We start from the raw sequence: 57,671 nt of genomic DNA on the forward strand, positions 1-57,671 counted from the left end.
TTTATTTATACCAAAACCGAATACGAGGCGCTGTTCCGCCAGTGCGGTTTTTCCACGCTGACCAGCGTACCCGGCGTGATGGTGCTGATGGAAAACAGCGCCACGCGACTGAAACGCTATGCCGAATCGCTGAAAAAATTTCGTCATCCAGGGAACAAGATTGGCTGCATTGTGATGAACGCCAATCCCTTTACGAATGGTCACCGTTATCTGATTCAACAGGCTGCAGCACAGTGCGACTGGTTGCATCTGTTTTTAGTTAAAGAAGATTCTTCACGCTTTCCCTATGAAGACCGGCTGGATCTGGTGTTAAAAGGCACCGCCGATATTCCACGCCTGACTGTGCATCGCGGCTCCGAATACATCATCTCCCGCGCTACGTTCCCTTGCTACTTCATTAAAGAACAGAGCGTCATTAACCATTGTTACACCGAAATTGATCTGAAGATTTTCCGTCAGTACCTCGCTCCCGCGCTGGGTGTAACTCACCGCTTTGTCGGTACTGAACCCTTTTGTCGCGTTACCGCCCAGTACAACCAGGATATGCGCTACTGGCTGGAAACGCCGACTATCTCCGCAGCGCCCATCGAACTGGTTGAAATTGAGCGGCTGCGTTACCAGGAGATGCCGATATCCGCTTCCCGGGTACGTCAACTGCTGGCGAAAAACGATCTCACGGCTATCGCGCCGCTGGTCCCTGCAGTCACGCTGCATTATTTGCAGAACCTGCTTGAGCACTCCCGCCAGGACGCGGCAGCTCGTCAAAAGACCCCCGCATGAGAAACAGGTGAAAAATGAAAATAAACCAGCCCGCCGTTGCAGGCACCCTTGAGTCTGGGGATGTGATGATACGCATCGCCCCACTCGATACGCAGGATATCGACCTGCAAATCAACAGCAGCGTTGAGAAACAGTTTGGCGATGCCATTCGCACCACCATTCTGGACGTTCTCGCCCGCTACAACGTGCGCGGCGTACAGCTGAATGTCGATGACAAAGGCGCACTGGACTGCATTTTACGTGCACGACTGGAAGCCCTGCTGGCACGCGCCAGCGGTATCCCGGCTCTGCCATGGGAGGATTGCCAATGATTTCCGCTTCGCTGCAACAACGTAAAACTCGCACCCGCCGCAGCATGTTGTTTGTGCCTGGTGCCAATGCCGCGATGGTCAGCAACTCCTTCATCTACCCGGCTGATGCCCTGATGTTTGACCTCGAAGACTCCGTAGCATTGCGTGAAAAAGACACCGCCCGCCGCATGGTTTACCACGCGCTGCAACATCCGCTGTATCGCGATATTGAAACCATTGTGCGTGTCAACGCGCTGGATTCCGAATGGGGTGTCAACGACCTGGAAGCCGTCGTTCGCGGTGGTGCGGACGTTGTGCGTCTGCCGAAAACCGATACCGCTCAGGATGTTCTGGATATCGAAAAAGAGATCCTGCGTATCGAAAAAGCCTGTGGTCGTGAACCCGGCAGTACCGGCTTGCTGGCGGCGATTGAATCTCCGCTGGGCATTACCCGCGCAGTGGAAATCGCTCACGCTTCCGAGCGTTTGATCGGTATCGCCCTCGGTGCAGAAGACTATGTGCGCAACCTGCGTACAGAACGCTCCCCGGAAGGAACTGAACTGCTGTTCGCACGCTGTTCCATTTTGCAGGCCGCGCGATCTGCGGGTATTCAGGCGTTCGATACCGTCTATTCCGACGCTAACAACGAAGCCGGATTCCTGCAAGAAGCCGCCCACATCAAACAGCTGGGCTTTGACGGCAAATCGCTGATCAACCCGCGTCAGATTGATCTGCTGCACAACCTCTACGCACCGACCCAGAAAGAAGTGGATCACGCCCGCCGCGTCGTAGAAGCCGCTGAGGCCGCCGCTCGCGAAGGCCTCGGCGTGGTTTCCCTGAACGGCAAGATGGTGGACGGTCCGGTTATCGATCGCGCCCGTCTGGTGCTCTCCCGCGCAGAACTTTCCGGCATCCGCGAAGAATAAGGCAATCAAAATGACGCAGAAAATTGAACAATCTCAACGACAAGAACGGGTAGCGGCCTGGAATCGTCGCGCTGAATGCGATCTTGCCGCTTTCCAGAACTCGCCAAAGCAAACCTACCAGGCTGAAAAAGCACGCGATCGCAAACTGTGCGCCAACCTGGAAGAAGCGATTCGTCGCTCGGGTTTACAGGACGGTATGACGGTTTCCTTCCATCACGCTTTCCGTGGCGGTGACCTGACCGTCAATATGGTGATGGACGTCATCGCGAAGATGGGCTTTAAAAACCTGACTCTGGCCTCCAGCTCCCTGAGTGATTGCCATGCGCCGCTGGTAGAACACATTCGCCAGGGCGTGGTTACCCGCATTTATACCTCTGGCCTGCGCGGTCCACTGGCGGAAGAAATCTCCCGTGGTCTGCTGGCGGAACCGGTGCAAATCCACTCTCACGGCGGACGTGTGCATCTGGTACAGAGCGGCGAACTGAATATAGACGTGGCTTTCCTCGGCGTCCCGTCCTGTGATGAATTCGGTAATGCCAACGGCTACACCGGTAAAGCCTGCTGCGGCTCCCTCGGCTATGCAATGGTTGATGCCGACAACGCGAAACAGGTTGTGATGCTCACTGAAGAACTGCTGCCTTATCCTCATAATCCGGCAAGCATTGAGCAAGATCAGGTTGATCTGATCGTCAAAGTTGATCGCGTTGGCGATGCCGCGAAAATCGGCGCTGGCGCGACCCGTATGACCACTAACCCGCGCGAACTGCTTATTGCCCGTAGCGCTGCGGATGTGATTGTCAACTCAGGCTACTTTAAAGAAGGTTTCTCCATGCAAACCGGCACCGGCGGTGCATCGCTGGCGGTAACCCGTTTCCTGGAAGACAAAATGCGTAGCCGCGATATTCGCGCCGACTTCGCCCTTGGCGGTATTACCGCAACGATGGTTGATCTGCACGAAAAAGGTCTGATCCGCAAACTGCTGGATGTACAGAGCTTTGACAGCCACGCTGCACAATCGCTGGCCCGTAACCCCAATCACATCGAAATCAGCGCCAACCAGTACGCTAACTGGGGTTCAAAAGGCGCATCGGTTGATCGTCTCGACGTGGTGGTACTGAGCGCGCTGGAAATTGACACCCAGTTCAACGTTAACGTGCTGACCGGCTCTGACGGCGTACTGCGTGGCGCTTCCGGTGGTCACTGCGATACCGCGATTGCCTCTGCACTTTCCATCATCGTCGCACCGCTGGTACGCGGTCGTATTCCGACTCTGGTGGATAACGTGCTGACCTGCATCACCCCGGGCTCCAGTGTCGATATTCTGGTCACAGACCACGGTATCGCAGTTAACCCGGCACGTCCGGAACTGGCAGAACGTCTGCAGGAAGCGGGGATCAAAGTGGTTTCTATTGAGTGGCTGCGTGAACGTGCGCGTCTGCTGACCGGTGAACCACAGCCGATTGAATTCACCGACCGCGTCGTTGCCGTTGTGCGTTACCGCGATGGCTCGGTGATCGATGTTGTGCATCAGGTGAAGGAATAAGCCATGCACCTGCTTCCTGAACTCGCCAGCCACCATGCGGTGTCAATTCCCGAGCTGCTCGTCAGCCGGGATGAAAGGCAAGCACGGCAACACGTCTGGCTCAAGCGCCATCCTGTTCCACTGGTCTCCTTTACCGTGGTTGCGCCTGGGCCGATTAAAGACAGCGAGGTCACACGCCGAATTTTTAATCATGGCGTGACAGCCTTGCGTGCCTTAGCCGCAAAACAGGGCTGGCAAATTCAGGAGCAGGCTGCACTGGTTTCCGCCAGCGGGCCGGAGGGCATGTTGAGCATTGCCGCCCCGGCTCGCGACCTCAAGCTCGCCACGATTGAGCTTGAACATAGTCATCCTCTCGGGCGGTTATGGGATATCGATGTCCTGACACCCGAAGGCGAAATTCTCTCCCGCCGCGACTATTCACTGCCGCCTCGCCGCTGCCTGTTGTGCGAGCAAAGCGCAGCTGTTTGCGCGCGTGGAAAAACCCATCAACTGACCGATTTACTCAACCGCATGGAGGCGCTGCTGAACGATGTCGATGCCTGCAACGTCAACTAAAAACACAAAGCTTGCGACGTCATTAATCGATGAGTACGCCCTGCTGGGCTGGCGCGCCATGCTGACTGAAGTCAATCTGTCACCGAAACCAGGCCTCGTGGATCGAATTAACTGCGGTGCGCACAAAGATATGGCGCTGGAAGATTTCCACCGCAGCGCGCTGGCGATTCAGGGCTGGTTACCCCGTTTCATTGAATTTGGTGCCTGTAGTGCTGAAATGGCACCAGAAGCGGTACTCCACGGATTACGCCCAATTGGTATGGCTTGCGAAGGTGATATGTTCCGCGCCACTGCGGGCGTAAACACGCATAAAGGCAGCATTTTTTCTTTAGGGCTACTGTGTGCGGCAATTGGCCGTTTGCTTCAACTCAACCAGTCGGTAACGCCAATAACCATTTGTGCGACGGCGGCAAGTTTCTGCCGTGGCCTGACCGATCGCGAACTGCGTACCAATAATTCACAACTGACGGCAGGTCAACGGTTGTACCAGCAGCTAGGCCTTACCGGCGCACGCGGTGAAGCCGAAGCGGGTTATCCACTGGTGATCAACCACGCCCTGCCGCATTACCTCACTCTGCTGGATCAGGGGTTAAATCCTGAACTGGCATTGCTCGATACCTTGCTCCTACTGATGGCGATCAACGGCGATACCAACGTTGCATCGCGCGGTGGCGAGGGGGGCCTGCGCTGGCTACAGCGCGAGGCGCAAACATTATTGCAAAAAGGGGGCATTCGAACCCCCGCCGATCTCGATTATCTCCGGCAGTTCGACAGGGAGTGTATCGAACGAAATCTCAGTCCAGGCGGCAGTGCCGACCTGCTGATCCTTACCTGGTTTTTAGCACAAATTTAATTATTTAAGCACTTGATAAATTTGGAAATATTAATTTTCGGAGAACCCGTATGTCTTTAGCAAAAGATAATATATGGAAACTATTGGCCCCAGTGGTGGTGATGGGCGTCATGTTTCTTATCCCTGTCCCCGACGGTATGCCACCGCAGGCATGGCATTACTTCGCTGTGTTTGTGGCAATGATTGTCGGCATGATCCTCGAGCCAATTCCGGCAACAGCGATCAGTTTTATTGCGGTTACTATTTGCGTTATTGGCAGTAATTACCTGCTCTTTGATGCCAAAGAATTAGCTGACCCAGCGTTTAATGCGCAAAAACAGGCGCTGAAATGGGGTCTGGCTGGTTTTTCCAGCACCACGGTATGGCTGGTATTTGGCGCATTTATTTTTGCATTAGGGTATGAAGTTTCCGGGTTAGGTCGGCGCATTGCCCTTTTCCTGGTGAAATTCATGGGCAAACGCACGCTGACGTTGGGTTATGCGATTGTCATTATCGACATTCTGCTGGCACCGTTTACACCGTCCAACACCGCGCGTACTGGCGGGACCGTTTTTCCGGTCATTAAAAACCTGCCGCCGTTATTTAAATCATTCCCCAACGATCCGTCTTCCCGTCGCATTGGCGGCTATTTGATGTGGATGATGGTCATTAGTACCAGTCTGAGTTCGTCCATGTTTGTCACCGGTGCGGCACCAAACGTGCTGGGTCTGGAGTTCGTCAGCAAAATTGCCGGTATCCAGATTAGCTGGTTGCAGTGGTTCCTCTGCTTCCTGCCGGTTGGGGTTATCTTGCTTATCATTGCGCCGTGGCTTTCCTACGTGCTGTACAAACCGGAAATCACACACAGTGAAGAAGTGGCAACCTGGGCGGGTGATGAACTAAAAACCATGGGTGCGCTGACACGCAGAGAGTGGACGCTGATTGGTCTTGTATTGCTCAGCTTAGGTTTGTGGGTATTTGGCAGTGAAGTCATTAATGCTACTGCGGTAGGTCTGCTGGCAGTTTCGCTAATGCTGGCCCTGCACGTTGTGCCGTGGAAAGACATTACCCGCTATAACAGCGCATGGAACACACTGGTCAACCTGGCAACTCTGGTTGTGATGGCTAATGGCCTGACTCGTTCTGGTTTTATTGACTGGTTCGCCGGTACCATGAGTACGCACCTGGAAGGATTCTCACCAAACGCAACGGTGATTGTACTGGTTCTGGTGTTCTACTTTGCACACTACCTGTTTGCTAGCCTGTCTGCGCACACCGCAACCATGCTGCCGGTTATTCTGGCCGTCGGTAAAGGTATTCCGGGCGTACCAATGGAACAACTGTGTATTCTGCTGGTGCTGTCTATCGGTATCATGGGCTGTCTGACGCCGTATGCAACCGGTCCTGGGGTGATTATTTACGGCTGTGGCTATGTGAAATCAAAAGATTACTGGCGACTTGGTGCAATCTTCGGGGTGATTTACATCTCTATGCTGCTGTTGGTTGGCTGGCCGATTCTCGCCATGTGGAACTAATACGTTCGCCAAACGCTGAATAAATCATCACGCCCGCCAGGTAAGCCCACCTGGCGGGCTTTTTTATGATTTAATAGATAGTATTCAGTATATGTATGAGTTCCACACCCATTATGAAAGCATTCTGGCGTAACGCCGCGTTGCTCGCGGTTTCTCTGCTTCCCTTCTCTTCTGCCAACGCCGTGGCGTTGCAGGCAAAACAGTATGGCGATTTTGATCGCTATGTCCTGGCCCTCTCATGGCAAACCGGATTTTGCCAGAGTCAACACGATCGAAATCGTAACGAACGAGATGAATGTCGCCTGCAAACCGAAACGACCAACAAAGCTGATTTTCTGACCGTACATGGTCTGTGGCCAGGATTGCCTAAATCGGTTGCTGCCCGTGGTGTTGATGAACGCCGCTGGATGCGCTTCGGTTGCGCTACTCGCCCAATCCCGAATCTGCCAGAAGCACGCGCCAGCCGGATGTGTTCATCGCCGGAAACCGGGTTATCACTGGAAACGGCAGCTAAACTAAGTGAAGTCATGCCAGGAGCTGGCGGACGTTCCTGCCTGGAACGCTACGAATATGCCAAACACGGTGCCTGCTTTGGTTTTGATCCAGACGCATACTTCGGCACGATGGTACGCCTGAATCAAGAAATTAAAGAGAGCGAAGCCGGAAAATTCCTTGCGGATAACTACGGTAAAACAGTGAGCCGCCGTGACTTTGACGCCGCCTTTGCCAAAAGCTGGGGAAAAGAGAACGTGAAAGCAGTTAAGCTAACGTGTCAGGGTAACCCTGCGTATTTGACTGAAATTCAGATCTCGATCAAAGCTGACGCCATCAACGCTCCGCTTTCTGCCAACTCATTCTTGCCACAACCACACCCAGGCAACTGTGGCAAAACCTTTGCGATTGATAAAGCAGGTTATTAATCCTCTGATTTACAAAACACGCTAATTCGTCTTCCATAAACCATGACGATTAAGATTTATACATAATGCACTGCATTGAGGAATTCCCTGAATGTGACGCAAATCACTTCAAAGAGTGAGCAACAGTCAGTATCATCATGTGAGTTAAACCCTCGCCGCCTGACGGTGAGGGTTTTCTTTTGGGTATGTTTATCTGCGACACTCGCAGTACCGACGACATGGAGTAAAAATGTCCAGACCAACTATCATCATTAACGACCTGGATGCCGAACGCATCGATATTCTGCTGGAGCAACCCGCCTATGCTGGTTTGCCAATCGCCGACGCGTTAAACGCAGAGTTGGATCGCGCCCAAATGTGTTCGCCAGAAGAGATGCCACACGACGTGGTGACAATGAACAGCCGGGTTAAATTCCGCAATCTTAGCGATGGCGAAGTGCGTGTGCGCACGCTGGTGTATCCGGCAAAAATGACCGACAGCAATACTCAGCTTTCCGTTATGGCTCCGGTAGGTGCCGCACTGCTGGGGCTGCGCGTTGGCGATTCCATTCACTGGGAACTTCCGGGCGGCGTTGCAACCCACCTTGAAGTGCTGGAACTCGAATACCAGCCAGAAGCTGCTGGCGACTACCTGCTTTAATCCCATCTGCACAAGCGATAACTCGCTTTGCCCAGAGGATGCACTCGCATCCTCTTTCCGCTCAAATATCAACCAGATTTATCATTTTGCTCTTAAGCGCAGCATTCTAATCTGAACTGGTTATTCATCTGCGGAACCTCATATGAGCGAAGCTCTCGGTATCACTGCATTTTATATATTCATAGCCGCAATTATTGTTGCTGCAGTGCTATACCTTGAACAACGCTGGTAGCGCCTGGTTTTATTTATTTTCCAGCTCAATAGCAAATTCAGATCAAATCAGCCTCGCAAATCATAGATTCATAACCAATAATGTGCTGTTATGTATACATGCAAAAACAAGGAGAGAATGCTTATGTACAAAACAATCATCATGCCAGTGGATGTTTTCGAAATGGAATTGAGCGACAAAGCGGTTCGCCACGCTGAATTCCTCGCCCAGGATGACGGAGTTATTCATCTACTTCACGTACTACCGGGGTCAGCCAGCCTGAGCCTGCACCGTTTTGCCGCTGATGTGCGTCGTTTTGAAGAGCATCTGCAACATGAAGCAGAAGAACGTCTGCAAACGATGGTCAGCCACTTCACCATCGATCCTTCCCGCATTAAACAACATGTCCGTTTTGGTAGCGTGCGGGATGAAGTCAATGAGTTGGCAGAAGAACTGGGGGCTGATGTTGTCGTTATCGGTTCGCGCAACCCATCGATTTCGACCCATCTGTTAGGTTCTAACGCCTCGAGCGTGATCCGCCACGCCAATCTGCCGGTGCTGGTTGTGCGTTAATTGCCAGAATAAATATCCCGCCCTGCCCGGAGCCATCCCGGCGGGGCTTTTTATTGCCATAAAAAAGCCGCCAGGTTTGACCCCGGCGGCTAAGCAATTGCAGGTGAATCTTACTTCTTCTTATGCTGTTTTGGTGCGAATCAGGTAGTCAAAAGCACTCAGAGAGGCTTTGGCACCTTCGCCAGTGGCGATGATGATCTGCTTGTACGGAACCGTTGTACAGTCACCCGCTGCGAACACGCCTTTCACGTTGGTTTCGCATTTCGCATCAATGATAATCTCGCCCATGCGGTTACGTTCGACTGCGCCTTCGAGCCAGTTGGTGTTCGGCAGCAGACCAATCTGCACGAAAATACCGGCCAGTTCGATGTTGTGAATATCGCCGCTGACACGATCTCGATATTCCAGACCTACGACTTTGCTACCGTCGCCTTTCACTTCCGTGGTTTGCGCATTCAGAATAATGTCGACGTTTTTCAGGCTGCGCAGTTTGTCCTGCAGAACCTGGTCGGCTTTCATTTCTGGCGCAAATTCCAGCAGCGTTACGTGCTCAACGATACCCGCCAGGTCAATTGCCGCTTCCACGCCGGAGTTACCGCCGCCGATAACCGCTACGCGTTTACCTTTAAACAGCGGGCCGTCGCAGTGCGGGCAGTAGGTCACGCCTTTGGTGCGATACTGATCTTCGCCCGGAACGTTCATGTTGCGCCATTTTGCACCGGTCGCCACGATAATGCTGCGTGCTTTCAGTACCGCGCCAGAAGCTGTTTCAATCTGATGCAGGCCACCTTCAACCGCTGCCGGGATCAGTTTGCTGGCGCTCTGGCTGTCGATCACATCAACGTCGTATTCATCAACGTGAACTTTTAGCGCACCTGCCAGTTTCTGGCCTTCGGTCTTCGGTACAGAAATGTAGTTTTCGATATCAACGGTATCGAGGATCTGACCACCAAAACGTTCGCCCATCAAACCAGTACGGATACCTTTACGTGCGGAGTAAATTGCTGCCGCTGCACCCGCCGGGCCGGAACCGACGATTAATACGTCATAAGCATCACGCTTGTTCAGCTCTTCTGCCGCACGTTTTTCCGCGCCAGTATCAATTTTGGCGACGATTTCAGTCAACGTCATGCGACCCTGACCAAACTCTTTCCCGTTTACGAACACTGCCGGAACGCCCATCACGTTGCGATCGGTGATTTCGTTCTGGAAGGTGCCGCCGTCAATTGCAGTGTGCTTGATGCGCGGGTTCAGTACGCTCATCAGATTCAGCGCCTGCACCACATCCGGGCAGTTGTGGCAAGAGAGCGAGTAATAGGTTTCGAATTCAAAATCACCGTCAATATGGCGAATCTGCTCCAGCAGAGACTGCGCTTCTTTCGACGGATGACCACCAGTCCACAACAACGCCAGTACCAGCGAGGTAAACTCGTGGCCCAGCGGGGAACCTGCAAAACGTGGCCCCTGGTTAGAACCTGGGTTAGTGATCAGGAAAGACGGCTTACGCACCGGCAAGCTGTTATCTTCTTTAAAGGTGACTTTGTCTGACAGTTCTGCGATTTCAGCCAACAGTTCCTTGATTTCTGCCGATTTAGCGCTGTCATCCAGCGTGGCAATTAACTCAACAGGCTTGGTCAATTTCTCAAGGTAAGCCTTGAGTTGAGTTTTCATATTTGTGTCGAGCATGTTTATCTCCTGGGCTTTAAACATCATCATGCAAGCGGCCTCTGCGGCTACCTGGATGCAGCTTGCATCATGGTGCGGGGAAGAAAATCGGGTGCCGCAGCACCCGAAGAATTAGGTGAATTTCCGAAGTATTTCGCGCCGGAGTTGGTAGCGCGAAAGACGAAGGAAATTTAGATTTTACCAACCAGGTCCAGAGACGGAGCCAGAGTTGCTTCACCTTCTTTCCATTTAGCCGGGCAAACTTCACCTGGGTGAGAAGCTACGTACTGTGCTGCTTTGATTTTACGCAGCAGGTCAGACGCGTCACGGCCAATGCCTTCAGCGGTAACTTCGATTGCCTGGATGATACCCTGCGGGTCAACAACGAAGGTCGCACGGTCAGCCAGACCTTCATCTTCACGCATGTTGTCGAAGTTACGGGTCAGGGCGCCAGTCGGGTCGCCGATCATCGCATATTTGATTTTAGCGATGGTTTCAGAGCTGCTGTGCCATGCTTTGTGGGTGAAGTGAGTATCGGTAGATACTGCGTATACGTCTACGCCCAGTTTCTGCAGTTCTTCGTAGTGGTCAGCAACGTCACCCAGTTCGGTCGGGCATACGAAAGTAAAGTCAGCCGGGTAGAAGAAGAAGACGCTCCAGCGGCCTTCGGTATCTTTTTCGGTGATTTCGATGAATTCGCCGTTTTTGAATGCCTGGTTTTTAAAAGGTTTAATTTTGGTGTTAATCAAGGACATCTATACTTCCTCCGTGTTTTCGATGAGATGTAAGGTAACCAATTTTTGCCGATTCGGCTAATGCGTTTCCATTATCAAATCGATAAGTTTTACCTTACAACCTTCGTAAGACAACTTTGTGAACTTTGCACCGCCAGCGGCGATAAAAAGTAAAATGGCCCCCTTTCCAGGTGACCGTGTAATCTGAACTACCCTTTGGTATCTTCAGCGCCTGCCTGCAGGCTGAGGTGTTGCCCTTACAAATGCAACAACGACATGGATTACAACACCCTCATAAACAAAGGGCAATCACCTGATCTAAGCTCTTACCTATGACAGTGATAGGTTATGCCTTTTACCCGACTTTTGCACTGACTGAAAAGGACAAATTAATGTTAAAAAAGATACTTTTACTGGCTCTGCTTCCTGCAATCGCCTTCGCAGAGGAACTTCCTGATCCAGTAAAAGCGATTGAAAAACAGGGCATTACAATCATCAAAACGTTCGATGCTCCCGGAGGAATGAAAGGTTATCTCGGCAAGTATCAGGATATGGGCGTCACCATCTACCTGACTCCAGATGGTAAGCACGCTATCTCCGGTTACATGTACAACGAGAAAGGTGAAAACCTGAGTAACACACTTATCGAAAAAGAAATTTACGCACCAGCCGGGCGCGAAATGTGGCAACGGATGGAACAATCCCACTGGCTCCTCGACGGTAAAAAAGACGCGCCGGTCATTGTCTACGTCTTCGCCGATCCGTTCTGCCCATATTGTAAACAGTTCTGGCAGCAGGCTCGCCCGTGGGTTGATTCTGGCAAAGTGCAATTAAGAACATTGTTGGTTGGCGTTATCAAGCCAGAAAGCCCGGCGACAGCAGCGGCAATTCTTGCCGCCAAAGATCCCGCAAAAACCTGGCAAGAATATGAAGCCTCTGGTGGCAAGCTTAAGCTAAACGTGCCTGCAAACGTAAGTACAGAGCAAATGAAAGTGTTAAGCGACAACGAAAAACTCATGGACGATCTGGGGGCAAATGTCACACCAGCTATCTACTACATGAGTAAGGAAAATACGCTGCAACAGGCCGTGGGGTTGCCCGATCAGAAAACGCTTAATATCATTATGGGGAATAAATAAAAGATAATTCATGGATGGTTGAAATATATCCCTGTTTTTCAACCATCCTAAAAAAGCATGAATTGCTAGCTCTGCCCTAAGTGGCTGTGCTATTTTAGAAAAACTTAATTCTGAGTTAAGCAAAAAAACATAATCAATAAAAATATATACGCAAAAAAAACATTGATTAAGTGAATATATCATGGAAGAAAAATATAACCGGAGTAGTGTATGGCCAATCTCTACGACTTGAAAAAGTTCGACTTAAATCTTCTTGTCATATTTGAGTGTATTTATCAGCATTTAAGCATTAGCAAGGCTGCTGAATCACTATATATCACCCCGTCAGCCGTGAGCCAGTCGTTACAACGCTTACGTGCGCAATTTAATGACCCTTTATTCATTCGCTCAGGAAAAGGTATCACGCCGACGACGACAGGGTTAAATCTGCATCACCATCTTGAGAAAAATCTCAGAGGCCTTGAACAAACAATTAATATAGTCAATAAGTCCGAACTAAAGAAAAACTTTATTATCTACGGTCCTCAGCTCATTTCTTGCTCTAATAATAGTATGCTGATCCGCTGCCTACGGCAAGATGCCTCTGTCGAGATTGAGTGCCATGATATCCTCATGTCAGCAGAGAATGCTGAAGAACTGTTGGTTCACCGCAAAGCCGATCTGGTGATCACCCAAATGCCAGTGATCAGCCGTTCCGTCATTTGCATGCCATTGCATACGATTCGTAATACTCTAATTTGTAGTAATAAGCATCCGCGAATTACTGACAATAGCACTTATGAACAAATTATGGCAGAAGAGTTCACCCAATTAATATCTAAATCAGCAGGGGTTGATGATATTCAAATGGAAATAGACGAGAAGTTTATGAATCGTAAAATTTCATTTCGTGGTTCCTCTTTGCTGACAATCATTAATAGCATTGCAGTTACAGATTTATTGGGAATAGTTCCCTATGAACTTTATAACTCCCACCGTGACTTTCTTAATTTAAAAGAGATAAAACTGGAAGATCCGTTACCTTCAATAAAGCTTTACATTTCCTATAATAAATCTTCTTTAAACAATCTGGTGTTCTCACGATTTATTGACCGTCTAAATGAGTATTTTTGATATATAACTTCAGACAGCTACTATAACTTTCACCTATTTATTCACAGCGCGAATGAAAAATAAAACACTCTGCTTTTCAGTGTTTACTTTATAATTAACAGTCTTATCTCACTGATCACCCTGTAACGTTCAGAGAGCGTCTTCAGATGTCTATTTATAAAATTCCTCTTCCGCTCAATATTCTGGAAGCTGCACGAGAGCGTATTACCTGGACACTTAACACCCTACCCCGCGTTTGTGTCTCATTTTCTGGCGGCAAAGACTCTGGTTTAATGCTGCATCTGACAGCCGAACTTGCTCGACAAATGGGCAAAAAAATCTGTGTTTTGTTTATCGACTGGGAGGCGCAATTCTCTTGCACCATCAACTATGTTCAGTCCCTGCGCGAGTTGTACACCGATGTGATCGAAGAGTTTTACTGGGTTGCGCTCCCGCTTACGACGCAAAATTCCCTATCACAATACCAACCCGAATGGCAGTGCTGGGAACCTGATGTCGAATGGGTACGTCAGCCCCCGCAAGATGCGATAACCGATCCTGACTTTTTCTCCTTTTACCAGCCTGGCATGACCTTCGAACAATTTGTGCGTGAGTTTGCCGAATGGTTTTCGCAAAAACGTCCGGCGGCGATGATGATCGGCATCCGTGCGGATGAGTCCTACAACCGTTTTGTCGCCATCGCCAGTTTAAATAAACAACGTTTTGCCGATGATAAGCCCTGGACTACTGCCGCACCAGGCGGTCATAGCTGGTACATTTACCCCATCTACGACTGGAAAGTCGCTGATATCTGGACCTGGTATGCTAGCCATCAACGCCTCTGTAACCCACTGTATAATATAATGTATCAGGCAGGCGTTCCTCTACGTCATATGCGAATTTGCGAACCTTTTGGTCCGGAACAACGGCAAGGATTATGGCTCTATCACGTTATCGAACCGGATCGCTGGGCTGCTATGTGCGCACGAGTCAGCGGGGTAAAAAGTGGCGGCATTTACGCCGGACATGACAACCATTTTTATGGTCATCGGAAAATCCTCAAGCCCGAACATTTAGACTGGCAGGAGTATGCATTATTGCTACTCAACAGCATGCCGGAGAAAACAGCTGAGCATTATCGCAATAAAATCGCCATTTATTTGCACTGGTATCAGAAAAAAGGCATCGAGGTTCCACAAACCCAGCAAGGGGACATTGGCGCGAAAGATATCCCCTCCTGGCGGCGAATATGCAAAGTTTTACTCAATAACGATTACTGGTGTCGGGCATTATCATTTAGCCCGACCAAAGCGAAGAACTATCAGCGTTATAACGAACGAATAAAAGGAAAACGTCAGGAATGGGGGATACTATGCAACAACGATTAACGCAGGATTTAACCCAATTTCTCGCCAGCTTGCCGGAAGACGATCGCATCAAAGCGATTAATGAAATCCGCATGGCGATCCATCAGGTTAGCCCCTTTCGAGAAGAGCCAGTGGATTGCGTTCTGTGGGTTAAAAACAGCCAACTTATGCCTAATGATTACAACCCAAACAACGTGGCACCACCCGAAAAAAAACTGCTGAAAAAATCCATTGAAATAGATGGTTTTACCCAACCCATTGTGGTCACGCATACGGATAAAAATGCCCTGGAAATCGTGGATGGTTTTCACCGCCATGAAATTGGTAAAGGCTCATCATCGTTAAAATTACGCTTAAAAGGTTATTTGCCGGTGACCTGTCTGGAAGGTACGCGTAATCAACGCATCGCCGCGACTATTCGTCATAACCGCGCTCGTGGTCGCCACCAAATCACTGCCATGTCCGAAATTGTTCGTGAACTCAGCCAGTTGGGATGGGACGATCATAAAATCGGCAAAGAGCTGGGAATGGACAGCGACGAAGTGCTGCGCCTGAAGCAAATTAACGGCCTGCAAGAACTGTTTGCCGACCGTCAATTTTCCCGCGCCTGGACGGTTAAATAACTACAGCTGGCGCAGGCGTTCAGCTGCTGCCAGCAACGTCGATTCCTTCTTGGCAAAACAGAGACGAATCAGTTTATGGGGGAAGGGATCGGCGCAAAACACCGACAGCGGAATCGCCGCTACACCGTGCTCCCGCGTCAGCCACTGGCAAAACTCAACGTCATCCAGCGAAGAAACCGCGCTGTAATCCACCAGCAAAAAGTAAGTGCCTTCGCACGGTAAAATCTCCAGCCGACTCTCACTTAAGGCATTCACCAGAATATCGCGTTTCTGGCGATAAAAGTCCGGTAACGCAAGATAATGCTCAGGTTCTGCACGTAGCATATCCGCAAGCGCCAGCTGTGCCGGGGTATTCACCGAAAAGGTCAGATACTGATGTACCTTGCGAATTTCAGCGCTGATGGGCGCTGGCGCAACGCAATAACCCACTTTCCAGCCGGTCATATGATAGGTCTTGCCAAATGAAGAAACTGCCACCGCCCGCTCACGCAGCTGCGGATGCGCCAGCACGCTGGCATGGCCCTGTTGTGAAAAGTTGATGTGCTCGTAGACTTCATCGCTAATGACAAAAATCTCGTGCCCGGCAATTGCCTGCCACAAAGCGGCGAAATCAGCCTGCTGCCAGACAGTTGCACTGGGGTTATGCGGGGTGTTGAGGATCACCAGTCGGGTGCGCTCGCTTAACAATGCGGCAAATTCCTGCCAGTCCACGCGAAAATGCGGTGGTTGCAGTGCAATACGTTTCACTATTCCCCCCGAAAGCGCGATGGCGGGCGCGTAACTGTCATAGCTGGGATCAAAGCAGATCACTTCATCACCATTGCGCACCAATGCGGTAATCGCTGCATATAACGCTTCCGTCGCCCCTGCCGTTACGGTGATATCGCTATCGGCATCCGGTTGATAGCCATACAGACGTTCCGTTTTCTGAGCAATCGCCTCGCGCAAGGCCTGCACGCCAGTCATAGGCGCGTATTGGTTTGCCCCCTGGGCAACGTGGTACGCCAGCCGCTCCTGCAAATAGCGCGGACCATCAAAATCAGGAAAGCCTTGCGACAGGTTAATCGCCTGGTGTTGCTGCGCCAACGCGCTCATCTGGGTGAAAATAGTGGTGCCAAGTTGTGGAAGTTTGCTTTGTGGAATCAGAGGGTTATTTGTCATTTTTTATTGTGCCTGACGAAGTTGTGTTGAAGGCACTATAACACGATGCTAGTATTTGGCAATCAAGACGTTTAGATGTCTAAATAAAACAATAAGGACAACACAACATGCCTCACAATCCTATCCGCGTGGTCGTCGGCCCGGCTAACTACTTTTCACATCCCGGCAGTCTCAATCACCTGCATGATTTTTTCACTGATGAACAGCTTTCTCGCGCAGTGTGGATCTACGGCGAACGCGCCATTGCTGCGGCGCAAACAAAACTTCCGCCAGCGTTTGAACTACCTGGAGCAAAGCATATTTTGTTTCGCGGCCATTGCAGCGAAAGCGATGTACAACAACTGGCGGCTGAGTCCGGTGACGACCGCAGCGTGGTGATTGGTGTCGGCGGCGGCGCACTGCTCGACACCGCGAAAGCCCTCGCCCGCCGTCTCGGTCTGCCGTTTGTTGCCGTTCCGACGATCGCCGCCACCTGCGCCGCCTGGACACCGCTCTCCGTCTGGTATAACGATGCCGGACAGGCGCTGCATTATGAGATTTTCGACGACGCCAATTTTATGGTGCTGGTGGAGCCAGAGATTATCCTCAATGCGCCGCAAGAATATCTGCTGGCGGGGATCGGTGACACGCTGGCGAAATGGTATGAAGCGGTGGTGCTGGCCCCGCAACCAGAAACGTTGCCGCTAACCGTGCGACTGGGGATCAATAATGCGCAGGCTATTCGCGACGTCTTGTTAAACAGTAGCGAACAGGCGCTGAGCGATCAGCAAAATCAGCAGTTAACGCAATCATTTTGCGATGTGGTGGATGCCATTATTGCTGGTGGTGGGATGGTTGGTGGTCTGGGCGATCGTTTTACGCGTGTGGCAGCAGCTCATGCCGTGCATAACGGTCTGACCGTGCTGCCGCAAACCGAGAAGTTTCTCCACGGCACCAAAGTCGCCTACGGAATTCTGGTGCAAAGCGCCTTGCTGGGTCAGGATGATGTGCTGGCGCAATTAACTGGAGCGTATCAGCGTTTTCATCTGCCGACTACGCTGGCGGAGCTGGAAGTGGATATCAATAATCAGGCGGAGATCGACAAAGTGATTGCCCACACCTTGCGTCCGGTGGAATCCATTCATTACCTGCCGGTCACGCTGACACCGGATACGTTGCGTGCAGCGTTCGAAAAAGTGGAATCGTTTAAAGCCTGACGTACACATTTAGCAGCAGCGCGCGCCGCCTTTTCCACCGTAGCGCGCGTCCTGCCGCTCACGGAAAAACTCTTCGTAGGTCATCGGCGTTTGATCGGGATGGTTAACTCGCATATGTTCGACATAGTTGTCGTAATCAGGCATACCAATCATCAGTTTCGCCGCCTGACCTAAATATTTTCCGGCTTTTGCCAGTGAATCAAACATCTAAACCTCCGGTAATACAAATGCCCTCCTGAATTAAGAGGGCTTAATTGCTATCAACACGCTCGGGCTGAGAGTAAGGGGAACGCTCAGCACATCCCCCCTCACTCTGACTTTAGTGCGCGCCTTTCGCCTGCGCCACGATCTCCTCGACATTTTCCGGCATCGGCTCATATGGCGTTTCTTTCGCCGTTGGCTTCGGCTCTTTCAATGCCGCAAGTGCCGTCTTAATCGAGAACAGTGCCAGAACCACCACGACCACCATAAAGAAGATGGTTAACCCGGCATCCAGACGGTTGTTGAACACCAGTTGCGCCAGCTGTGACTCAGTATACTGCGACGGAATATTGCCGCTGTCGATCATTGCCTGAAACTTATTAGCAATGGCCAGGAAGCCGACTTTCGCATCCGGGCTAAACGCTTTCTGCCAGCCTGCGGTCAGGGTACAAATCAGCAGCCAGGCCGTTGGTACCAGCGCCACCCAGGCGTAACGTTGACGTTTCATTTTGAACAACACTACGGCACAGAGCATCAGCGCCATCCCTGCCAGCATCTGGTTGGCAATACCAAACAGCGGCCACAGAGTGTTAATACCGCCCAGCGGATCGACCACCCCCTGATGCAGGAAGTAGCCCCACGCCAGTACGCACAGCGCCGTTGCCAGCAGGTTAGCAGGCAGTGAATCGGTCCGTTTCAGGCCCGGAGACACCACGCCCAGCAGATCCTGCAACATAAAGCGCGCAGCACGCGTACCCGCATCCACCGCCGTCAGAATAAACAGTGCTTCAAACAGAATGGCGAAGTGATACCAGAACGCCACATCCATCATGCCGCCCAGCGCACCGTGCAGAATGTAGGCCATCCCCACCGCCAGGGTCGGCGCACCGCCCGCACGGGAAATGATCGACTGTTCACCCACTTCGCTGGCAATCTGGTTGAGCGTATCCGGAGTAATCGCAAAGCCCCAGCTACTCACCACCTGCGCGGCAGAAGCGACCACATCCGCCGTCCCTGCCGGAGCCAGCACCGCCATCGGGCTGTTCATAGCGAAGTACACACCTGGATCAATGATACAGGCGGAAACCAGCGCCATAATCGCCACGAAGGATTCCATTAACATCCCGCCGTAGCCGATAAAACACGCCTGCCCTTCGTTCGCCAGCATCTTCGGCGTGGTACCGGAAGAGATCAGCGCATGGAAGCCAGACACCGCGCCACAAGCGATGGTGATAAACAGGAACGGGAACAGGTTACCGGTCCATACCGGGCCAGTGCCATCAACAAATTTGGTCAGCGCAGGCATGGTCAGCGTCGGGCGCATGATCAGAATGCCTACCGCCAGACCGACGATAGTCCCGATTTTCAGGAAGGTTGAGAGGTAGTCACGCGGAGCCAGCAGCAGCCACACCGGCAGCACCGCCGCCACAAAACCGTAACCCACCAGCATCCAGGTCAGCTGCACGCCGGTAAAGTCAAAGTACGGTGCCCAGGTCGGACTTTCTGCCACCCAGCCGCCAGAGATAATGGCGAAAATCAGGAACACCAGGCCAATCACCGACACTTCGCCAATACGCCCTGGACGCAGATAGCGCAGGTAGATCCCCATGAACAGCGCCAGCGGAATGGTGAACGCAACGGTATACGTTCCCCACGGGCTATGGGTCAGGGCTTTCACCACGATCATCGCCAGCACGGCAAGGATAATGACCATGATCATAAAGCAGGCCACCAGCGCGATCACCCCGGCGGTTGGCCCCATCTCTTCTTTGACCAGCTCACCCAGCGAGCGACCGTCACGGCGCGTAGAAACAAACAGCACCATGAAATCCTGCACCGCACCGGCGAGAACCACCCCGGCGAGCAGCCAGATCATCCCCGGCAGGTAGCCCATTTGCGCTGCCAGCACCGGCCCCACCAGCGGCCCTGCTCCGGCAATGGCCGCAAAATGGTGACCGAACAGCACTTTCTTGTCCGTCGGCACATAGTCCAGCCCGTCGTTATGGCGCACCGCTGGCGTCATACGCGTCGGGTCAACCGCCAGCACATTTTTGGCGATATACAGGCCATAAAAACGGTAAGCGATCAGATAGATACAGACCGACGCCACCACAATCCACAGCGCGTTGATCTGTTCCCCACGATTTAAAGCAATGTATCCCAGAGCAAATGCTCCCATTACAGAGAGCACTGTCCAGACGAGGTATTTCCCTGATTTGTTCATAGTTGTTATCCGTGTGCGTGTCCATAGAGATGTTACATTTTGTTTCTATAACATCTTTGTACAATTTAACAACACAGCAACCATGTAAATCGGAGTTGAAAACAATATTTAACTTAACAATGTTAACTCGATCACTCCGTTAACCGAGTTTTCCTGCAATCTCATTTAATTCTGTCGGGCTCATCCCAAAACTGCCGTACCCAGCCGACAAGTGCAGCAACGCCGCCCCTGTTCATCGAAAACAACAATTTCCCAACTCTGATTTTGCCGCCCAAGATGCAGCGGCTGGCAGACGCCACGTACCTTGCCTTCAGACACCGGGCGATGATGGGTGGCGTTAAGTTCCGTGCCCACCACACACTGTCCGTCGCGGGTCATCATAAATCCGGCCATCGATCCCAGCGTTTCCGCCAGCGCCGCCGACGCGCCGCCATGCAGCAGGCCAAACGGCTGATGAGTACGGGTATCAACCGGCATTTCGGCTTCCAGCACATCATCGCCCAGACGGGTATACACAATTCCCAGATGCGCCACCATTGTGTTATCGCTGGTGGCGTTCAGCTCGTCGAGCGTTAAATGGCGTTTCCAGATCATGCTTATGCCCCCAGCGTCGAGCCGCCATCGACCACAATATCCTGTAGGGTGATATGGCTGGCGAGATCAGAGGCGAGGAACAAAATCGTATTGGCGATCTCCTGTGGACGGGCGATTTTCCCCAGCGGAATGCCGAGTTTAAACTGCTCGCCAAAGCCGCGAATACGCTGCTCTTCGGCGTCATCGCTCACCCACAGCGTGCGTTGCATATCGGTGTCGGTGGAGCCTGGCGAAACCACATTACAGCGCACGCCGCTACCCGCCAGTTCCAGCCCAACGCTCAACGCCAGGCTTTTCAGCGCCGCTTTCGACGCGCCATAAGCACTCATACCAATGCGCGGCGTGTGTGCGGCGTCGGACGCAACAGTAACAATCGCCCCGCCCCGCTGACGGCGAAACTGGTTCATGGTCTGCTGGAACAGGTTAAACGCACCGCCGACATTGACCGCAAAAGTCTGCTGCCAGTCCTCCTTACTGAGCTGATCGGTCGCGCCCATGCGCAAAATTCCCGCCGCATTGACCAGCACGTCCAGTCGCTCCGTTTCAGCTAACAGTCGCTGACATACCTGCGCCACCTGCGCAGCATCGGCAACATCCATCACTTCGGTCGCAAAGGGATATTGCTCCTGCGCGAACGCTTGATCAAAACCGGTAACTTTCGCTCCCGCTTCAACAAACGCCAGCGCCGTGGCGTAGCCGATACCTTTCCCTGCGCCAGTTACCCAGACATTTTTACCGCTGAAATCCATTATTTCACCTCGCGGGAAAGTAGCTTCCACCAGGCGTCGATGGTCGGGTTTTTCGCCAGCATGACAAAGTCGATATCGCCATGCACTTTGCGCCAGCGCGCCGCCAGCGCCATCATCCGCACCGAATCCAGACCGTAGTCGATCAGGTTGTCGTCATCGAACGGTTCATCGGACTCGTCCAGCAACGGCAGGATCACCTCACGCAGCGCCGCTTTGCTGGCGGGGATAGGTGCTGGCAGCAATTCTTCGGTCATCACCACCCGGCCAGACCGTCCGGCCACATATTTCAGCGACATCAAATGCTCGTCACGGCTGAAATCGGCCAGCGCATCCGCCACCATAAACGGTTTAATATCGCGCATAAATGCGTCGGTTGCGGTGGTCATACAGCCAATGTGGGCATATACCCCGGTAATAATCAGCTGGTTACGTCCACTCTCTTTCAGCATTTGCTCCAGCGGGGAACGATGAAACGCGCTGTAGCGCCACTTCACCAGCACCGTGTCGTCGGCATCTGGCGTGAGGCTATCCACCACCTTTTGCTGTTCCGGCGAACGGGTCAGGCCAGGCCCCCACATATCATTCAACAGCGCCCGATCTTCATCGCTCTGCTCTTTCGGCTGGGCGGTGTAATAAACCGGGATATTGTGCTGTTTGCAGTAGTCGCGTAGTGCCGCAATATTCGCGATCACCTGCTCCATCATCGGGCAGTTCTCGCCCCAGAAGCTGACAAAATAGTCCTGCATATCATGGATTAACAACGCGGCACGTTGCGGTTCAAAGGCCCAGTCGACTTTATTCTGCGGAATATCGTGAGACTCCGGCAGTGCGTAAGCCTGTAATTTTGGAATAGCCATCGTGTTCTCTCCTTCAGGCTGATGCGCGTGACGCCAGCCACTGACGTAATTGTTTTTTATCGACTTTCCCGACCGCCGTCAGCGGAAGTGAATCTACACACTCCACGCGATCCGGTAATTTAAATTCGGCAATACCCTGTTCACGCAGGAAACGACGCACCTGCACCGCGCGCAGCGGTTCTTTTACCACCAGATAAGCGCAGCTTTTTTCGCCCATCAGCTCATCTTCCATGCTCACCAGTGCGGCGTAGATCACCGCCGGATGGCGCAGCAGCAGGTTTTCGATCTCTTCGGCAGCGATCTTCTCGCCGCCACGGTTAATCTGATCTTTCTCGCGCCCCTGCACGGTGATGTAACCCTCTGGATCAATAGAGATCAGATCGCCGGAACAGTAAAAACCGTTGGCATCAAAGGCGCTGGCATTGTGCTGCGGGCTTTTGTAATAGCCGCGGAAGGTGTACGGACCGCGCGTCATCAGGCGTCCAACTTCTCCTTGCGGCAGTGGATTTCCTTCAGCATCGGCAACCCACACTTCATCGTCCGGGCACATTGGGTAACCCTGGGTATGGATAATTTTCTCCGCGCTATCATCAAGTCGGGTGTAGTTCACCAGCCCTTCCGCCATGCCAAACACCTGCTGCAACTGACAGCCAATCTCAGCGGGAATACGCGCTGCAAGGGTGGCAGAAAGACGTGCGCCGCCGACCTGTAACAGTTTCAGCGAGGCAAGCTGCGCCCGGCTTTCGCCTTCGGTCAGCGCCTGCAACCACAGGCTGACTGCCGGCGGCACCAGCGCGGTAACGTTAACCTGATGTTTTGCAATCAACGGGAAGCAAAGCGTGGCGCTGGGATCGGCCGCCAGAACAACCGTTCCTCCGGCAAGAAAGACGCCCAGCGATCCTGGCGAACTCATGGCGTAGTTATGAGCCGCCGGGATCGCGCACAGGTAGCGCGTCTGTTGTGTGAACTGACAAATCTCGACGCTACGACGCACGCTGTAGCAGTAGTCGTTATGAGTGCGCGGGATCAGTTTCGGTGTGCCGGTGGTGCCGCCGGAAAGCTGGAAATAGGCCACTTCATCAGCTGGTGACGGCGTGGCAGTAAAATCCTCAGCCGGATGGTTAATCGCATCCTGCAAGTTATGCTCACCGCTGTCGTTGAGCAGCTGCACCACGCGAATGGAAGAATGCTCTGCAACAAATGTGTTGAGGAAATCATCCCCGCTAAATAGCGCATGCTGGCGATCGGCAATCAGTAACGCCGGTTCAATCTGGCTGGCATAAGCGTTCAGTTCACTACGCTGATGGCTGAACAGCGCCAGCACCGGCGCAACGCCCAGCTTCAGCAGCGCGAAAAAGGTAATGTAAAGTTCAGCGACGTTACCCAGTTGTACCAGCGCGGTTTCACCAGGTTTAATGCCCTGACGGCGCAAACTACAGGCGAGGTTATCCGCCGCCTGATTCAGCTCCCGGTAACTCAACTGCCGCTCGCCGTCGATAACCGCGATGCTGTCGCTTGCGGCATGACGGGTCAGAATGTCGGTCAGCGGCAAATCCTGCCAGTAGCCTTTTTCCCGATAGCGACGGGCAAACTCTTCCGGCCAGCGGGTGAATGGAATGCTCATCCTCGCTCCTTAATGCAATCCAAAAACGTTCAACATGGTAGAAAGTTTGACGCCTGTTTCGCGCCACTCACCCAACGGTGACGACGCAGGCACAATCCCCGCTCCGGCAAACAGGCGCACCTGATTTTCCCGCAGCTTCGCGCAGCGGATGGTCACCACCCATTCACCGTTACCTTCGCTGTCACACCAACCCACAATGCCGCCAAACAGTTCGCGGTCGAACGGCTCCAGTTCAGCAATAACCTGAGTCGCGGCCTGATGCGGGAAACCGCTCAGCGCGGGGGTCGGATGCAGCAGACAGGCCAGAGTCAGTGCGTTTTCTTGCGAATTCGCTTTACCTTCAAAGGGAGTTGCGAGATGCCACAGCGTCGGCGTGGTGATTAGTTGTGGAGAAGAAGGAACGTGTAACTCACTACTTCGTTCGCGCAATACCTCTTTCATCGCCTGAGTCACCAGTTCATGTTCATGGCGATCTTTTTCTGACGCCAGCAGACGATTACCCGCTTCGCGATCGAGCACTTCATCCGGCTGACGACGCGCGGAACCAGCTAACGGAATGGAGCTAAAACGCTCGCCGTCTTTACGCAGCAGCAGTTCCGGGCTGGCCCCCAGCAGAACGCCACCATCAGCCAACGGCACATGGAAGTTGTAACTAACCGGGTTTTGCGCAATCAACCGTTCCAGCAATACGCCACTATCAATGGCGGCGTCAGTGGTGATATCAATCAACCGTGACAACACCACTTTGTCGACCTGCGGCGTGGCGGTAAGTGCGGCAGCGCGGGCAACCATCTGTTCAAACGTGGTTTGTTGCGGAATTGCCTGGCGTTCCACCACATTCAGCGACTGGCTGCGGGTGAAACGGCGGGCGGAAGCTTGTTTTTCCTGACGGGAGAACGACTGCCAGGATTCAGGAATATACAGCGACGAAGGCTGACGTGGATCGAAGGGAATCGCCCCGACCATCACCGGATTTTTGATGCCCTGCGCTTTGGCATCGGCAAACAGCGCGGCGAGTTTTTGCTGGAAGGGACTGTCGGGTGAATCCCCGTTCACAGCGGGTTCATCGAAGCGGGCGAAACATCCTGACGTCGTAAAACTGCGGTACGGCGACATAAAGAAAAAGCGATTGGGCGCAAGTGTTGCCATGGTCTGCTGTACTTCCTCAGCCAGTGACGTATCCATATCATCCTCCACAAAATGATAAAGGCTTTAATAATGATTATCATTTATATTTTCGGTCGCTAACCTAAAAGCAAACGCGCACTATGTCAACTCTTGAGGTAACGCAATCTGCAACTCGGGGTTGCATCTGGTTGTGGTTACAATGAAAATGAGAAGCATTAACTTCATTAATAACAGGAAGCTGATTTGTGAGACTCGCCTCGCTCTACCGCAACGCCCTTCTATTAACAGGACTTTTGCTTTCAGGAATAGTCGCAGTTCAGGCCGCCGACTGGCCGCGTCAGATTACTGACAGCCGGGGCACTCATACCCTGGAAAGCCAGCCGCAGCGTATTGTTTCCACCAGCGTCACCCTGACCGGCTCACTGCTGGCGATTGATGCTCCGGTGATTGCCAGCGGCGCGACCACGCCAAATAACCGCGTCGCGGATGACCAGGGCTTTTTACGCCAGTGGAGCAAGGTGGCGAAAGAACGCAAACTGCAACGGCTCTATATCGGCGAACCGAGCGCCGAAGCGGTGGCCGCGCAAATGCCGGATCTGATTTTAATCAGCGCAACCGGCGGCGATTCGGCGCTGGCGCTGTACGATCAGCTTTCCACCATCGCCCCGACATTAATCATCAATTACGACGACAAAAGCTGGCAGTCGCTGTTAACGCAACTTGGCGAAATTACCGGGCATGAGAAACAAGCGGCAGAGCGGATTGCGCAGTTTGATAAGCAACTGGCGGCGGCGAAAGAGCAAATCAAATTACCTCCGCAGCCGGTCACGGCCATTGTCTATACCGCCGCTGCACACAGTGCCAATCTCTGGACGCCTGAATCAGCACAAGGGCAGATGCTGGAACAACTCGGCTTTACGCTGGCGAAGTTGCCAGCAGGGTTAAACGCCAGCCAAAGCCAGGGCAAACGCCATGACATCATTCAGCTTGGTGGAGAAAATCTGGCTGCAGGGTTAAATGGCGAGTCACTATTCCTGTTCGCCGGTGATCAGAAAGATGCCGATGCGATTTATGCTAATCCGCTGCTCGCGCATCTGCCTGCAGTACAAAACAAGCAGGTTTATGCGCTGGGAACCGAGACGTTCCGTCTGGATTACTACAGCGCCATGCAAGTGCTGGAACGGCTTAAGGCGCTGTTTTAAGCATTAACTGTCGGACGCTGTCACCTGCGGCGGCGTCTGGCGAAAACGCCGCAACTCCACCAGCACCAGCAACAACAACACGCCGATAATCAACAAACCAAAACCGCTCGCGCTTGCGGAAGCAACCGGTGTCATCATCGCTCCCAGACCGCCTAACAGCGCCGCGCCTATGGCATCGCCCGTCACGTTTTGCGCCGTCCACAAACCGTTAATCCGCCCTAACATCGCTTCCGGGGTTTGCGTTTGCAGCATTGTGTATTGCAGCAACGAACTAACCGCGCTCAGCCAGCCGAACAGCGCCAGACAAACCACGCCTAAAATCCACATCGGCATCAGGCCAAACAGCCCAATGGCGAGGAACGATCCCAGCGTGGAGAGCAGCATCAATAACCCTGGTCGCGCGCTATGTGCCAGCTTCCCGCTGGTTAACGCGCCAATAGCCGCGCCGAGCGGGATCGCCGCATAGAGAAAACCAATCTGTGCCGCCGACATCTGCCAGTTGTCAGCCAGCGCCGGATACAGTACCCGCACCGCGCTCGCCATCGTCAATAAACCACCCAGCAGCGCAATCCCTCCCACCAGCGGGCTGGCGAGCAGAAAACGAAATCCTGCCAGTAATGATTTCAACGGATGCTCACGCGGCTGCGGTGGCGGTGGCAACGCCGGAAGGCTTAATAACGGCAGCAAGGTAATAAACGTGCCCGCCGCCGCCAGCCCGTAGTTCCAGGCTACGCCGCCGGTCGCCAGCAATAAACCGCCAATCATGGGCGAAATCACCGACCCCAGGCGCACGGTCAACATGGTGATCGCCCCGGCCTGCATTAAGTTTTCACGCCCTACCAGTGCAGGTGTCGCCGCCAGTAGCGCCGTAACGCCAAGTGATGCGAAAAAACCATCCCATAAACCAAGTAAATAGATTGCCAACAATGACGGCTCCGGCAGCAGTGCATTAAGGCACAGTCCAATGAAGCCAATGCCACAGGTGCCGCGCGCCAGCAAAATCACTTTTTTGCGTTCATAGCGATCCGCCAGCACACCGCCGACCATCAGGCCAACAAACATCGCGCCGCCGGTCAGCGTCACCGAAAGCCCCACCTGCCAGGTAGAATGCGTCATCATCTGGATCTGCACCGGTACCGCGACGCCGAGTAAACCCAGAGACACAATTGAGATAAAACGAGCGAGGAATACTGCGCGAAACGCCGGGTGCGTTTTCAACAGGCTGAGGTTAAGCAGCCAGGATTGTTTATTCATTACAATACCTTGCCATCAAATATTTTAAATACCTATTCTTAGGCTGCACATGCTAACATATCCAAATAAGATCGATAACGATAATTAATTTCATTATCATGGAAGTTCGTATGTCTGGTTCTGTTGCCGTGACACGCGCCATTGCCGTGCCCGGATTGCTGTTATTACTGATTATCGCGACGGCATTAAGCCTGCTCATTGGGGCAAAATCACTCCCCGCTTCCGTAGTGCTGGAGGCCTTCTCCGGCACCTGCCAGAGCGCCGACTGCACCATCGTGCTCGACGCGCGACTGCCGCGCACCCTTGCCGGTTTACTGGCAGGCGGCGCGCTTGGGCTTGCCGGGGCGTTAATGCAAACCCTCACCCGAAACCCACTTGCCGACCCCGGCTTGCTTGGCGTAAACGCCGGAGCCAGCTTTGCCATTGTGCTGGGTGCGGCGCTGTTTGGTTACTCATCCGCGCAGGAACAACTGTCGATGGCCTTCGCCGGGGCGCTGGTGGCCTCGTTGATTGTTGCCTTTACCGGCAGCCAGGGCGGCGGGCAGTTAAGTCCGGTGCGTTTAACCCTGGCGGGCGTGGCGCTGGCGGCGGTGCTGGAAGGGCTGACCAGCGGCATCGCCCTGCTTAATCCTGACGTCTACGATCAGTTGCGTTTCTGGCAAGCCGGTTCGCTGGATATTCGTAATTTACACACCTTAAAAGTAGTGCTGATCCCGGTGCTGATCGCCGGAGTAACCGCGCTATTACTGAGCCGCGCACTGAACAGTTTAAGCCTTGGCAGTGACACCGCGACGGCGCTGGGCAGTCGCGTGGCGCGCACACAGTTGATTGGTCTGCTGGCGATTACCGTGCTTTGCGGTAGTGCAACGGCGGTAGTTGGCCCGATTGCCTTTATTGGCCTGATGATGCCGCACATGGCGCGCTGGCTGGTAGGTGCCGATCATCGCTGGTCGCTGCCCGTCACGCTACTTGCCACCCCTGCCCTGCTGCTGTTTGCCGATATCATCGGGCGGGTGATTGTGCCCGGCGAGTTGCGCGTTTCTGTGGTCAGTGCCTTTATTGGCGCACCGGTGCTGATCTTCCTCGTGCGACGTAAAACGCGAGGTGGCGCATGATTTACGTCTCTCGCCGATTAATCATCACCTGTTTGCTGCTAATTACCGCCTGTGTGGTTGCAGGTATCTGGGGATTACGCAGCGGTACCGTCACGCTGGAAACCTCGCAGATATTCGCCGCGCTGATGGGCGATGCGCCGCGCAGTATGACGATGGTGGTCACCGAATGGCGTTTACCACGCGTGCTGATGGCGCTGTTAATTGGCGCGGCGCTGGGCGTCAGCGGCGCGATTTTTCAGTCGCTGATGCGTAACCCGCTCGGCAGCCCTGACGTAATGGGCTTTAACACCGGGGCGTGGAGCGGCGTGCTGGTGGCGATGGTGCTGTTTGGTCAGGACCTGACGGCTATCGCCCTGGCAGCAATGGTGGGCGGCATTGTCACCTCGCTGCTGGTCTGGCTGCTCGCCTGGCGTAACGGCATCGACACCTTTCGGTTGATTATTATCGGCATCGGCGTTCGCGCCATGCTGGTGGCCTTTAATACCTGGCTTTTGCTGAAAGCGTCTTTAGAAACGGCGCTAACAGCAGGTTTGTGGAATGCCGGATCGCTCAACGGCCTGACGTGGGCAAAAACCTCGCCTTCCGCACCCATCATTATATTGATGCTCATTGCCGCCGCCTTACTGGTACGCCGGATGCGCTTGCTGGAAATGGGCGATGATACCGCGTGTGCGCTGGGCGTCAGCGTCGAACGTTCGCGGCTGTTAATGATGCTGGTAGCCGTAGTGCTTACCGCAGCTGCCACTGCCCTGGCGGGGCCGATTTCCTTTATTGCTTTAGTCGCGCCACACATTGCCCGGCGCATTAGCGGCACCGCTCGCTGGGGGCTGACCCAGGCGGCGCTGTGCGGGGCGTTGTTACTGCTGGCGGCCGATCTCTGCGCCCAACAACTGTTTATGCCGTATCAACTTCCGGTTGGCGTCGTTACCGTCAGCCTCGGTGGTATTTACCTTATCGTCTTGTTAATTCAGGAGTCTCGCAAAAAATGACCGAATCAGTAGCCCGTTTGCGTGGCGAACAGTTAACCCTCGGATATGGCAAATATACCGTTGCGGAAAATCTGACTGTAGAAATTCCTGATGGTCACTTCACGGCAATTATCGGGCCAAATGGCTGCGGTAAATCCACGTTACTGCGTACTTTAAGCCGCCTGATGACGCCTGCTCACGGGCATGTCTGGCTGGATGGTGAGCACATTCAACATTACGCCAGTAAAGAGGTTGCACGCCGGATTGGCCTGTTGGCGCAAAATGCTACCACGCCGGGCGATATCACCGTGCAGGAGCTGGTGGCGCGTGGACGTTACCCGCATCAACCGCTGTTTACCCGCTGGCGCAAAGAGGATGAAGAAGCGGTAACGAAAGCGATGCAGGCCACGGGAATCACTCATCTGGCAGATCAAAGCGTGGATACCCTTTCTGGCGGACAACGCCAGCGAGCGTGGATAGCAATGGTGCTGGCCCAGGAAACGGCAATTATGCTGCTCGATGAACCAACGACCTGGCTGGATATCAGTCATCAGATTGATTTGCTGGAACTGTTAAGCGAACTGAACCGCGAGAAAGGCTATACCCTGGCGGCGGTGCTGCACGATCTTAATCAGGCCTGTCGTTACGCCAGCCATTTGATTGCATTGCGGGAAGGGAAAATTGTTGCTCAGGGAGCGCCGAAAGAGATTGTCACTGCTGAATTGATCGAGCGCATTTATGGTCTGCGCTGCATGATTATTGACGACCCGGTTGCCGGAACGCCGCTCGTGGTGCCGCTCGGACGAACGGCACCTTCAACCGCAAATAGTTAAACTAAGTGGTCTGCTATCATGGCATCCTGTTTTCTGGATGCCATCGCATAGCGCAACAGCACGCCACCACAAGCCACCATCCCGCCGATCATCGCAGAAAGGATCACAATAATCGCCTTACCCGGACCGTCTTTTTTCACTGGCAATGACGGGCTTAACTGATATTTAAACGGCGTAAAATTCACATCGTTGATATTTGCTTTTGTTAACTGCTCAACAAGATACTGACGATTACGTAATTCACCGTTCAGTTCCGCAACGTCAGTAACCGCTTTTTCAATTTCCAGTTTGCGTTCAATACCGTCTGCGCCGAGAGAAATAGAGAAATCGGGGTCATCTTTAACGGCCTGACCATTACTGTAAACGGGCTTTTTAATTCCTGCCGCGTTGGCAATGTCGAGTGAATAATTGAGGCGCTGAATGTTTGCATCAAGTTGATTTTTCATTTTAATGCGGTCCTGAGCCAGTTTTTCTTTTTCAAACTGGGTTTTAAGCTCCAGTCTATTGCGCTCATTTTCTATCGACTCTTTCACCACCAGAGCAGAGATATAATCGATATACCCGCTCAAAACGGTTTGCGCCTCTTCATTGGTTGGCGCGGTAAAACTTAGCGTCCAGGAGGTATAAAGTGACGGTTCATCTTTTTTCTTACTGGCATTGTCATCAACCGCTTTCATTTTTTCGCTCAATGCGACAATTGCGCGATGCAAATCCAGTTCGTCGATTTTCGCCTCTTTTAATTGGTCCATCACATAAGGTGTTGAGCGCAGGTACTCTTCCAGCAAGCTAACCGACTGAAACTTCTTGATAAACAGGTTAAATGCTTCTGTACGATCAATTTTGATATCCAGATCCAGCACTCGAAGCTTAGTGAATGTTTTCTCCAGCTCTTGCCACTGAACAGGTTCTGGAGGCGTGACAACCGCCGCGCTGGTCCATTTTTGCGGCAGGATGAAAGAGATCAGCAAGCCTGCGCAGGCAAACGCAAAAATGACCGCCATGACCGTTTTTTTGGCCCGCCATAAAACTGCGATTAGATTAAGTAAATCAATTTCATTATTACTGGGCGACGCCAGAGGATACTCAGGAAAATGAGCGTCACTTCCCTGTTTAATATTCAGTGATGACATGGGGTATAACCTGAAAATGAGTCCAATAGGGGAAATCTCCACGGCGCTCACTTTACCAGTTGGTGATAATTATCCGAAGCTGAAGTTTGTAAATTCCTTCCACTGAATGCAACATTCACTCTATTTAAGAGAAATATTCATCAAACCTATAAATCAAACAAATAAAAAACCCATAATTATTTCCTGTAATTATGGGTTTATAGATAATGTCAATTTATCTGTTTAGCGTCGCACGAATAATCGGCCCAATTTTTTCAAACGCCACCGGAGAGATAATATCCACATGCGCACAATCCTGACGATAGATATCCAGCTCAGCAATCCACGGTGCCCAGGCCTGTTCAGGACTCATACCTTCCTGAAGCGTGCGTTCGGCAACAAATAGCGTCGCTTTACCGTCAAACGGTACACTATGAGCAGTCGTCAGCAGGCGCACAGCATCAGCGTAGTTGCCTTCAATGGTGGTAAACAACTCCGTTGAAGTACTTCCCTGCTGTGCCGCCAGGAAGGCCTCGCGCTCGCGGTTAATCTCCGCCAGCACTTCCGGGTCCAGGCCATTAGCCTCTTTTTCCTGCCAGTTTTGCGTTTCTGGCGGCCAGGTATCCAGCAAGCCAAGAAATGCCACCTGTTCGCCACGGGCACGCAGCCGCGCCGCAATACCCTGCGCCAGCGTACCGCCCAGCGAATAACCCAGCAGGTAATAAGGGCCGTGCGGTTGATGCTCAAGTAACGTTGCCAGATGCGCTTCGCAGACTTCATCCAGATTTGCCGCGGTCTGCATGGGGCCATTGGGGCGCGGCGACTGAATGCCGATAATCGACCATTGTGGATCGAGATAACGCGAGAGCACGCTGAACTGCCAGGCAAAACCGGACGCAGGATGGAAACAAAACAGCGTCGGGCCATTACCTTCACGCAACGGCAGAATGGTTTCGAATCCCATGCGCCGGGAGCTGTCTTCTTCACCATCAATAATCGTTGCCAGTTTGGCGACAGTTGACGCGACCATCACCTGCCCCGGCGTCACCTGGCGGGTAAACTGCCGACTTAACTGCGCAGCCAGTTTCATTGCCAGTAGCGAATGACCGCCAAGCGCGAAGAAATCAGCATCGGCATCCTGCACGTCACAACCCAGCAACGACGAGAATGCCGCGGCGATAATCGTTTCACTGCCCGCTTTCGGCGCACGCCCCGGCGCTTGTGCCTTCAGTTCAGGCAACGGTAAGGCTTTGCGATCCAGCTTGCCGTTGGCGCTAAGCGGCAACTGCGGAAGTTGCAGCAGAACCACGGGCACCATATGCGGTGGCAATGTTTCGCGCAACTGCGCCTGCAATGCAGTGGTATCCAACGGCAGGCCTGATTGCGACACCAGATACCCAACCAACTGACGCGCATCGCCTCCCGTTGCGGCAGCCTGGTTAATAACGCAGGCGTGGGTCACGGCCTGTTCAACGTCCGGCAGCGCCTGCATCACGCGATCGATTTCGCCCAGTTCGATACGCTGCCCGCGAATTTTTAGCTGATCGTCACTGCGCCCGAGGTACTCCACCGCGCCGTTATCCAGCCAGCGGGCAACGTCTCCGGTACGGTACATCCGTTCGCCAGGGGCAAAAGGATCGGCAATAAAGCGGCTGGCGGTCAGATCGGGTCGTCCGAGATAGCCCTGCGCCAGTTGTATGCCAGTGAGATAGAGATCACCCGCCACACCTGGCGGCACCGGATGCATCATCGCATCAAGAATACGCAGGCCCGTATTCCACACCGGATAACCAATCGGCACACTGCTGCCGCGCACCTCTGCCAGTTCCTCGCCAAAAGCCGGATACCAGCTGACATCTACCGCCGCTTCCGTCGGGCCATATAGATTATGCAACGGCACGCTGGTTAACTGTTGCCATTCGCGGCATAAATCAGCGGGTAAGGCCTCACCACTACAGAAAACCTGTTTCAACGTCGCGCAATTCTGACGAGCGGTTTGCGGAGTCAGCGATGCAACAAATGCCGCCAGCATCGACGGCACAAAGTGCGTGGTCGTTACGCCATATTCGGCAAAGAATTGCTGCATAGCGAGCGGGTCGCGGTGCGCTTCCGGTTCAGCCATCACCAGTTTAGCCCCGGCAATAAACGGCCAGAAAAACTCCCACACCGAGACATCAAAACTGCACGGCGTTTTTTGGGCAACGATATCTTCGCCTGTAAGCGGGTAGTGGTTTTGCATCCAAAGCAGGCGGTTAACGATAGCCGTCTGCCCGACCATTACCCCTTTCGGCCTGCCGGTAGAGCCAGAGGTAAAGATGATATAAGCCGTGTGGTGCGGTTGTGAAAGTTTCAGCGGCGCACTGCCCTGCGGTGTAAGCGGGGCGTTATAGCAAAGGCGGGTTAAATCTGGAACATCGGCAAAGCGCGGCAGTTGATCGTCGGTGGTGATTAACAGCGACGGACGCGCATCTTCCAGCATCATTTTCAGGCGATCGTCCGGATAACCGGTATCCAGCGGTAGCCAGGCCGCGCCAGCTTCAACTATCGCATGTAGCGCCAGGGTCAAAAAGACCGAGCGCGGTAATGCCACCGCCACGCTGTCCCCTGGTTTAACGCCGCGCTCACGCAGCAGATTCGCCAGCGCCACCACCTGCTCGCGCATTTCCCGATAGCTGAACTGGTAACGCGCATCTGCCAGCGCCGGAGCATGCGGCGTTTTTGCCGCTTGTTCTGCCACCAGCGCGCTAAGCGTGGTTTCTGGAATCTCAACCTGAGTGGCGTTGATCTGCGCCAGCTGCGCATACTCACCTGGCAGCATAATATCGACATCGCCGCACAACAGCGCCGGATCCGCGGCGAACTGGGCAATCAGCATTTTCAGGCGTTCAGCATGCTGGATTAACGTTGGCTCATCGTAACGCTGTTTATTGGCGAGGATCTCAATACTCAAATCACCGTGTTCATCCGGGAACAGGGCCAGTTCAAGGTCATTAACCGGACCGGTTGCCAGGGTATGGGTTTGCGTCTGAACACCAGGAATATCCAGTTGGTAATCAAATACCTTGATATTGAGTACCGGACCGAACAGCGGTTCCTCTCCTGCCGCTCGCCCGCTGTCACGGACAATTTGTTCTGCATCGTAACGTTGATGACGACGCATTTTTTTCAGTTGTGCTGCCAGTCGGGTTGCCAGTTCCGGCAGCGTTTCTTGCGCCTCAATATGAATACCCAGCGGCAAAACGTTGAGCACGGGTCCGGTAGCCGTCAGCGCCGCCGAGCCCAGTCGACGCATAAAGATAAATCCGGCGGCGTAGTCCATGCGATTGCACAATCGCCCCAGCCACAAAGCAGTCAGCGCAAGGGCTAAATCGGTACGCTGCACACCTGAAAGTTGCGTAGCCAGCTGGCGGAATTCCCCGTCGGTAAATTCCAGTTTCAGGCGCAAAATATCTGCCGAAGCGCTGCGCCCCGGTAAAGGTGCCGGAGAAAGTGACGCGGGCGGTGGCAGTTGACGACGCTGTTCCGCCCAGAATGCCGCATCACGCTGCCAGGCTTCGCTTTCGCGGTATTGCTGGTACTCTTCCACGACATCAGCGAAAGGCGTAAACGGCGAAGCAGGCGTTGGTTCGCCACGCAGCCATGCGCAGTAAATATTGGCGATCTGGCGGGTAATGGCCGGGAAACTGAAGCCATCGACCAGCAAATGGTGATAACGCTGATACCAATACCAGCGGTTATCTGCCACCTGAATGAGCTGATGAAAGACCAGCGGTTTGCCGCTGTCGGCACGTAGATTTTGCTGTAAATCCGCCTGCATTAATGCCTGCGCAGTACCGTGCGGATCAATGTTGGTACGCAGATCGATAATTTCTGGCAGTTCGAACGTCAGCGCATCATCGACCCACTGCCAGACTTCGCCGTTATCTTCCGTAAAACGCATCCGCAGCGTATCTGCTTGCGCTAATCCGGCAACCACCGCGCGGGCCAGTAATGGCGCATCAACCTCTCCGGTTAACTCAACGTAATGCGCCACGCTCCAGGTGGAGGGTAAATCCGACAGTTTTTCTGCCATCCAGATGCCGGGCTGTGCGGCGACCAAAGGTAAATGCTGGCTCATTGCACCTCCTGCAACTGGGTGAAATTCGTCGGTGTCAGAGTACGCCAGTGGGCTTCCAGCCACTGCTGGCAGGACGCCTGTGACTGCGGCTGACACACAACGTCCCAGCCTGCCGGTAAGGCGCATTGTTGCGGCCACAGACTGAATTGCCCCTGCGCATTGCGCAAAATGTAAAACGCTACCTGCGGATCATCGAAGGGATTACTGAATGCCATATTCAACTCCTGTCATGGAAAAGTGGTTGCCAGAGGTCGATTAGCCCCTGCATCAAGCCACCGCGCCAACAAAGCGCATCATGTCCGCCGTCAACCTGACGCCAGAAAATGGATTCTTTTATGGGGTGTAATTGCGCATACAGCGCCTGATTGGCCCGCATGATCATCGGCTCGCGAACACCCGCTTCCAGCACAATGCGCAGACCTTCGGCGCTAACTTCACCAGTTTTTAGCTGTTCAAGTAACACGCCCTCTTGGTGCCCGCCCCGATGCGGCCACCAGTACGATCCTGACTGGCTTAATACACAGCCAAAGCGTTCAGGCCAGTGCAGTCCGGCATACAGCGCAGAAAGCCCACCAAAACTCTGCCCGGCGACCACGGTGCGATCGGCGCGATCGCTAAAAGGGGCAATAGCTTTCACCAGGGGTAATAACTCTTGCTGTACTGCCAGCCAGAAATCCGTATTACACGGCAGTTCGTGGGCACGGTGCGTGGTGTCGATAGCGTCGATCAACACATACACGGCGGGAGGAAGTTGCTGACGATGGGTCAGCGAAGTCAGCACAGGCCAGACGGGCATACTTTGCGCCCAAAATTCGCCATCGAGCAAAACTGCCAGCGGGCGTTCTTCTGCTGTTGCATCGCCGGTGGTAAAAATCCATACACGGCGTGAATTCTTCAACCGTTCACTTTTCCAGATAATTTCTTTGGCAGGTGTTTCTGGCGCTTGCGGACAATCCCATCCCGGTTGCAGAGGCGCTTGCGGCATTTCGAGTGCAGAAACAGCGTGCCCTCGCCCGCCTTTCCAGCTTTGTGGATTCAGCGGATCGGCTATCGCCTGGGGTAATAGTTTTCGCCAGCCTTCACGTAATTCGAGGCGATCGGGGGATGGTGCAGAAAAAATGTCATCGCGTTCGGTGGGAATAAAACAGTAGCTGCCGCGCCAGTTGGCATTAAGTTGTGTCGTCCACTGCCAGACGTTGGTACCTGCAATTCGCTGCATCGACTGGGGCTGGCTGTTCTGATGGTGATCGGTCACACCAGTGATGTAGACCCATACGCGCTTTATCGTCGAGTATTCTTCAGAACCTTGGGGATCACGCCACCAGAAAGTGACCTCAAACATTTCGTCATTCAGACGCTGCCATTCCGGGCCATGTTTCGACTGCCACCAGCTCTCACTTCCTACTTTTAACGCCGTCACACCATAACCCCATGTTTACTGTGAAATTTTTCATTGATTGCAGAAATATATTGATAATATTATTGATAACTATTTGCATTTGCAATAGCGTAATGGCGCGCCGTGGGAAGCGCGGACATTAATTAACCAACTGCACTGCGTGTCTTTCAGGATCAAAGGTTTTCGCGGTAGCGGGATGCGTCGTGTTGATGACGACCATGCCCGACAGTTGCAATTCGTGGCAAAAATGCAGGAATAAAACAATGAACAAGAAGATTCATTCCCTGGCCTTGTTGGTCAATCTGGGGATTTATGGGGTAGCGCAGGCACAAGAGCCGACCGATACTCCTGTTTCACATGACGATACCATTGTCGTTACCGCCGCCGAGCAGAACTTGCAGGCACCTGGCGTTTCGACCATCACCGCAGATGAAATCCGCAAAAACCCGGTTGCCCGCGATGTGTCGGAGATCATCCGTACCATGCCAGGCGTTAACCTGACCGGTAACTCCACCAGTGGTCAGCGTGGGAATAACCGACAGATTGATATTCGCGGCATGGGTCCGGAAAACACGCTGATTTTGATTGACGGCAAGCCGGTAAGCAGCCGTAACTCGGTGCGTCAGGGCTGGCGTGGCGAGCGCGATACCCGTGGTGATACCTCCTGGGTGCCACCTGAAATGATTGAACGTATTGAAGTTCTGCGTGGTCCGGCAGCTGCGCGTTATGGCAACGGCGCGGCGGGCGGCGTGGTTAACATCATTACCAAAAAAGGCAGTGGTGAGTGGCACGGCTCGTGGGACGCATATTTCAATGCGCCAGAACATAAAGAGGAAGGTGCCACCAAACGCACTAACTTTAGCCTCACCGGTCCGCTGGGCGACGAATTCAGCTTCCGCTTGTATGGCAACCTCGACAAAACTCAGGCTGACGCGTGGGATATCAACCAGGGCCATCAGTCCGCGCGTGCCGGAACGTATGCCACGACGTTACCAGCCGGGCGCGAAGGGGTAATTAACAAAGATATTAATGGCGTGGTGCGCTGGGACTTCGCGCCTCTGCAATCACTCGAACTGGAAGCGGGCTACAGCCGCCAGGGTAACCTGTATGCGGGCGACACCCAGAACACCAACTCTGACTCCTATACCCGCTCGAAATATGGCGATGAAACCAACCGTCTGTATCGCCAGAACTACTCGCTGACATGGAACGGCGGCTGGGATAACGGCGTGACCACCAGCAACTGGGTGCAGTACGAACACACCCGTAACTCGCGCATCCCGGAAGGTCTGGCGGGCGGCACAGAAGGGAAATTTAACGAAAAAGCGACACAGGATTTCGTCGATATCGATCTCGATGACGTGATGCTGCACAGCGAAGTTAACCTGCCGATTGATTTCCTCGTTAACCAGACGCTGACGCTGGGTACGGAGTGGAATCAGCAGCGGATGAAGGACTTGAGTTCCAACACCCAGGCGCTCACCGGGACGAATACCGGCGGTGCTATTGATGGCGTGAGTGCCACCGACCGTAGCCCGTATTCAAAAGCAGAAATTTTCTCGCTATTTGCCGAAAACAATATGGAGCTGACTGACAGCACCATCGTAACGCCGGGGCTGCGTTTCGATCATCACAGCATTGTTGGCAATAACTGGAGTCCGGCTCTAAACATATCGCAAGGTTTAGGCGATGACTTCACGCTGAAAATGGGCATTGCCCGTGCTTATAAAGCGCCGAGTCTGTACCAGACTAACCCAAACTACATTCTCTACAGTAAAGGTCAGGGCTGCTATGCCAGCGCGGGCGGCTGCTATCTGCAAGGTAATGATGACCTGAAAGCGGAAACCAGTATTAACAAAGAGATTGGCCTGGAGTTCAAGCGCGACGGCTGGCTGGCGGGCGTCACCTGGTTCCGTAACGATTATCGCAATAAGATTGAAGCGGGCTATGTGGCTGTAGGGCAAAACGCAGTCGGCACCGATCTCTATCAGTGGGATAACGTACCGAAAGCGGTGGTTGAAGGTCTGGAAGGATCGTTAAACGTACCGGTTAGCGAAACGGTGATGTGGACCAATAACATCACTTATATGCTGAAGAGTGAAAACAAAACCACGGGTGACCGTTTGTCGATCATCCCGGAGTATACGTTGAACTCAACGCTGAGCTGGCAGGCACGGGAAGACTTGTCGATGCAAACGACCTTCACCTGGTACGGCAAGCAGCAGCCGAAGAAGTACAACTATAAAGGTCAGCCAGCGGTTGGCCCGGAAACCAAAGAAATCAGTCCTTACAGCATTGTGGGTCTGAGCGCGACCTGGGATGCGACGAAGAATGTCAGTCTGACCGGCGGCGTGGACAACCTGTTCGACAAACGTTTGTGGCGTGCGGGTAATGCCCAGACCACAGGCGATCTGGCAGGAGCCAACTATATCGCCGGTGCCGGGGCGTATACCTATAACGAGCCGGGACGTACGTGGTATATGAGCATTAATACTCACTTCTGATGCTAACGTCAGATTGTTGACAAAGTGCGCGTAGTTCATGCCGGATGCGGCGTGAACGCCTTATCCGGCCTACAAAAATCTTGCCAATTCAATATATTGCAGGACCACGTAGGCCTGATAAGCGTAGCGCATCAGGCAGTTTTGCGTTTGTCATCATTCTCTAATATGGTCGACATGAAAACTACGCATACCTCCCTCCCCTTTGCAGGACATACGCTGCATTTTGTTGAGTTTGATCCGGCGAGTTTTCGCGAGCAGGATTTACTCTGGCTGCCACACTACGCACAACTGCAACACGCTGGACGTAAACGTAAAACAGAGCATTTAGCTGGACGAATCGCTGCTGTTTATGCCTTGCGGGAATATGGCTATAAATATGTGCCCGCTATCGGCGAGCTACGCCAACCTGTGTGGCCTGCGGAGGTATACGGCAGTATTAGCCACTGCGGGACTACGGCATTAGCCGTGGTATCTCGTCAACCGATTGGCATTGATATCGAAGAGATTTTCTCTGTACAAACCGCAAGAGAATTGACAGACAACATTATTACACCAGCAGAACACGAGCGACTCGCAGAATGCGGTTTAACCTTTTCTCTGGCGCTGACACTGGCATTTTCCGCCAAAGAGAGCGCATTTAAGGCAAGCAAGATACAGGCCGCTCAAGGTTTTCTGGATTATCAGATAATTAGCTGGAATAAACAGCAGCTCATCATTCGACTAGAGGATGAGCAGTTTGCTGTGCACTGGCAGATAAAAGAAAAAATAGTCATAACGCTGTGCCAACACGATTAATTGACAACATCTGGTACGATTCGCCCGCAGCCATCACTGACCACGGGCGAAAGTGTAAAGCAGGTGCCTTACCATCCTGACCTGACAACCGGATATGCGGGGATTACTCCCCGCACAACGGCTACTTCTTCGGTTCGTAAGCGAGAACAGCCTTAAACTCAATATTACGTTCCTTCACCGTAAACTCACACAGCGAGTCTCCGACCAGAAGCGTAAATCCCAGCACCGTTAAACACAGCACTATGACTGCCACAAGGGCATATTTCGTCAGCATGTTTATATTGCCTCCATGCGAAGAAGGGACTACCATCCGAGTTGTTGAGGTTCGGAGTGGCAGCCCCAGGATTGATAGAAATATCTCCTGGGGCTTCATCTTTCCAGACCTCAGAGTTAACCTGAAACCGGAAAGCTTCAGGCACCCGCTGTTATCTTACCCTTCCTTAGCAAAATAACTGTTTATTTATACAGCAAGTCCTGTTTCGGACTTCTGTTGGCAACACTCGTTATTGCTCGTAAAACGAAATCGCCCGCAGCCATCACTGACCACGGGCGAAAGTGTAAAGCAGGTGCCTTACCACCCTGACCTGACAACCGGATATGCGGGGATTACTCCCCGCACAACGGCTACTTCTTCGGTTCGTAAGCGAGAACAGCCTTAAACTCAATATTACGTTCCTTCACCGTAAACTCACACAGCGAGTCTCCGACTAGAAGCGTAAATCCCAGTACCGTCAAACACAGCACTATGACTGCCACAAGGGCATATTTCGTCAGCATGTTTATATTGCCTCCATGCGAAGAAGGGACTACCATCCAAATTGTCTGGTTTGGAGTGGCAGCCCCAGGGTTGATAGAAATATCTCCTGGGGCTTCATCTTTCCAGACCTCAGAGTTAACCTGAAACCGGAAAGCTTCAGGCACCCGCCGTTATCTTACCCTTCTTCAGCAAAATAGCTGTTTATTTATACAGTGAGTCCTGTTTCGGACTTCTCACTCCTCATTTGATCAACTGAAGCTGAACCCGTTTTTTTCTGCATGCCTCAATCGTCAAAATTCTTCGCCACCAGTCCGCACTGCCATAACTTGTCATATTGCAAAATGTAGCCAATTTGCTTCAGTCACCATCATCAAAAAAAGAAACATTCCAGAACTTCCGCATCTCGCCCAGTCGCTCCCACTTCTATACTGAATAGAAAACGCCAACATTAGAGAAACCTATGCCATTACCCGATTTTCATGTTTCTGAACCTTTTACCCTCGGTATTGAACTGGAAATGCAGGTGGTTAATCCGCCGGGCTATGACTTAAGCCAGGACTCTTCAATGCTGATTGACGCGGTTAAAAATAAGATCACGGCCGGAGAGGTAAAGCACGATATCACCGAAAGTATGCTGGAGCTGGCGACGGATGTTTGCCGTGATATCAACCAGGCTGCCGGGCAATTTTCAGCGATGCAGAAAGTCGTATTGCAGGCAGCCACAGACCATCATCTGGAAATTTGCGGCGGTGGCACGCACCCGTTTCAGAAATGGCAGCGTCAGGAGGTGTGCGATAACGAACGCTATCAACGAACGCTGGAAAACTTTGGTTATCTCATTCAACAGGCGACCGTTTTTGGTCAGCATGTCCATGTTGGTTGCGCCAGTGGCGATGATGCCATTTATTTGCTGCACGGCCTGTCACGGTTTGTGCCGCACTTTATCGCCCTTTCCGCCGCGTCGCCATATATGCAGGGAACGGATACGCGTTTTGCCTCCTCACGACCGAATATTTTTTCCGCCTTTCCCGATAATGGCCCGATGCCGTGGGTCAGTAACTGGCAACAATTTGAAGCCCTGTTTCGCTGCCTGAGTTACACCACGATGATCGACAGCATTAAAGATCTGCACTGGGATATTCGCCCCAGTCCTCATTTTGGCACGGTGGAGGTTCGGGTAATGGATACCCCGTTAACCCTTAGCCATGCGGTAAATATGGCAGGATTGATTCAGGCCACCGCCCACTGGTTACTGACGGAACGCCCGTTTAAACATCAGGAGAAAGATTACCTTCTTTATAAATTCAACCGTTTCCAGGCCTGCCGCTATGGGCTGGAAGGCGTCATTACCGATCCGCATACTGGCGATCGTCGACCATTGACGGAAGACACCTTGCGATTGCTGGAAAAAATCGCCCCTTCTGCACATAAAATTGGCGCATCGAGCGCAATAGAAGCACTGCATCGCCAGGTCGTCAGCGGTCTGAATGAAGCGCAGCTAATGCGCGATTTCGTCGCCGATGGCGGCTCGCTGATTGGGCTGGTGAAAAAGCATTGTGAGATCTGGGCCGGTGACTAAGCCGGGAATTGCCTTACAGAAGAATATCCCTGACAATGGTGTTTTAACTTACATTTAACAATGTTATGAAACACCCTTTAGAAACCTTGACCACCGCAGCAGGCATTTTGCTGATGGCTTTCCTCTCTTGCCTGCTGCTTCCCGCCCCCGCATTGGGGCTGACGCTGGCACAAAAACTGGTGACCATGTTCCATCTGATGGATCTTAGCCAGCTTTACACTTTATTGTTTTGTCTGTGGTTTTTAGTGCTGGGCGCTATTGAGTATTTTGTTCTGCGCTTTATCTGGCGACGCTGGTTCTCGCTGGCGGATTAAACGTCGATTATCGCCGTACTTCGCGGCATACTTTGCTTATTCTCCTTCGCCTAAAGGAACGTTTATGGATAAGCAATCACTGCACGAAACGGCGAAACGCCTGGCCCTTGAGTTACCCTTTGTCGAGCTTTGCTGGCCTTTTGGCCCGGAGTTCGATGTTTTTAAAATTGGCGGCAAGATTTTTATGTTGTCGTCAGAGCTGCGCGGCGTTCCCTTTATCAATTTGAAGTCCGATCCACAAAAATCCCTGTTAAATCAGCAGATATACCCGAGCATTAAGCCAGGATATCACATGAATAAAAAGCACTGGATTTCAGTGTATCCCGGCGAGGAAATCTCCGAAGCGTTACTTCGCGATCTGATCAACGATTCGTGGAATCTGGTGGTTGATGGTCTGGCTAAACGCGATCAAAAAAGAGTGCGTCCAGGCTAAAGCGGAAATCTATAGCGCATTTTTCTCGCTTACCATTTCTCGTTGAACCTTGTAATCTGCTGGCACGCAAAATTACTTTCACATGGAGTCTTTATGGATATCATTTCTGTCGCCTTAAAGCGTCATTCCACTAAGGCATTTGATGCCAGCAAAAAACTTACCCCGGAACAGGCCGAGCAGATCAAAACGCTACTGCAATACAGCCCATCCAGCACCAACTCCCAGCCATGGCATTTTATTGTTGCCAGCACGGAAGAAGGTAAAGCGCGTGTTGCCAAATCCGCTGCCGATAATTACGTGTTCAACGAGCGTAAAATGCTTGATGCCTCGCACGTCGTGGTGTTCTGTGCAAAAACCGCGATGGACGATGCCTGGCTGAAGCTGGTTGTTGACCAAGAAGATGCCGATGGCCGCTTTGCCACGCCGGAAGCGAAAGCCGCGAACGATAAAGGTCGCAAGTTCTTCGCCGATATGCACCGTAAAGATCTGCATGATGATGCAGAGTGGATGGCAAAACAGGTTTATCTCAACGTCGGCAACTTCCTGCTCGGCGTGGCGGCGCTGGGTCTGGACGCGGTACCCATCGAAGGTTTTGACGCCGCAATCCTCGATGCAGAATTTGGTCTGAAAGAGAAAGGCTACACCAGTCTGGTAGTTGTTCCGGTGGGTCATCACAGCGTTGAAGATTTTAACGCTACGCTGCCGAAATCTCGTCTGCCGCAAAACATCATCTTAACCGAAGTGTAATTCTCTCTTGCCGGGCATCTGCCCGGCTATTTCCCCTCAGATTCTCCTGATTTGCATAACCCTGTTTCAGCCGTCATCATAGTCTGCTGTTGTATAAAGGAGACGTTATGCAGGATTTAATATCCCAGGTTGAAGATTTAGCGGGTATTGAGATCGATCACACCACCTCAATGGTGATGATTTTCGGTATTATTTTTCTGACCGCCGTCGTGGTGCATATTTTTTTGCATTGGGTGGTACTGCGGACCTTCGAAAAACGTGCCATCGCCAGTTCACGGCTATGGTTGCAAATCATTACCCAGAATAAACTCTTCCACCGTTTAGCTTTTACCCTGCAGGGGATTATCGTCAATATTCAGGCGGTATTCTGGCTGCAAAAAGGCACCGAAGCGGCAGATATTCTGACTACCTGCGCGCAGTTGTGGATCATGATGTATGCGCTGCTTTCAGTCTTCTCGTTGCTGGATGTTATTTTGAATCTGGCGCAGAAATTCCCGGCGGCATCTCAGTTACCGCTGAAAGGGATTTTTCAGGGGATTAAACTGATCGGCGCGATTCTGGTCGGCATTTTGATGATCTCGCTGCTGATTGGTCAGTCGCCAGCGATTCTGATCAGCGGTCTTGGTGCAATGGCTGCCGTGCTGATGTTGGTATTTAAAGATCCGATTCTTGGTCTGGTGGCAGGTATTCAGCTTTCCGCGAACGATATGCTGAAACTGGGCGACTGGCTGGAGATGCCGAAATACGGCGCGGATGGCGCGGTGATCGATATTGGGTTAACCACCGTCAAAGTGCGTAACTGGGACAATACCATTACCACTATTCCCACCTGGTCTCTGGTCTCTGACTCCTTTAAAAACTGGAGCGGGATGTCAGCATCTGGCGGGCGACGTATTAAGCGCAGTATCAGTATTGATGTCACCAGTATTCGTTTTCTTGATGAAGACGAAATGCAACGTCTGAATAAAGCGCATTTGTTAAAACCTTATTTAACCAGCCGCCACAAGGAAATTAATGAGTGGAATCGCCAGCAAGGTTCTACGGAGTCGGTATTAAACCTGCGCCGAATGACTAATATTGGAACCTTTCGTGCCTATCTGAACGAATATCTACGTAACCATCCGCGGATTCGTAAAGATATGACCTTAATGGTACGCCAACTGGCTCCTGGCGATAACGGTTTACCGCTCGAGATCTATGCGTTTACCAACACCGTGGTGTGGCTGGAATATGAAAGCATTCAGGCTGATATATTCGATCACATATTTGCGATTGTCGAAGAGTTTGGTCTGCGACTTCATCAGTCGCCAACCGGCAATGATATTCGCTCTCTGGCGGGTGCATTTAAGCAGTAATTAAAAAAACCGCTCTCATCGAATGGATGAGAGCGGACATCGTTTTGTCGGATGTAGCGTGAATGCCTTATTTCCGACGCAGCGTTTTAAACGCTACAAACAGGAATACAATCCACACTGGCAGCAGAATCGCTGACAAGCGCATATCATCCATCGTGCACATCAGCAGCAAAATCATGCCGAGGAAGGCGATGCAGAGATAGTTGCCGAACGGATAGAGCAGCGCCTTAAACTGTGTTTCACGTCCCTGACGTCGCATCGCCGCGCGAAAACGCAGATGCGCCAGGCAGATCATAATCCAGTTTAACAGCAGCGTTGCTACCACCAGCGCCATCAGCAGACCAAACGCTTTTTGCGGCAGCAGATAGTTGATTAACACCACCAGCGAAGTGATGGCTCCGGAAAGCATCAGCGAGTTAATCGGCACGCCGCGACGGCTGACGCGAGTCAAAAACTTCGGCGCATTACCCTGCACAGAAAGGCCAAACAGCATGCGGCTGTTAGAGTAAACCCCGCTGTTATACACCGATAATGATGCTACCAGAATGACGAAGTTCAGCGCAGAAGCTACCACGTTGCTGTCGAGATTATGGAAAATCATCACAAAAGGGCTACTGTTGGATTTCACTTCCACCCACGGATAGAGTGCCAGTAAAACCACCAGTGAACCTATATAAAACAGCAGGATGCGATACACCACCTGATTCACTGCTTTCGGGATGCTTTTTTCCGGATCGCGCGCTTCAGCCGCAGTAATCCCAATCAGCTCCAGACCGCCGAAGGAGAACATAATTACCGCCAGCGACAAAATCAGCCCATTCCAGCCGGTGGCGAAGAAACCACCGTAGCGCCAGAGGTTGTCGATACTGGCTTTCTCGCCGCCGTGCCCAGAAAACAGCAGCCACAGGCCAAAGCCGATCATACCGATGATCGCCAGCACTTTAATCAGCGCAAACCAGAATTCGGTTTCGCCATATAAGCGCACGTTTACCAGGTTAACGGCGTTGATGATAATAAAGAAGGCGGCAGCCCAAATCCACGTTGGAACATCCGGGAACCAGTACTGCATATAGATGCCCGCAGCGGTCAGCTCTGCCATTCCCACCAGCACGAACATCACCCAGTAGTTCCAGCCAGAGAGGAAGCCCGCAAACGGTCCCCAGTATTTATAGGCAAAGTGGGCAAATGAACCGGATACCGGCTCTTCGACCACCATCTCGCCGAGCTGGCGCATAATCAGGAAAGCGATGATCCCGGCGACGCCGTAGCCCAGCAATACAGCCGGACCCGCCATCTGAATCGCCGGGCCAATGCCAAGAAACAGACCAGTACCAATTGCGCCACCCAGCGCAATCAGTTGAATATGACGGTTATGTAATCCGCGATGAAGCGTCGGCTCTTGATTCGACGCAGTATCTTCCGATACGGTTGACGCGTTTTTCACGCCTTTCCCCTGTGTGTCTTTTTTGTTGAGGGGCACCTTTTAACATTTAGTGCCCATCGTCGCAAGACACAATCCACACGGTTAAACCGGGTATCCTGCTTTTATTTCCGTACCCGATGTCGGTGCAGCCACATCAGCTTATACGCCGCCGGGATAATAAACAGCGATAGCAAAGGCGCGGTGATCATGCCGCCAATCATCGGCGCGGCAATCCGGCTCATCACCTCTGAACCTGCTCCCGTTCCCCACAGAATCGGCAGCAGACCGGCGATAATCACCGCCACCGTCATCGCTTTCGGGCGCACGCGCAGTACCGCGCCGTGATATAACGCCTCATCCAGCTTCTGCTCACTGAATGTTTGCGGATTATTCAACGACGGCTCGGCCTCTATGGCGTGACGTAAATACATCAGCATCACCACGCCAAATTCGGCGGCGACCCCGGCAAGGGCAATAAAACCGGTGCCCGTCGCCACGGAAAGATGAAAGCCCATCCACCACAGCAACCAGATGCCGCCCACCAGCGCAAACGGTACGCTGCTGATAATCAGCAACGCTTCGCCCACCCGACGGAACGCCAGATACAACAGCACGAAGATGATCATCAACGTCATCGGCACCATGAGTTTCAGCTTATGGTTGGCGCGCTCCAGTAGCTCGAACTGCCCGGAGAATGCCACGCTGGTGCCCGGTTTTAACTGCACTTTTTCAGCTATCGCTTTTTGCAAATCGTGAACCACCGACACCATGTCACGATCGCGGGCATCGATATAAATCCAGCTCGTCGGGCGCGCATTCTCGGTTTTCAGCATCGACGGTCCGGTAGAGACTTTAACGTCGGCCACGTCTGCCAGGGTGATTTGCTGCTTCATCGGCGTCAGGATCGGCAACTGGCGCAGCGCCTGCGGACTATCGCGCCAGCTTTGCGGATAACGCAGATTAATGGGATAACGGGCAATCCCTTCCACCGTTTCGCCAACCATCGCCCCGCCCACCGCAGATGTCACAAACAATTGCACATCCGCCACCGTCATACCGTAACGCGCGGCTTTTTCACGGTTAATCTCAACGTTGATATAGCGCCCACCTTCCAGACGCTCAGCAAGCGCAGAAGCCACGCCTGGCACCGTTCGTGCCACTTCTTCAATTTGCTCCGCCATCGCGTCGATATCCGCCAGCACAGTGCCGGAAACTTTAATGCCGATGGGGCTTTTAATGCCAGTCGAGAGCATATCGATACGGTTACGAATTGGCGGCACCCACAGATTCGCCAGCCCCGGCAGCCGCACGGTGTTATCCAGTTCCTCGATGATTTTGTCCATCGTCATGCCTGGCCGCCACTGATCTTGTGGCTTAAGCTGGATGGTCGTTTCTACCATCTCCAGCGGAGCAGAATCGGTGGCGGTTTCCGCTTTCCCGGTTTTGCCAAATACCCGCGCCACTTCAGGTACGCTCATAATCAGCTTGTCGGTTTTTTGCAGCATACTCGCCGCCTCTGCTGCGGAAATCCCCGGCAGCGTCGATGGCATATACAACAAGTCGCCTTCATTGATCTGCGGTAAAAATTCCCCGCCAACTTTATTGAGCGGCCAGAGAACCGTCAGCACCGAAAGCGCTGCCACCAACAGCGTGGTTTTCGGCCAGTGCAGTACTTTCAGCAACAGCGGATGATAAACACGAATCAAAAAGCGATTGAGCGGGTTACTACTTTCCGGCGGAATTTTGCCACGGATCCAGTAGCCCATCAGGATCGGGATCACTACGATCGCCAGCAGCGCCGCGCCCGCCATCGCATACGTTTTGGTGAACGCCAGCGGGCCAAACAGACGCCCTTCCTGCCCTTCCAGGGTGAAGATCGGGATAAACGACAACGTGATAATCAGCAGACTGATAAACAGCGCCGGCCCCACTTCAACAGATGCATCGGTGATCACCTGCCAGCGCGTTTTATTATCCAGCGTGGCGTCAGGATGCTGGTGCTGCCACTCTTCCAGCCGTTTATGTGCATTCTCGATCATGACGATAGCGGCATCGACCATCGCCCCGACGGCAATCGCAATACCGCCCAGCGACATAATATTGGCGTTCAGTCCCTGAAAGTACATGACAATAAAAGCAATACACAACCCCAGCGGCAACGAAATAATCGCCACCAGCGCCGAGCGCACATGCCAGAGAAACAGCGCACAGACTACCGCCACCACAATAAACTCTTCCAGCAACTTGCCGCTGAGGTTGTCGATGGCGCGGTCAATGAGCTGGCTGCGATCGTATGTTGTAACTATCTCCACGCCTTCCGGCAGACTGCTTTTCAGCGTTTCCAGTTTGTCCTTCACGGCGGCGATCACTTCACGGGCGTTTTTGCCGGAGCGCAGGATCACCACTCCGCCCGCCACTTCGCCTTCGCCGTTCAGTTCGGCAATGCCCCGGCGCATTTCCGGGCCAATCTGGACCTTCGCAACATCACGCAGATAAACGGGCACGCCATTTTCACTGGCTTTTAAAACGATGTGATTAAAGTCGTCGAGCGTTTGCAGATAGCCGCTGGCGCGCACCATATATTCCGCTTCCGCCAGTTCGATCGACGAACCGCCCGCTTCCTGGTTTGAAGCATCCAGCGCGCTTTTTACTTCGGCGAGACTGATGCCATACTGCGCCAGGCGCTGGGGATCGATAACCACCTGATACTCTTTCACCACACCGCCCACCGACGCCACTTCCGCAACGTCAGGGATGGTTTTTAGCTCATATTTGAGAAACCAGTCCTGCAATGAGCGTAAATCGGCCAGATCGTGCTTACCGCTGCGATCCACCAATGCATATTCATAGATCCAGCCAACACCCGTGGCATCTGGCCCCAGCTCGGCGCTGACTCCCGCAGGCAGCTTACCCTGTACCTGGTTGAGGTACTCCAGCACCCGCGAGCGCGCCCAGTATGGATCGGTGCCATCTTCGAAAATGACATACACATAAGAGTCGCCAAACTGCGAGAAACCGCGCACAGTCTTCGCGCCAGGCACCGACAACATCGTGGTGGTTAGCGGATAAGTCACCTGATTTTCAACGATTTGCGGTGCCTGACCGGGATAGCTGGTTTTAATAATCACCTGCACATCGGAGAGATCCGGCAACGCATCCACTGGCGTGTTAATGATGGTCCAGGTGCCCCAGATACTCAGAAATAACGCGCCCATCAGCACCAGAAAACGGTTCGCCACCGAGCGACGAATAATCCATTCAATCATTGGTTATTCCCTCAATGCGCATGGGTAGCACTTTCAGAGCGCATCCGCTCCAGTGCGCCAGAAATATTGGCTTCGGAATCAATCAGGAACAGGCCGCTGGAAACCACCTTTTCACCTTCCGCCAGACCAGAGCGTAATGCGGTGACACCTTGCGATGCCTGGAAAACGGCAACGCGTTTCGGTACAAAGCGCCCGTCGGCATCAACGGTAATCACCCGCTGTTCGCTGCCGGTATCAATCAGCGCTTGTGACGGAATGAGCAGCATCGGTTCGCTGGCGGTATTGAGTTGCAACCAGGCGTTCATGCCCGGTTTTAGCGCCTCGTCGGCGTTGTCGACTTCCAGACGCAGCTGCAGCGTGCGGGTCGCGGCATCCACGCCGGGTAGCAGGGTCCATTTGCGGATGGTGAGTGTTTTATCCGGTCGTGCCGGAACGGTGAGCGTAAACTGCGAGGCATCTTTCACCAGCCAGGCGATAGACTCCGGGATCGCAGCAGTGACCCACACCGGGTCCATACCCTGAATTTTCGCGACCACGTTATCTTTGGCGATATTCATACCCGCGCGCAGATCAAACGCGGTGATCACGCCATCAATGGGCGCTTTGAGCGTAAAACGCGTCTGGATTTTTTGCGTGGCGATCAGTCGGCGAATATCCGCCTCCGGCATTCCCGCCAGTCGCAGCCGCTCAAGAATGCCTTCAGTCTGGGTCGCCGTACCGCCGGTTTCGCGCAGCAGTAAATACTCACTCTGCGCTTCCACCCAGTCGGGAATGGTCAGGTCGAGAAGCGGTGTGCCCTTTTGCACTTTATCGCCCACGGTAAGCGGATACACCTTGTCGATAAACCCGGCAGCGCGAGCCTGCACAATGGCATACTGATACTCGTTGTAACTGACATTCGCCGGGAAACTCTGGGCAAAAGTCAGCGGCCCGCGCGTGACGGTAGCCGTTTTCACCCCCAGATTCTGCGTCTGAGTCGGGTCAATGCGCACACCAGACGCAGAACTCTCTTCATCGGCATATTTCGGCACCAGATCCATATCCATAAACGGCGATTTACCTGGTTTATCGAACCGCGTATTGGGATACATCGGGTCGTACCAGAATAAAATTTTACGTTCTGCGGTCGACGTTTTTTCTGCGGGCGGTTCAGCCCGGTCAAACCAGGTAAAACCTGCCGCAGAAATAATACCGCCCGCGATCATGCTGCCGATAATAAGCGCGATTTTTTTCATCTCATTAAACCTGGGTTACTGGCTGACTTTAATATCTTGTAATAAAGAAAGGCTGCCCTGCTGGACAAAATTAAACGCCACTTTGTCGCCGGTTTTAATTTCACTCATTTTCGTCTGCGGGGTGATAGTAAAGCGCATGGTCATCTCCGGCCATTTCACGGCAGCAATCGGATCGTGATGGATGGTGATTTTTTTGCTTTCCAGATCAATACCTTTTACCACGCCAGTGGCGCTAATAACCTGCGGTTGTACTTCGCTCATGGTTTCATGATGATGTTCGTTAGCCTGGGCATTAAAGCCAATAACGGTAAACAGACTGAACATTGCGACTTGCAGTGCTTTTTTCATTTATTCTCTCCTGGAGTTAAAAATTACTACTGCCAACCGCCACCAAGTGCGGCATATAAAGAAATTTCGTTAACCTGACGGGCATAATTCAGGTCAAGTAAAGTTTGTCGGGTTGCAAATAAAGAACGCTCAGCATCCAGCACTTCCAGATAACTTACTGCGCCGTGCTGATATAATGCCCGCGCCCGTTGCAAAGTAATTTGCAGCGATGCCAGATAACGCTGCTGGGCGCTAATTTGATCGTTCAGGCTTTGACGTAATGCCAGCGCATCTGCCACTTCTTTAAAGGCGTTCTGGATTTTCTGTTCATAATTCACCACCGACTGCTGCTGGCGAATTTCGGCGATATCCAGATTGGCTTGGTTGCGTCCGGCATTAAAAATGGGGATCTCAATTTTGGGTATAAAATTCCACATCCCGCTGCTGGCGTTAAATAATGACGACAGATCGCTGCTGGCGGTTGATATTCCGCTGGTCAGGCTTATAGATGGGAAAAATGCCGCGCGTGCGGCCCCAATATTGGCATTAGCCGCCATTAACGCGTGTTCAGCTTCCATAATATCCGGGCGCTGCAATAAGATTTGCGACGACAAGCCCGCTGGTAATTGAACGCTTTGCAGGCTGTCGCTGTTTACTGTCTGCGCTTGCGGCAGCTTGCCGTAGCTTCCCAATAACAGTTGCAATGCATTATTCGCCTGCGTCAGTTCCCCCTGACGTTTAGCGATGTCGCTGCGGGTACTTTCAATCACCCCGCGAGCCTGTTCCAGCGCCAGAACATTGCTGCTACCGGTCAACAGTTGTTTTTCGACAAACGCATATGACTGCTGATAATTACGCAGCGTTTCTTCGGCTATTTGCAATTGCGCATACGCCAGCTGCTGATTGAAATAGCTTTGCGCGACATTAGAAACCAGCAGAATATGCACCGCGCGCTGGGCTTCCTCAGTGGCTAAATAATTTTGGCGCTCGGCTTCGCTCATGTTCTTTAAGCGACCGAAAAAATCGAGATCAAAGCTGGCGTTAAGGCCAGTCGAGAACTCCCGCGTCGAGGCTGAATCGCCTTTAAGATTGCCGCTCCAGCTGCCGCTGCCCTCGCCATTGAGCTGTGGGTAGCGGTCGGCATCGGTCAGACGATATTGCGCCCGCGCTTCCTGCACTTTCAGCGTCGCCATGCGCAAATCCCGGTTATTCACCAGCGCCTCGCTAATCAGCGTCTTCACCTGATTATCAACAAAAAAGGTGCGCCAGCCCGCGTTCTGATAGTTATCTGCTGCGTTAACGAGGCCGTTCTGGCTGAGTGAGAACTGCTGCGGCACGGGCATTGCCGGGCGCTGATAATCCGGTGCCAGTGAACAACCGGTTAGCGCAAGGGCCACACAAAATGGCAGAAGTTTACAAGGAGACATAGGCTCATAATTTCTGGTGATTTTATGCCGTCAACTTTACTCGCCAGGCTCTGATTTTCCGGTGACAGGAAAATGACAAAATTGTCATTTTGCCAATAAGCGATTGCCATCTGATCCCGCTACTCTAGAATTGCCCGGGCAACATGCGGAGGAAATATGAAACTGTTGATTGTCGAAGATGAAAAGAAAACCGGAGAATACTTGACCAAAGGGTTAACCGAAGCCGGTTTTGTGGTCGATTTGGCCGACAATGGGCTGAATGGCTACCATCTGGCGATGACCGGTGATTATGACCTGATAATCCTCGATATTATGCTGCCGGACGTGAACGGCTGGGATATCGTGCGCATGTTGCGCTCCGCCAATAAAGGGATGCCGATTCTGTTGCTTACCGCGCTTGGCACCATTGAACATCGCGTCAAGGGGCTGGAGTTGGGGGCCGATGACTATCTGGTGAAGCCGTTCGCTTTTGCTGAACTGCTGGCGCGGGTGCGCACTCTCCTGCGGCGCGGGGCGGCGGTGATTATCGAAAGTCAGTTTCAGGTTGCCGATCTGATGGTCGATCTCGTCAGCCGCAAAGTCACCCGCAGCGGCACGCGCATCACTCTGACCAGTAAAGAATTTACTCTGCTGGAGTTTTTCCTTCGCCATCAGGGCGAAGTGCTGCCCCGCTCGCTTATCGCCTCGCAGGTATGGGACATGAATTTCGACAGCGACACTAACGCCATTGATGTGGCGGTGAAGCGGCTACGCGGCAAAATCGACAACGACTTTGAGCCGAAGCTGATTCAAACCGTGCGCGGCGTGGGCTATATGCTTGAGGTGCCGGATGGTCAGTAAGCCATTTCAGCGCCCGTTTTCGCTGGCAACCCGCCTGACCTTTTTTATCAGCCTGGCCACCATCGCGGCGTTTTTCGCCTTTGCATGGATCATGATCCACTCGGTAAAAGTGCATTTTGCCGAGCAGGATATTAATGATTTAAAAGAGATTAGCACCACGCTCAAGCGCGTTCTTAATCATCCCGAAGAGACACAAGCCCGACGCTTAATGACGCTGGAAGACATTGTCAGTGGTTATTCCAACGTATTGATTTCCCTGGCAGATAGCTACGGAAAAACGGTGTATCACTCCCCCGACGCGCCCGATATCCGCGAGTTTGCACGTGATGCCATACCCGATAAAGACGCGCAGGGCGGCGAGGTGTATCTCCTTTCCGGCCCGACGATGATGATGCCAGGGCACGGTCACGGGCATATGGAACACAGCAACTGGCGGATGATTAACTTACCGGTTGGCCCGCTGGTGGACGGCAAACCGATTTATACGCTCTACATCGCGCTGTCGATCGATTTTCATCTTCATTACATAAATGATTTGATGAATAAACTTATTATGACCGCATCGATCATCAGCATCCTGATCGTCTTTATCGTGCTGCTGGCGGTACATAAAGGTCACGCGCCGATCCGCAGCGTCAGCCGTCAAATCCAGAATATCACCTCGAAAGATCTCGACGTCCGCCTCGACCCGCAGACCGTGCCGATTGAGCTGGAACAGTTGGTACTGTCGTTCAACCATATGATCGAGCGTATTGAGGATGTCTTTACCCGCCAGTCCAATTTCTCAGCGGATATCGCCCACGAAATTCGCACACCAATTACGAATCTCATTACGCAAACGGAAATCGCCCTCAGCCAGTCGCGCAGCCAGAAGGAGCTGGAAGATGTGCTCTACTCTAATCTCGAAGAGCTGACGCGAATGGCGAAAATGGTCAGCGATATGCTGTTTCTCGCCCAGGCCGATAACAACCAGTTAATCCCCGAAAAGAAAATGCTCAACCTGGCGGATGAAGTCGGCAAAGTGTTCGATTTTTTCGAGGCATTAGCGGAAGATCGCGGCGTGGAGTTGCGGTTTGTTGGTGACGAGTGTCAGGTTGCGGGCGATCCGCTGATGCTGCGTCGGGCGTTAAGCAACCTGCTTTCGAACGCCCTGCGTTATACGCCGCCCGGAGAGGCGATTGTAGTGCGCTGCCAGACGGTCGATCACCAGGTGCAAGTTTCCGTCGAAAACCCCGGTACGCCCATTGCGCCCGAGCACTTACCGCGATTGTTTGACCGTTTCTACCGCGTTGACCCCTCCCGCCAGCGAAAAGGCGAAGGTAGCGGCATTGGTCTGGCGATAGTGAAATCGATTGTTGTCGCGCATAAAGGCACGGTTGCCGTAACGTCAGATGCTCGGGGGACAAGGTTTGTTATCACATTACCCGCTTAATTATTCAGCAAACGGCAACTTTTATAACCAGTGTAAAAATAACGTGCCGCAATAGTCATACCTATTAATGGTAAAAAGCTGTCACAATTCATAAAAAACCTTAATATACGCCACCCTAAACATAACCAGCGTTAATGTAAGGTTTTTGTGTGGACTGGCTTCTTGATGTTTTTGCTACCTGGCTCTACGGCTTAAAAGTAATCGCGATAACGTTAGCGGTCATCATGTTCATCAGCGGGCTGGACGATTTTTTTATTGATGTCGTCTACTGGGTACGCCGCATTAAACGCAAGTTGAGTGTTTATCGCCGCTACCCGCGAATGAGTTACCGCGAACTGTATAAACCAGATGAAAAACCGTTAGCGATTATGGTTCCGGCGTGGAATGAAACGGGCGTCATCGGCAATATGGCCGAGCTGGCGGCGACCACGCTCGACTATGAAAACTATCATATCTTTGTTGGCACCTACCCCAACGACCCCGATACTCAGCGTGATGTTGACGAAGTGTGCGCTCGCTTCCCAAACGTGCATAAGGTAGTCTGCGCGCGTCCTGGCCCCACCAGCAAAGCCGACTGCCTGAACAACGTGCTGGACGCCATCACCCAGTTTGAGCGTAGCGCCAATTTCGCATTTGCTGGTTTTATTCTGCATGACGCCGAAGATGTGATTTCACCGATGGAATTGCGTCTGTTCAACTATCTGGTCGAGCGTAAAGATCTGATTCAGATCCCGGTGTACCCATTCGAACGCGAATGGACGCACTTCACCAGCATGACTTACATTGATGAGTTTTCAGAACTGCATGGCAAAGATGTTCCGGTGCGTGAAGCCCTCGCCGGACAGGTGCCCAGCGCAGGCGTCGGCACCTGTTTCAGCCGCCGCGCCGTGACCGCACTGTTAGCTGACGGTGACGGTATTGCTTTCGACGTGCAGAGTCTTACTGAAGATTACGACATTGGTTTCCGCCTGAAAGAAAAAGGTATGACGGAAATTTTTGTCCGTTTTCCGGTGGTGGACGAAGCCAAAGAACGCGAGCAGCGTAAATTTTTACAGCACGCGCGGACGTCAAACATGATCTGCGTGCGCGAATATTTCCCCGATACCTTTTCGACTGCGGTTCGACAAAAATCTCGCTGGATCATCGGCATTGTTTTCCAGGGCTTTAAAACCCACAAATGGACCTCCAGCCTGACGCTGAACTACTTTCTCTGGCGCGACCGCAAAGGGGCAATCAGTAACTTTGTCAGCTTCCTCGCGATGCTGGTGATGATCCAGCTTTTGCTGTTGCTGGCGTATGAAAGTTTGTGGCCCGATGCCTGGCATTTCCTTTCTATTTTTAGCGGCAGCGCATGGTTAATGACCCTGCTGTGGCTAAACTTTGGTTTGATGGTTAACCGCATCGTGCAGCGGGTGATTTTTGTCACTGGCTACTACGGTCTGACGCAGGGGCTGCTATCTGTCCTGCGTCTTTTCTGGGGCAACCTGATTAACTTCATGGCCAACTGGCGCGCGTTAAAACAGGTACTTCAACACGGCGATCCACGTCGCGTCGCGTGGGATAAAACAACGCATGACTTCCCCAGCGTGACTGGCGATACCCGCTCGTTGCGCCCGTTAGGCCAAATTCTGCTGGAAAATCAGGTCATCACTGAAGAACAACTCGATACAGCACTGCGTAATCGCGTCGAAGGTCTACGCCTGGGCGGTTCAATGCTGATGCAGGGGCTGATTAGCGCCGAACAGCTGGCACAGGCGCTGGCAGAGCAAAACGGCGTGGCGTGGGAGTCGATCGACGCCTGGCAGATCCCTTCATCACTGATTGCCGAAATGCCGGCTTCCGTGGCGCTGCATTATGCAGTACTGCCGCTGCGTCTGGAAAATGATGAGTTAATTGTCGGCAGTGAAGATGGTATTGACCCGGTTTCGCTGGCAGCCCTGACGCGTAAAGTCGGACGCAAAGTGCGTTACGTCATTGTTCTGCGGGGACAAATTGTCACGGGGTTACGTCACTGGTATGCACGCCGACGCGGTCACGATCCGCGGGCAATGTTGTACAATGCGATTCAGCATCAGTGGCTC

The 57,671-nt window shown here is 52.7% G+C and carries 52 protein-coding genes and 1 pseudogene (2 of these 53 only partly in view); 31 read left to right on the top strand and 22 right to left on the bottom strand.

From position 1 onward, the window contains the following. From citC to uspG, 11 genes are all read left to right on the top strand, one after another. Positions 1 to 780 carry the 3' portion of a [citrate (pro-3S)-lyase] ligase gene (gene citC, locus ACK8NJ_RS16770; protein WP_000467702.1) on the top strand. 279 nt of this gene lie to the left of the window's left edge, so the window shows 780 of its 1,059 coding nt (coding positions 280–1,059); its start codon lies off the left edge, out of view; its stop codon occupies positions 778 to 780. A 14-nt stretch (positions 781 to 794) separates the two neighbouring features. After that, positions 795 to 1,091 (top strand): citrate lyase acyl carrier protein, encoded by a 297-nt coding sequence (gene citD, locus ACK8NJ_RS16775; protein ID WP_000700703.1) that lies wholly within the window; start codon positions 795 to 797, stop codon positions 1,089 to 1,091. Then, positions 1,088 to 1,996, top strand: coding sequence for a citrate (pro-3S)-lyase subunit beta (gene citE / locus ACK8NJ_RS16780; RefSeq protein ID WP_000622357.1), 909 nt, complete (start codon positions 1,088 to 1,090; stop codon positions 1,994 to 1,996). The genes citD and citE overlap by 4 nt, the downstream gene beginning before the upstream one ends. Positions 1,997 to 2,006: 10 nt before the next feature. Next, entirely contained in the window at positions 2,007 to 3,539 is a 1,533-nt protein-coding gene (citF, locus tag ACK8NJ_RS16785; protein WP_000192245.1) for a citrate lyase subunit alpha, read from the top strand. 3 nt (positions 3,540 to 3,542) lie between these two features. Beyond that, positions 3,543 to 4,094 (top strand): citrate lyase holo-[acyl-carrier protein] synthase, encoded by a 552-nt coding sequence (gene citX / locus ACK8NJ_RS16790; RefSeq protein WP_000550422.1) that lies wholly within the window; start codon positions 3,543 to 3,545, stop codon positions 4,092 to 4,094. Further along, the gene (citG, locus tag ACK8NJ_RS16795) at positions 4,069 to 4,947 is read left to right on the top strand and encodes a triphosphoribosyl-dephospho-CoA synthase CitG (RefSeq protein WP_000062438.1); all 879 of its coding nucleotides are present in this window, start codon (positions 4,069 to 4,071) and stop codon (positions 4,945 to 4,947) included. Before citX ends, citG begins: the two co-directional genes overlap by 26 nt. 50 nt (positions 4,948 to 4,997) lie before the next feature. Continuing rightward, complete coding sequence (citT, locus tag ACK8NJ_RS16800) at positions 4,998 to 6,461, top strand: citrate/succinate antiporter CitT (protein WP_000050345.1); 1,464 nt, start codon at positions 4,998 to 5,000, stop codon at positions 6,459 to 6,461. 113 nt (positions 6,462 to 6,574) lie between these two features. Next, entirely contained in the window at positions 6,575 to 7,381 is an 807-nt protein-coding gene (rna, locus tag ACK8NJ_RS16805) for a ribonuclease I (RefSeq protein ID WP_411962545.1), read from the top strand. A gap of 229 nt (positions 7,382 to 7,610) precedes the next feature. After that, the gene (gene rnk, locus ACK8NJ_RS16810) at positions 7,611 to 8,021 is read left to right on the top strand and encodes a nucleoside diphosphate kinase regulator (RefSeq protein WP_000089731.1); all 411 of its coding nucleotides are present in this window, start codon (positions 7,611 to 7,613) and stop codon (positions 8,019 to 8,021) included. A gap of 142 nt (positions 8,022 to 8,163) precedes the next feature. Continuing rightward, a complete protein-coding gene (yldA, locus tag ACK8NJ_RS16815; protein ID WP_001287361.1) occupies positions 8,164 to 8,253 on the top strand; it encodes a small membrane protein YldA in 90 nt (29 codons plus the stop codon). 123 nt (positions 8,254 to 8,376) lie between these two features. Continuing rightward, positions 8,377 to 8,805: a universal stress protein UspG gene (uspG, locus tag ACK8NJ_RS16820; protein WP_000278505.1), complete on the top strand. Its 429-nt coding sequence runs from the start codon at positions 8,377 to 8,379 to the stop codon at positions 8,803 to 8,805. A 120-nt stretch (positions 8,806 to 8,925) separates the two neighbouring features. Here uspG and ahpF read toward each other — a convergent pair whose 3' ends face one another. Both ahpF and ahpC read right to left on the bottom strand, forming a co-directional pair. Further along, complete coding sequence (gene ahpF, locus ACK8NJ_RS16825; RefSeq protein WP_000887629.1) at positions 8,926 to 10,491, bottom strand: alkyl hydroperoxide reductase subunit F; 1,566 nt, start codon at positions 10,489 to 10,491, stop codon at positions 8,926 to 8,928. A 170-nt stretch (positions 10,492 to 10,661) separates the two neighbouring features. Continuing rightward, positions 10,662 to 11,225, bottom strand: coding sequence for an alkyl hydroperoxide reductase subunit C (gene ahpC / locus ACK8NJ_RS16830; protein ID WP_000052796.1), 564 nt, complete (start codon positions 11,223 to 11,225; stop codon positions 10,662 to 10,664). A 371-nt stretch (positions 11,226 to 11,596) separates the two neighbouring features. Here ahpC and dsbG point away from each other — a divergent pair, with 371 nt between their 5' ends. The 4 genes from dsbG to ACK8NJ_RS16850 all read left to right on the top strand — a co-directional run bounded on the left by dsbG (position 11,597) and on the right by ACK8NJ_RS16850 (position 15,425). Continuing rightward, positions 11,597 to 12,343: a thiol:disulfide interchange protein DsbG gene (dsbG, locus tag ACK8NJ_RS16835; protein ID WP_001366456.1), complete on the top strand. Its 747-nt coding sequence runs from the start codon at positions 11,597 to 11,599 to the stop codon at positions 12,341 to 12,343. A 210-nt stretch (positions 12,344 to 12,553) separates the two neighbouring features. Continuing rightward, on the top strand, positions 12,554 to 13,456 hold the full coding sequence (gene citR, locus ACK8NJ_RS16840; protein ID WP_201482714.1) for a DNA-binding transcriptional repressor CitR: 903 nt from the start codon (positions 12,554 to 12,556) through the stop codon (positions 13,454 to 13,456). A 146-nt stretch (positions 13,457 to 13,602) separates the two neighbouring features. Next, positions 13,603 to 14,823 (top strand): phosphoadenosine phosphosulfate reductase, encoded by a 1,221-nt coding sequence (locus ACK8NJ_RS16845; protein WP_000029830.1) that lies wholly within the window; start codon positions 13,603 to 13,605, stop codon positions 14,821 to 14,823. Beyond that, positions 14,796 to 15,425 carry an IbrB-like domain-containing protein gene (locus ACK8NJ_RS16850; protein WP_000502939.1) on the top strand — a complete coding sequence of 210 codons (630 nt, stop codon included), beginning with the start codon at positions 14,796 to 14,798 and terminating at the stop codon, positions 15,423 to 15,425. The genes ACK8NJ_RS16845 and ACK8NJ_RS16850 overlap by 28 nt, the downstream gene beginning before the upstream one ends. Here the strand turns inward: ACK8NJ_RS16850 and ybdL are convergent, their stop codons facing one another. Further along, positions 15,426 to 16,586, bottom strand: a complete 1,161-nt coding sequence (gene ybdL / locus ACK8NJ_RS16855; RefSeq protein WP_001550792.1) for a methionine-oxo-acid transaminase — start codon at positions 16,584 to 16,586, stop codon at positions 15,426 to 15,428. A gap of 107 nt (positions 16,587 to 16,693) precedes the next feature. Between ybdL and hcxA the strand changes: the two genes are divergently transcribed. Beyond that, on the top strand, positions 16,694 to 17,782 hold the full coding sequence (hcxA, locus tag ACK8NJ_RS16860; protein WP_328117044.1) for a hydroxycarboxylate dehydrogenase HcxA: 1,089 nt from the start codon (positions 16,694 to 16,696) through the stop codon (positions 17,780 to 17,782). A gap of 9 nt (positions 17,783 to 17,791) precedes the next feature. Here hcxA and ACK8NJ_RS16865 read toward each other — a convergent pair whose 3' ends face one another. The 7 genes from ACK8NJ_RS16865 to entC form a co-directional block, all read right to left on the bottom strand. Beyond that, positions 17,792 to 17,989, bottom strand: a complete 198-nt coding sequence (locus ACK8NJ_RS16865) for a YbdD/YjiX family protein (protein ID WP_000460431.1) — start codon at positions 17,987 to 17,989, stop codon at positions 17,792 to 17,794. Between the two features lie 112 nt (positions 17,990 to 18,101). Next, the gene (gene cstA / locus ACK8NJ_RS16870) at positions 18,102 to 20,207 is read right to left on the bottom strand and encodes a pyruvate/proton symporter CstA (RefSeq protein ID WP_001043146.1); all 2,106 of its coding nucleotides are present in this window, start codon (positions 20,205 to 20,207) and stop codon (positions 18,102 to 18,104) included. Positions 20,208 to 20,387: 180 nt separating this feature from the next. Then, on the bottom strand, positions 20,388 to 20,801 hold the full coding sequence (gene entH / locus ACK8NJ_RS16875; protein ID WP_000637953.1) for a proofreading thioesterase EntH: 414 nt from the start codon (positions 20,799 to 20,801) through the stop codon (positions 20,388 to 20,390). A 2-nt stretch (positions 20,802 to 20,803) separates the two neighbouring features. Beyond that, positions 20,804 to 21,550: a 2,3-dihydro-2,3-dihydroxybenzoate dehydrogenase EntA gene (gene entA, locus ACK8NJ_RS16880; RefSeq protein ID WP_000347633.1), complete on the bottom strand. Its 747-nt coding sequence runs from the start codon at positions 21,548 to 21,550 to the stop codon at positions 20,804 to 20,806. Beyond that, on the bottom strand, positions 21,550 to 22,407 hold the full coding sequence (gene entB / locus ACK8NJ_RS16885) for an enterobactin biosynthesis bifunctional isochorismatase/aryl carrier protein EntB (protein ID WP_001007147.1): 858 nt from the start codon (positions 22,405 to 22,407) through the stop codon (positions 21,550 to 21,552). The genes entA and entB overlap by 1 nt, the downstream gene beginning before the upstream one ends. Before the next feature lie 13 nt (positions 22,408 to 22,420). Continuing rightward, on the bottom strand, positions 22,421 to 24,031 hold the full coding sequence (gene entE / locus ACK8NJ_RS16890; protein WP_411961808.1) for a (2,3-dihydroxybenzoyl)adenylate synthase EntE: 1,611 nt from the start codon (positions 24,029 to 24,031) through the stop codon (positions 22,421 to 22,423). Between the two features lie 9 nt (positions 24,032 to 24,040). Then, complete coding sequence (gene entC, locus ACK8NJ_RS16895; protein ID WP_001351525.1) at positions 24,041 to 25,216, bottom strand: isochorismate synthase EntC; 1,176 nt, start codon at positions 25,214 to 25,216, stop codon at positions 24,041 to 24,043. Between the two features lie 188 nt (positions 25,217 to 25,404). Here entC and fepB point away from each other — a divergent pair, with 188 nt between their 5' ends. After that, positions 25,405 to 26,361: a Fe2+-enterobactin ABC transporter substrate-binding protein gene (gene fepB / locus ACK8NJ_RS16900; RefSeq protein ID WP_072648599.1), complete on the top strand. Its 957-nt coding sequence runs from the start codon at positions 25,405 to 25,407 to the stop codon at positions 26,359 to 26,361. A gap of 3 nt (positions 26,362 to 26,364) precedes the next feature. Here fepB and entS read toward each other — a convergent pair whose 3' ends face one another. After that, a complete protein-coding gene (gene entS, locus ACK8NJ_RS16905; protein ID WP_001041789.1) occupies positions 26,365 to 27,615 on the bottom strand; it encodes an enterobactin transporter EntS in 1,251 nt (416 codons plus the stop codon). 110 nt (positions 27,616 to 27,725) lie between these two features. Here entS and fepD point away from each other — a divergent pair, with 110 nt between their 5' ends. Genes fepD through fepC form a run of 3 tightly spaced genes read left to right on the top strand, consistent with a single transcriptional unit; the run spans position 27,726 to position 30,531 of the window. Beyond that, a complete protein-coding gene (gene fepD, locus ACK8NJ_RS16910) occupies positions 27,726 to 28,730 on the top strand; it encodes a Fe(3+)-siderophore ABC transporter permease (RefSeq protein WP_411961809.1) in 1,005 nt (334 codons plus the stop codon). Further along, entirely contained in the window at positions 28,727 to 29,719 is a 993-nt protein-coding gene (gene fepG / locus ACK8NJ_RS16915; protein WP_001577954.1) for an iron-enterobactin ABC transporter permease, read from the top strand. Before fepD ends, fepG begins: the two co-directional genes overlap by 4 nt. Continuing rightward, the gene (fepC, locus tag ACK8NJ_RS16920) at positions 29,716 to 30,531 is read left to right on the top strand and encodes an iron-enterobactin ABC transporter ATP-binding protein (RefSeq protein ID WP_000140647.1); all 816 of its coding nucleotides are present in this window, start codon (positions 29,716 to 29,718) and stop codon (positions 30,529 to 30,531) included. The genes fepG and fepC overlap by 4 nt, the downstream gene beginning before the upstream one ends. Here fepC and wzz(fepE) read toward each other — a convergent pair. The 4 genes from wzz(fepE) to fes form a co-directional block, all read right to left on the bottom strand. After that, positions 30,528 to 31,661 (bottom strand): LPS O-antigen length regulator Wzz(fepE), encoded by a 1,134-nt coding sequence (wzz(fepE), locus tag ACK8NJ_RS16925; RefSeq protein ID WP_156618948.1) that lies wholly within the window; start codon positions 31,659 to 31,661, stop codon positions 30,528 to 30,530. The genes fepC and wzz(fepE) overlap by 4 nt on opposite strands. Positions 31,662 to 31,875: 214 nt before the next feature. Then, complete coding sequence (gene entF, locus ACK8NJ_RS16930; RefSeq protein WP_411961810.1) at positions 31,876 to 35,757, bottom strand: enterobactin non-ribosomal peptide synthetase EntF; 3,882 nt, start codon at positions 35,755 to 35,757, stop codon at positions 31,876 to 31,878. Continuing rightward, the gene (gene ybdZ, locus ACK8NJ_RS16935; RefSeq protein WP_411961811.1) at positions 35,754 to 35,972 is read right to left on the bottom strand and encodes an enterobactin biosynthesis protein YbdZ; all 219 of its coding nucleotides are present in this window, start codon (positions 35,970 to 35,972) and stop codon (positions 35,754 to 35,756) included. Before ybdZ ends, entF begins: the two co-directional genes overlap by 4 nt. A gap of 2 nt (positions 35,973 to 35,974) precedes the next feature. Next, a complete protein-coding gene (gene fes / locus ACK8NJ_RS16940) occupies positions 35,975 to 37,177 on the bottom strand; it encodes an enterochelin esterase (RefSeq protein WP_411961812.1) in 1,203 nt (400 codons plus the stop codon). A gap of 242 nt (positions 37,178 to 37,419) precedes the next feature. Between fes and fepA the strand changes: the two genes are divergently transcribed. Both fepA and entD read left to right on the top strand, forming a co-directional pair. After that, a complete protein-coding gene (gene fepA, locus ACK8NJ_RS16945) occupies positions 37,420 to 39,660 on the top strand; it encodes a siderophore enterobactin receptor FepA (protein WP_042096326.1) in 2,241 nt (746 codons plus the stop codon). Between the two features lie 174 nt (positions 39,661 to 39,834). After that, positions 39,835 to 40,455: an enterobactin synthase subunit EntD gene (gene entD / locus ACK8NJ_RS16950; protein WP_328180287.1), complete on the top strand. Its 621-nt coding sequence runs from the start codon at positions 39,835 to 39,837 to the stop codon at positions 40,453 to 40,455. Positions 40,456 to 40,576: 121 nt separating this feature from the next. On the opposite strand, the gene hokE (ACK8NJ_RS16955) is transcribed toward entD, so the two are convergent. After that, positions 40,577 to 40,729 carry a type I toxin-antitoxin system toxin HokE gene (gene hokE / locus ACK8NJ_RS16955; protein ID WP_000956465.1) on the bottom strand — a complete coding sequence of 51 codons (153 nt, stop codon included), beginning with the start codon at positions 40,727 to 40,729 and terminating at the stop codon, positions 40,577 to 40,579. A 350-nt stretch (positions 40,730 to 41,079) separates the two neighbouring features. Beyond that, complete coding sequence (gene hokE / locus ACK8NJ_RS16960; protein ID WP_000956465.1) at positions 41,080 to 41,232, bottom strand: type I toxin-antitoxin system toxin HokE; 153 nt, start codon at positions 41,230 to 41,232, stop codon at positions 41,080 to 41,082. Here hokE (ACK8NJ_RS16960) and ACK8NJ_RS16965 point away from each other — a divergent pair. The 6 genes and pseudogenes from ACK8NJ_RS16965 (at position 41,201) to ybdG (ending at position 45,640) form a co-directional block, all read left to right on the top strand. Continuing rightward, positions 41,201 to 41,468: pseudogene (locus tag ACK8NJ_RS16965) on the top strand (hypothetical protein). The gene hokE (ACK8NJ_RS16960) and the pseudogene ACK8NJ_RS16965 sit on opposite strands and share 32 nt — an antisense overlap. 204 nt (positions 41,469 to 41,672) lie before the next feature. Further along, positions 41,673 to 42,791 carry a YbdK family carboxylate-amine ligase gene (locus ACK8NJ_RS16970; protein ID WP_001130654.1) on the top strand — a complete coding sequence of 373 codons (1,119 nt, stop codon included), beginning with the start codon at positions 41,673 to 41,675 and terminating at the stop codon, positions 42,789 to 42,791. A 65-nt stretch (positions 42,792 to 42,856) separates the two neighbouring features. Beyond that, complete coding sequence (locus ACK8NJ_RS16975; RefSeq protein ID WP_000682518.1) at positions 42,857 to 43,105, top strand: DUF1158 domain-containing protein; 249 nt, start codon at positions 42,857 to 42,859, stop codon at positions 43,103 to 43,105. Positions 43,106 to 43,169: 64 nt separating this feature from the next. Further along, positions 43,170 to 43,538, top strand: coding sequence for an MmcQ/YjbR family DNA-binding protein (locus ACK8NJ_RS16980; RefSeq protein ID WP_000360951.1), 369 nt, complete (start codon positions 43,170 to 43,172; stop codon positions 43,536 to 43,538). Positions 43,539 to 43,631: 93 nt separating this feature from the next. After that, entirely contained in the window at positions 43,632 to 44,285 is a 654-nt protein-coding gene (gene nfsB / locus ACK8NJ_RS16985) for an oxygen-insensitive NAD(P)H nitroreductase (RefSeq protein ID WP_000351449.1), read from the top strand. Positions 44,286 to 44,392: 107 nt separating this feature from the next. After that, positions 44,393 to 45,640 (top strand): mechanosensitive ion channel YbdG, encoded by a 1,248-nt coding sequence (gene ybdG / locus ACK8NJ_RS16990; RefSeq protein WP_001153128.1) that lies wholly within the window; start codon positions 44,393 to 44,395, stop codon positions 45,638 to 45,640. A 67-nt stretch (positions 45,641 to 45,707) separates the two neighbouring features. On the opposite strand, the gene pheP is transcribed toward ybdG, so the two are convergent. From pheP to cusC, 5 genes are all read right to left on the bottom strand, one after another. Further along, complete coding sequence (gene pheP, locus ACK8NJ_RS16995) at positions 45,708 to 47,084, bottom strand: phenylalanine transporter (protein WP_000786320.1); 1,377 nt, start codon at positions 47,082 to 47,084, stop codon at positions 45,708 to 45,710. Positions 47,085 to 47,185: 101 nt separating this feature from the next. After that, the gene (gene cusA, locus ACK8NJ_RS17000) at positions 47,186 to 50,329 is read right to left on the bottom strand and encodes a Cu(+)/Ag(+) efflux RND transporter permease subunit CusA (protein ID WP_411961813.1); all 3,144 of its coding nucleotides are present in this window, start codon (positions 50,327 to 50,329) and stop codon (positions 47,186 to 47,188) included. Between the two features lie 11 nt (positions 50,330 to 50,340). Further along, positions 50,341 to 51,564 carry a Cu(+)/Ag(+) efflux RND transporter periplasmic adaptor subunit CusB gene (gene cusB / locus ACK8NJ_RS17005; protein ID WP_053273890.1) on the bottom strand — a complete coding sequence of 408 codons (1,224 nt, stop codon included), beginning with the start codon at positions 51,562 to 51,564 and terminating at the stop codon, positions 50,341 to 50,343. A 15-nt stretch (positions 51,565 to 51,579) separates the two neighbouring features. Continuing rightward, complete coding sequence (gene cusF / locus ACK8NJ_RS17010) at positions 51,580 to 51,912, bottom strand: Cu(+)/Ag(+) efflux RND transporter periplasmic metallochaperone CusF (RefSeq protein WP_042003289.1); 333 nt, start codon at positions 51,910 to 51,912, stop codon at positions 51,580 to 51,582. Between the two features lie 26 nt (positions 51,913 to 51,938). Beyond that, positions 51,939 to 53,318, bottom strand: coding sequence for a Cu(+)/Ag(+) efflux RND transporter outer membrane channel CusC (gene cusC / locus ACK8NJ_RS17015; protein ID WP_411961814.1), 1,380 nt, complete (start codon positions 53,316 to 53,318; stop codon positions 51,939 to 51,941). Positions 53,319 to 53,474: 156 nt separating this feature from the next. Here cusC and cusR point away from each other — a divergent pair, with 156 nt between their 5' ends. From cusR to nrfB, 3 genes are all read left to right on the top strand, one after another. Further along, positions 53,475 to 54,158, top strand: a complete 684-nt coding sequence (gene cusR / locus ACK8NJ_RS17020) for a copper response regulator transcription factor CusR (RefSeq protein ID WP_000770953.1) — start codon at positions 53,475 to 53,477, stop codon at positions 54,156 to 54,158. After that, complete coding sequence (gene cusS / locus ACK8NJ_RS17025; RefSeq protein WP_411961815.1) at positions 54,148 to 55,590, top strand: Cu(+)/Ag(+) sensor histidine kinase CusS; 1,443 nt, start codon at positions 54,148 to 54,150, stop codon at positions 55,588 to 55,590. The genes cusR and cusS overlap by 11 nt, the downstream gene beginning before the upstream one ends. 149 nt (positions 55,591 to 55,739) lie before the next feature. After that, positions 55,740 to 57,671, top strand: the 5' portion of a protein-coding gene (gene nrfB / locus ACK8NJ_RS17030; protein ID WP_000383927.1) for a cyclic di-3',5'-guanylate-activated glycosyltransferase NrfB. It continues 306 nt past the right edge of the window; only the first 1,932 of its 2,238 coding nucleotides appear in the window; the start codon lies at positions 55,740 to 55,742; the stop codon falls past the right edge of the window.

Source organism: Escherichia sp. F1 (assembly GCF_046764225.1).
GTDB lineage: Bacteria > Pseudomonadota > Gammaproteobacteria > Enterobacterales > Enterobacteriaceae > Escherichia > Escherichia coli.

Bases quoted from the DNA above. Each gene is read 5' to 3' on its own strand.
- ACK8NJ_RS16970 (WP_001130654.1), top strand. From the start codon at position 41,673: ATGCCATTACCCGATTTTCATGTTTCTGAACCTTTTACCCTCGGTATT.
- ahpF (WP_000887629.1), bottom strand. From the start codon at position 10,491: ATGCTCGACACAAATATGAAAACTCAACTCAAGGCTTACCTTGAGAAA.
- cstA (WP_001043146.1), bottom strand. From the start codon at position 20,207: ATGAACAAATCAGGGAAATACCTCGTCTGGACAGTGCTCTCTGTAATG.
- entE (WP_411961808.1), bottom strand. From the start codon at position 24,031: ATGAGCATTCCATTCACCCGCTGGCCGGAAGAGTTTGCCCGTCGCTAT.
- hokE (WP_000956465.1), bottom strand. From the start codon at position 40,729: ATGCTGACGAAATATGCCCTTGTGGCAGTCATAGTGCTGTGTTTAACG.
- entD (WP_328180287.1), top strand. From the start codon at position 39,835: ATGAAAACTACGCATACCTCCCTCCCCTTTGCAGGACATACGCTGCAT.
- ybdG (WP_001153128.1), top strand. From the start codon at position 44,393: ATGCAGGATTTAATATCCCAGGTTGAAGATTTAGCGGGTATTGAGATC.
- citG (WP_000062438.1), top strand. From the start codon at position 4,069: ATGTCGATGCCTGCAACGTCAACTAAAAACACAAAGCTTGCGACGTCA.
- ACK8NJ_RS16865 (WP_000460431.1), bottom strand. From the start codon at position 17,989: ATGTTTGATTCACTGGCAAAAGCCGGAAAATATTTAGGTCAGGCGGCG.
- fepA (WP_042096326.1), top strand. From the start codon at position 37,420: ATGAACAAGAAGATTCATTCCCTGGCCTTGTTGGTCAATCTGGGGATT.
- nfsB (WP_000351449.1), top strand. From the start codon at position 43,632: ATGGATATCATTTCTGTCGCCTTAAAGCGTCATTCCACTAAGGCATTT.
- yldA (WP_001287361.1), top strand. From the start codon at position 8,164: ATGAGCGAAGCTCTCGGTATCACTGCATTTTATATATTCATAGCCGCA.
- fepG (WP_001577954.1), top strand. From the start codon at position 28,727: ATGATTTACGTCTCTCGCCGATTAATCATCACCTGTTTGCTGCTAATT.
- entS (WP_001041789.1), bottom strand. From the start codon at position 27,615: ATGAATAAACAATCCTGGCTGCTTAACCTCAGCCTGTTGAAAACGCAC.
- ACK8NJ_RS16975 (WP_000682518.1), top strand. From the start codon at position 42,857: ATGAAACACCCTTTAGAAACCTTGACCACCGCAGCAGGCATTTTGCTG.
- entF (WP_411961810.1), bottom strand. From the start codon at position 35,757: ATGAGCCAGCATTTACCTTTGGTCGCCGCACAGCCCGGCATCTGGATG.
- cusR (WP_000770953.1), top strand. From the start codon at position 53,475: ATGAAACTGTTGATTGTCGAAGATGAAAAGAAAACCGGAGAATACTTG.
- ACK8NJ_RS16845 (WP_000029830.1), top strand. From the start codon at position 13,603: ATGTCTATTTATAAAATTCCTCTTCCGCTCAATATTCTGGAAGCTGCA.
- hcxA (WP_328117044.1), top strand. From the start codon at position 16,694: ATGCCTCACAATCCTATCCGCGTGGTCGTCGGCCCGGCTAACTACTTT.
- entA (WP_000347633.1), bottom strand. From the start codon at position 21,550: ATGGATTTCAGCGGTAAAAATGTCTGGGTAACTGGCGCAGGGAAAGGT.
- citT (WP_000050345.1), top strand. From the start codon at position 4,998: ATGTCTTTAGCAAAAGATAATATATGGAAACTATTGGCCCCAGTGGTG.
- citR (WP_201482714.1), top strand. From the start codon at position 12,554: ATGGCCAATCTCTACGACTTGAAAAAGTTCGACTTAAATCTTCTTGTC.
- hokE (WP_000956465.1), bottom strand. From the start codon at position 41,232: ATGCTGACGAAATATGCCCTTGTGGCAGTCATAGTGCTGTGTTTGACG.
- ybdL (WP_001550792.1), bottom strand. From the start codon at position 16,586: ATGACAAATAACCCTCTGATTCCACAAAGCAAACTTCCACAACTTGGC.
- cusC (WP_411961814.1), bottom strand. From the start codon at position 53,318: ATGTCTCCTTGTAAACTTCTGCCATTTTGTGTGGCCCTTGCGCTAACC.
- ACK8NJ_RS16850 (WP_000502939.1), top strand. From the start codon at position 14,796: ATGGGGGATACTATGCAACAACGATTAACGCAGGATTTAACCCAATTT.
- dsbG (WP_001366456.1), top strand. From the start codon at position 11,597: ATGTTAAAAAAGATACTTTTACTGGCTCTGCTTCCTGCAATCGCCTTC.
- cusS (WP_411961815.1), top strand. From the start codon at position 54,148: ATGGTCAGTAAGCCATTTCAGCGCCCGTTTTCGCTGGCAACCCGCCTG.
- rna (WP_411962545.1), top strand. From the start codon at position 6,575: ATGAAAGCATTCTGGCGTAACGCCGCGTTGCTCGCGGTTTCTCTGCTT.
- ACK8NJ_RS16980 (WP_000360951.1), top strand. From the start codon at position 43,170: ATGGATAAGCAATCACTGCACGAAACGGCGAAACGCCTGGCCCTTGAG.
- ahpC (WP_000052796.1), bottom strand. From the start codon at position 11,225: ATGTCCTTGATTAACACCAAAATTAAACCTTTTAAAAACCAGGCATTC.
- citE (WP_000622357.1), top strand. From the start codon at position 1,088: ATGATTTCCGCTTCGCTGCAACAACGTAAAACTCGCACCCGCCGCAGC.
- rnk (WP_000089731.1), top strand. From the start codon at position 7,611: ATGTCCAGACCAACTATCATCATTAACGACCTGGATGCCGAACGCATC.
- ybdZ (WP_411961811.1), bottom strand. From the start codon at position 35,972: ATGGCATTCAGTAATCCCTTCGATGATCCGCAGGTAGCGTTTTACATT.
- cusF (WP_042003289.1), bottom strand. From the start codon at position 51,912: ATGAAAAAAGCACTGCAAGTCGCAATGTTCAGTCTGTTTACCGTTATT.
- citX (WP_000550422.1), top strand. From the start codon at position 3,543: ATGCACCTGCTTCCTGAACTCGCCAGCCACCATGCGGTGTCAATTCCC.
- citF (WP_000192245.1), top strand. From the start codon at position 2,007: ATGACGCAGAAAATTGAACAATCTCAACGACAAGAACGGGTAGCGGCC.
- citD (WP_000700703.1), top strand. From the start codon at position 795: ATGAAAATAAACCAGCCCGCCGTTGCAGGCACCCTTGAGTCTGGGGAT.
- cusB (WP_053273890.1), bottom strand. From the start codon at position 51,564: ATGAAAAAAATCGCGCTTATTATCGGCAGCATGATCGCGGGCGGTATT.
- fepC (WP_000140647.1), top strand. From the start codon at position 29,716: ATGACCGAATCAGTAGCCCGTTTGCGTGGCGAACAGTTAACCCTCGGA.
- cusA (WP_411961813.1), bottom strand. From the start codon at position 50,329: ATGATTGAATGGATTATTCGTCGCTCGGTGGCGAACCGTTTTCTGGTG.
- uspG (WP_000278505.1), top strand. From the start codon at position 8,377: ATGTACAAAACAATCATCATGCCAGTGGATGTTTTCGAAATGGAATTG.
- fepD (WP_411961809.1), top strand. From the start codon at position 27,726: ATGTCTGGTTCTGTTGCCGTGACACGCGCCATTGCCGTGCCCGGATTG.
- entH (WP_000637953.1), bottom strand. From the start codon at position 20,801: ATGATCTGGAAACGCCATTTAACGCTCGACGAGCTGAACGCCACCAGC.
- entB (WP_001007147.1), bottom strand. From the start codon at position 22,407: ATGGCTATTCCAAAATTACAGGCTTACGCACTGCCGGAGTCTCACGAT.
- entC (WP_001351525.1), bottom strand. From the start codon at position 25,216: ATGGATACGTCACTGGCTGAGGAAGTACAGCAGACCATGGCAACACTT.